This is a genomic window from Kitasatospora sp. NPDC048296 (assembly GCF_043201815.1).
Taxonomy (GTDB): domain Bacteria; phylum Actinomycetota; class Actinomycetes; order Streptomycetales; family Streptomycetaceae; genus Kitasatospora.
The window spans coordinates 1-55,910 of sequence record NZ_JBICZB010000001.1 but is presented as its reverse complement, the minus strand read 5'-3'; the positions used below and the strand labels follow the sequence as shown (position 1 = coordinate 55,910).

Genomic DNA, 55,910 nt, shown 5'->3' with positions numbered 1-55,910 from the left:
CCCTGGCCGTTCTCGCGGCCGGGCTGCTGACCGGCCTGAACGCCCCGTTCTCGGCGGCCCAGCAGTCCCCTGACACCTGGTCGGGCGAGCGGCGGGCGGTCCTGCCGTCCGGGCTCTCCGTCCAGTTCGATTTCGCGCCCGCGCCCGGTGCCGCCGTCACCGCTGAGCCTGGTCAATTGGCGGACCGTTCCGGAGGGGGGCATTCCGCCACGGTGTACACGGACGGAATGCGTTCGGGGGATCCGGCGCAGACCTTCGGACCCGTCCCGGACCGTCCGCAGACGGACGGTTCCTGGCGCACCGTCGGAACCCTGCGACTGGGTTTCTCCCGACCGGTCCGCAATCCCCGGCTGCACCTCAGCGGACTGGCCGCGGTCGCCACCGGGAAATCCGGCACCACCAGTACCGCGGCCCGGCTGACCCTCACCGGCGGCTCGCCCGCCGCCCCCACCATGGTCGACCGCACCGACTGGCCCGGCTGGACGGTCGACGGCAACGCCCTCGCCCCCCGCGGCGCCGACGGCTCCACCGACGGCGCGGCCGGATCCGCCGCCGAGGGCACCCTGGAGCTCGCCGGGACCTTCCGCACCGCGGTGTTCCGGGTCGAGCAGCGCTCCACCGCCCGGGCCGGGAGCACCACCGCCCCGCCCGTCCTGCGTCAGGCCTACACCGTCACCGTGGACGAGGACCTCGGCACCGCGCCCCAGGCCTACGGCAACGCCTCGCACGTGGTCTCCGACCTCTTCCTGGGCGCCGACGCCGTCACCCCGCCCCGGCGCGACCGCGGCCGGGTCGGCAGCGCCGCCACGGACGACGAGCCGCTGGTCCAGCTCGACCACGGAGCCGCCCGGCGCGCCAACCCCTTCGCCGGCCCGTACGCCGCCCCGCCGCCTCCCGAGCGGCAGCCCGAGATCGCCGAGCCGGTCGACGGCGCAGTGCTGGCCGACGCCCGCCCGCAGATCCGCGGCGAGGGCGCGATGGTCGGCGCCTCGGTGGAGATCCGGGACGGCGACCAACCGCTCTGCAAGGCCCGGGTGGAGCGGGGCGGCAACTGGTCCTGCCGCCCCGGCAGCGCGCTCCCGGCCGGCCCGCACAGCCTCACCCCGGTGGAGACCACCAGCGGAGGGGTGGTGCTGCGCGGGGAGGCCGTCAAGGTCACCGTGAAGACCACCCCACCAGCCGCGCCGGTGCTCACCCTCCCCGCCTACACCAACGACCCGGGGCTCCAGCTCACCGGCACCGGCGAGGCCGGCAGCACGGTCTCGGTCACCGACCGGTCCACCTCCACCGAACTGTGCAGCAGCGCGGTCCGGTCGGACGGCGCATGGTCCTGCCTGCCGGTCGAGAACCTGGCGGACGGGAGCCACCAGCTCGCCCCGGTCGCCGTCGACGCGGCGGGGAACCGGACGGTGGGGCAGACGGTCACGCTGGTCGTCGACACCGTGCCGCCGGCCAAGCCGGTGCTCATCTCGCCGGCTGCGGGGGAGGTGCTGAAGGTCGGCCGGCCGAAGCTCAGCGGGCGGGCCGAGCCGGGATCCAACGTGCTGGTCACGGCGCGGGCGGGGGCGGCGGGTTCGGGTAACCGCACGGTGCTGTGCGGGGCGGTGGTGGCGCTGGACGGGAGTTGGACCTGCACCGCCAACCGGGATCTGACGGACGGGGAGCAGTGGCTGACCGCCACGGCGACCGACCTGGCGGGGAACGGGACGTCGGCGGACCCGGTGCGGGTGCGGGTCGCCGCTGCGGCGCCGAGTCCGGCGGTGTCGGCTTCGGCGGTGGCCGGTCCGGGCGCTTCCGCCCCGGCGGTGCCCGGCGCCGCAACGCCCGTTTCGGCGAAGCCCGTTGTGCCGAGCCCGAGTGCGGCGGTGCCGGTGCTCGCGCCGGTCTTGCCGGGGCTGCTGCCGGTCACCGTGCCGCCGGTCGTCCCACCGGTGGTCGGGGCCCCGGCGGTGTCGGCGGTGCCGGTGTCGTCCGCTCCGTCCAGGCCCACCACCCCCGCCGCCCCGACCCCCACGGCTCCCAGGACCCCTGCGCTCCACGCGACTTCCCCGGCGGTCACCGCGGCCACCGCGGCCGACGGGCCCCGGCCGGCCGCTGACCAGGGCGAGCCCGAGGCGGGCGGGTCCAGTGCCCGGCCGCTGCCCGTGCCGCCGGCCGAGGCCGCGTCGACCGAGGTCGCGCAGGGGCCCGCCGGTCAGTCCCGGGAGGCCGGCCGACATGGCGCGCTCGCCGGGGCGCTGCTGGCACTCGCCGGACTGGGGCTGATCACCCGTCGGGTGTTCGCCCGCGGGCCGGGTGCCCGACGGCGCTGACCTGCGCCGGACCGTCCCGACCCCCGCTCGTGCGTCCAGCTCTCCCCCGGCCTCCGGCCGGGGTGCTCCACGCTTCACCCGCTCATGTGTCTGCGCGTCAGGTCGGCCTTGGACGATTCGTCAGGAAATGTCGACACACCTCCGCTAAATGTCGCATTTGATGACGTATGAACTTAGCCTGATTCCGGCACTGCCCGTCAGATCCGGGCCGCCCGTTGCGCGACACACCGACCCAGAGGATCCGTGCATGGACGTCACCCGCGATTCTTCGCAGCGACCCGACAGCCGGCCCGAGGCGCTGCCTCCGGCCTTTCCGGAATGTTCCGCCTTCGACGTCAGCCCGCTGAACATGGTCTCGACCGTCAAGGCGGACGAGGCCGCCACGTCGGTCCTCCTGGCCGACGGCGGACCGGCGACCACTCCGCTGGCCGTCGTCCCCGGCCCGTCCTCCGCCAGCCCGGCCGACCGGCGGGATCCGCTGGGGGCGGCCGTCCCCGGCCTGTCCCCCGCCAGCCCGGCCGACCGGCGGGATCCGCCGGAGACGGCCGTCCCGGAGACCGTCGAACTCCCCGAGGTCGTCGCCGGCGCGCCCGCCGCCGCCTCGCGGCGCCCCCCGCGGGCCGACCAGACGCTGCGCGAGCACAACGCCACCACCCTGCCCGGCTGGCTCGCCCTGCTGGCGGCCCTGCTGGGCCTGGCCGGTGTGGCGTACGTGCTGCTGCGCACCGGGGTCATCCCGCACTGGGACGCGCTGCCCGAACTGCGCGGCTCCGCCGCCCAGGAGAGCGGCCGGGCCGAGATGGATGCCCAGGCGATCGCCACGGTCAGCGCGGTCGGCCTGCTGGTGGTGTTCGTGCTCGCCGGCCTGCTGGCGAACGCGGGCGGCGAGACCAGGGTGCTGACCCGCTGGGGCCGCTACCGGGGCACGGTGCGTAGGACCGGGCTGGTGTGGGTCAACCCGCTGCTGCGCCGCCGCCGGGTGGACGTGCGGCTGCGGCACTGGCGCAGTGAGCCGGTCAAGGTGGTCGACCGCACCGGCACCCCGATCGTCGTCCGACTGCTGATCGTCTGGCGGGTCAAGGACACCGCGCGGGCGCTGATGGCGATCGAGGACCACGAGCGCTACCTGCGCGAGCAGGTCCAGGCGGTGCTCACCCGCACCGCGTCCACCCTGCCGTGCGACAGCAACGCGGCGCCCGGGCCCGCGCTGCGGGACGGGCAGTGGTTCGCCGGCGAGATGACCCGTGCGCTGGCCGCCGAGGCCGCCCCGGCCGGCCTGGAGGTCTACTCGGTGCAGCCGCTGACGCTGGACTACGCGCCCGAGGTCGCCGAGTCGATGCGCCGGCGCCGACTGGCCGACCTGGACGCGGGCCTGCGGACCGTGCTGGTCGACGACGCGGTCGAGGCGGCGGCGCTGGCCGTCCGCCGGCTGGAGCGCGCGACCGCGCAGGAACTGGACGAGGCCGCCCGCAGCGCACTGATGAAGCAGCTGCTGGTCGCCTTCGTCGCCCCGGCCGGAGTGGCCGCCTCGGTACCGCCCCCGGCCGCCCGGGCCGGGCGGAAGGAAGGACGACCCGCATGAGGATAGCCACCGGCGCGTACGCCGATCCCGACGTCGACCTCGACGCGGATCCCGGTCTGATCGGCTTCGAGGAACGCCTCGGCAGCATCCCCGCGATGACGGGTTGCGGCTGCCCGAACTGCGCGGGCCGGCCGCGTACCGCCCGCGCCGCGGCGGCGCCCGGCGGCGGCCGAATACACCGCGCCGTGCGAAGCACCTGCCTGGCCACCACCGTGCTGGCGGGCGCCGGCGTGGTCGGCCTGACGGCCGGTGCCGGGTCCGCGCACGCCGCGGCCGGCAAGCAGGGCTGGGACGGTTCGAAGTACTGGTTCAGGAACGGCGCCGGTGAGTGGCGCTGGACCGGCCACTACGACGTCTACGCCAGCCGCACCGGGCAGTCCGGCGGCGGTTCCGCCGGTTCCGCCGGTTCCAGCGGCTCCGCGGCCAAGACCGTCTCGAACGGCTCGGCCTCCTCCTGGGGGCTGCGCCAGGGCTGGGACGGTTCGAAGTACTGGTTCAAGAACGGCAGCGGTGAGTGGCGCTGGACCAGCCACTACGACGTCTACGTCAGCCGCACCGGGCGGTCCGGCGGCGGTTCGGCCCCGGCTCCCAGCCGGCCGTCCTCGGACGCCACGGCGTCCTCCGGGAGCACGGAGGCGGCCATCGGCTACGCGCTCGCCCAGCTGGGCAAGCCGTACGTCTGGGGCGGCAACGGCCCGTCCGGCTACGACTGCTCCGGGCTGGTCCAACAGGCCTACCGGCGCAGCGGGACAAGCCTGCCGCGGGTGGCCGACGACCAGTACGCGGCGACCACGCCGATCAGCGCGGGGCAGCTGCGCCGCGGTGACCTGGTGTTCTGGTCGGACAGCGGCCGGGCCTCGGGGATCCACCACGTGGGGATCTACCTGGGCGACGGCACGTTCGTGGAGGCGCCCCGGCCGGGCAAGACCGTCCGGATATCGACGCTCGACTCGGGCTACTACCCGACCCACTTCGGGCGGCCGTAGCCCCGGGACACGGCCCCGGGCCCCCGACGGCGCTCCGCTGTCGGGGGCCCGGTCGTGTTCACCGGGAGGCGGCGTCCAGCAGGGCGGTCTGCTCCGGGGTGAGCTTCAGTTCGGTGGCGGCCAGCAGCGGGGGCAGCTGGTCGACGGTGCGGGCGCTGGCGATCGGGGCGGCGACCGTCGGGCGGGCGGCGAGCCAGGCCAGGGCGACGGAGGTGGGGGTCACGTCGTGCTCGGCGGCGACCGAGTCCAGCGCCTCCAGCACCTTGGGGCCGCGCGGCTCGGCCAGGTAGCGGGCGGCGCCCTCGGCACGGGCGCTGTCCACGTCCGGGCCGCCGGGGCGGTACTTGCCGGTCAGGAAGCCCGAGGCGAGCGCGTAGTACGGGACGGTGGCGAGACCGTGCTCGGCGACCACGTCGGCCAGCGGGCCCTCGAATGTTCCACGGGAAACCAGGTTGTAGTGCGGCTGCACCGCGACGTACTTGGCCAGGTCCTCGCGCTCGGCGAAGGCCAGCGACTCGGCCAGCCGCTCGGCGGAGATGTTGGAGGCGGCGACCGCCCGGACCTTGCCCTCGCGGACCAGCCCGTCCAGCGCGGTGACGAACTCCTCGACCGGGGTCCCGTCGTCCCGGTGGGTGTAGTACAGGTCGATCCGCTCCACGCCCAGGCGGCGCAGCGAGGCCTCGGCGGCGGAACCGTTGGCTCCGCACCCCGATGGTCACCCTTCGTGGTAGCCTCGTCACGCTGATGTGAGGCGATGACCAAGCTCTGCGTCGGCCTACCGCCGGGCTGGCGGGAAGTCAGGTCTGTGGAGCTGATGTAAGACCGATGGGCGGCACACCGTCCCTTCGCTGGTAACCCAGGTCGGCAATTGGCTGCGAAGCAGAAAGTCCTACCCGCGAGGGTTGGATCCTCCGGTCTTGGCCGGAGGATGATGTCAAGTCCGCAGTCAACCCGACTGTGCGCCAGCGCATTCCGTGCGCTTTGCGGACTTCACGCCCCCCGTCGCGCGGCGGGGGCGCGTGTCGTCCGGGGAGGGGTCCGGGGTGTGCCTGAGGTGGGCTGATTCGTTAGAGTCCGTGCCATGGCTGACAACGACTACGACCCCGCCGGTAGCACCCAGATGTTCCGGGCGTTCGTCGACGAGAGCCCGGCGCGCCAGGCACCGGGCTCCGTCTCCACCTACGGCAGCACCAACAACAACAAGAGTCGCACCGGCGTGATCGCGCTGGTCGCCGTCGTCGCCCTGGTCGTCCTGGGCGCCGTCGTCTGGCTCGCGGTCAAGTGACCCTCGCGCGGGTGGCCCTGGTCCGGGTCACCCGCGCGACGGGAAGCACAGGTCCTAGCAGGGCTTGCGCCAGGCGTTGAGGTCGAGCTTCTTCTGCATCGAACTGAAGCCCAGCGCCTTGGTCTTGGCGCAGAACTGGTCCGTGTCGAGCTTGTACTCGACGTGGAACACCGCCTTGCCCGCCTTGATGAAGGGCGAGACGCGGTCGCACTCGTCGAACTGCGAGCACTCCTCGTTGACCGCGAAGTCGAAGTCCGGCAGCAGCGCGGGGATCTGGTCCAGGTCGTTCTTCAGACCGATGGCCAGACCGCGCTCGTGCGCGAGCTGGGCCAGCATGCGGTTGTACGCGAGCTGGTCGTCGGGGGTCAGCGGGAAGCCGCTGTTCTGGTTGTAGGCCTCGATGGTGTCCGGCTCGATGGCGTCGAAGCCCTTGCTCCTGCACATGTCGAAACGGGCCGCCATCAGCGGCTTCAGCTGGTCGAGCTTGCGGATGTCGAACCACTTCTCGCCCTTCCAGCCGGTGTCCGAGCCCTGCAGGGCCTTGGCGAAGGCGTTGGAGTCGGGGCGGAAGTCCTCCCAGGACCCGGCGTTGATGTAGCAGATCACCTTGCGGCCCTTGGCGTGCAGCGCGGCCACCACCGAGGCGTCGTTCTCGAAGCCGTCGATGTCGTAGACCGGGACGTCCACCGACTGGTCCACGGTGCCGCCCAGCTGCCACTGCCAGGCCAGGCCCGGGGTGGGCTGCCAGCGGGCGCCGGCCGGGGCCGGGGCGGTGGTGCCGGGCGGGGTGCTGCTCCCCGGCGGGGTGGCGGGAGCGGTGGTGGCGCCGGGTGTGCCCGGGGCCGTGGTCCCACCGGGCGTGCCGGGGGTGCTCGGGGTGTCCGTGGCGGACGGGGTGCCGGGGGTGCTCGGCGCGGTGGCCGCGGGAGAGTTGCTCGGGCTGCCGTCGGCCGAGTCCTGGTCGTCCTCCGAACCGGAGCTGCTGCACGAGCTGACCAGCAGGGCGGTGGCGGTGGCGAGGGCCAGGGCGGCCGGCAGGAGCCGGGTACGGCGGTTCACGGTAGTCGAACTCCGGATCGGGTCAGGTCAGTTCAGCGGCGGTCAGACCGTACGGCAGGGTGCGCCACGGGTTCTCGCCGGCGCCGGGTACGGCGCAGCCGACGCCCGCGCGCCGGGCGGCGATCAGTGCGGAGGCGTCCAGGGCGACGTCGGCCGGGACGTCGTAGACCAGGTGGCAGAAGCGGGAGGCCGCGTGGCGGCCGGTCCACAGCGGCAGCGTCATGGTGCGGTAGGTGTCCCAGTCGCCCTCGAAGGTGACCAGCAGGTCGGCCAGGCCGACCTCGGCGTAGCCGGGGTCCGGGTGCTCGCCGTGGCCGAACACCACGGTGCCGCAGCCGGCCGCCCGGGCGGCCGTGGCCAGTCGCCGGTAGTGCGGCAACGCACCCGGCTGGGTGGCGACTTGGTCGAGGTACACGCCGGTGATGCCGTGGCGCTGGCGGTACGTCAGGATGTCGGCGACCACGGCCGCGTGCGGCCTGCGGCCGTAGTCGGTGTCGGTGTAGCCGACCAACGGCAGGCCGGCCGCGCGGAGTTCCTCGGCGGCCTCGGCGAAGACGTTGTCCGGCACCTCCCCGGGACCGTCCGCGAGGTTGAGCACCACGGCGGCGATCCGGGCGGGGTCGGCGGCGGCGACCGCCCGCCAGGCCGCCGGGTCCACCGCGGGGTGGACGTACAGCGGCACCAGCAGGCGGCCGTCGGGGGTGGTCCCGGTCATGCGACCACCGGGGTCGGGGCGTGCTCGGCGGTGCTGAGCCACAGGTCGCGCAGGGTGTCGGCGAGGTCCGTCGCCGGGTGCCAGCCGAGCTCCCGGGCGGCGGCCGACACGTCGGCCTGCTGCCAGGAGACCGCGGCCGAGCGCTCGGAACCGGTGCCGCTCTCGTCGATCCGGCCGGTGAAGCCGGCCGCCGCGACCAGTCCGTCGGCGATCGCCCGGACCTGACGGGCCCGCCCGGAGGCGAGGTTGAGCACCCGGGGGAGCGGACGGTCGGCGGTGACCGCCAGACCGACCGCCTCGGCGATGTCCCGGGCGTCGACGAAGTCGCGGTAGGCGGAGAGGTCCCCGACCGTGACCACGGCGTCGGCGCCCTCGGGCGCCACCCGGCGCAGCTCGGCCGCCAGCCGGCCGGGCAGCGAGCCCGCCGGGGCGCCCGGGCCGACCGGGTTGAACACCCGCAGCACCACCGCGTCCAGCGACGAGCCGGCCACCGCGAGGGAGCCGGCCAGCTTGGTCGCGCCGTACACGCCGACCGGGCGGGCGTCGGCCTCCTCGGACAGCGAGCTGCCCTCGGCGCAGACGCCGTACTCGCCGGCCGAACCGATGTGCACCAGGCGGGCCTTCGAGGCGCCCAGGGAAAGCGCCTCGCAGAGCACCGCCGGGCCGCGGGCGTTCACCTCGGCCAGCTTGACCGCACTGCCGGCCACCGCGCCGGCGAAGTTGACCACCACGTCGGGGGCCAGCGCGGCCAGTTCCTCGCCGAGCGGGCCGGCCTGGGCGGTGCCCAGGTCCAGCCGGAGGTCGTGGGTGGGCCGTCGGCCCGCGGTCAGCACGGTGGCCCCGGGCAGCGACCGCAGGACGGCGGAGGCGTGACGGCCGAGGAAGCCGTCGCCGCCGAGTAGCAGAATCCTCACGCGGCTCGTCCGTCACTCTCGACGCCCGCGGTGGCGGGCTCGTCGGCGGCCTCGTCCGGGGCGGTGCGGGCGGCCGGGACCGGCAGCTCCGCGACGCCCGGCACGACGCCGGTCGACTCGAAGGGCATCAGCACCGGGCGGATGGTCGAGAACTCGGCGTTCGCCCGGTCGTAGTCGTCCGGGCGGCCGATGTCCAGCCAGTAGCCGCCGAAGTCGTAGGCGGCCGGCGGGGTGTCGGCGGCCAGCAGGTCGAGCACCAGCTCGTCGAAGCCCAGCGGCAGGCCGGGGGTGTACTTGGCGAGCGCCGCGCGCGAGACGCCGTACACGCCCATCGAGACGCGGTAGTCGATGCTGGGCTTCTCCTGGAAGCCGGTGATGGTGCCGGAGTCGGCGGTCAGCACACCGAAGTCGATCTTCACCTGGCGGGCGTAGGTGGCGATGGTCAGCGGGGCGCCGGACGCCTCGTGGTGCTTGAGCACTCCGGCGAAGTCCAGGTCGGTGAGGATGTCGCCGTTCATCACCAGGAAGTGCTCGGGCAGGCGGTCCTGCATGGTGAGCAGTGGGCCCATGGTGCCGAGCGGGCTGTCCTCGACGGCGTAGCCGACCCGCAGGCCCCACTGGGAGCCGTTGCCGACGTACGCGCGGATGATGTGGCCGAGGTGGCCGATGGCCAGGGTGACGGTCTTGAAGCCCGCGGCGGCGAGCTGGCGCATCACGATCTCCAGGATCGCGTGCTGGTCGCCGATCGGGACGAGCGGCTTGGGAAGCGCGGTGGTGTACGGGCGGAGGCGGACGCCCTTACCGCCGGCCAGGATCACTGCGTGCATGGTGTTTCCCCCACGGAAAGGATGTGTAGGACACGAATCCCGGTTACCAGGACGAGCATGATCGTTCGAGGCGGGTCAGACGTTGTAGATGTCGGTCTTGTAGCGGGCCAGGTTGGCCGGGTCACGGAAGAACTCGATGGTCTGCTCCAGGCCCTGCTCCAGCGTGAACTGCGGCGCCCAGCCGGTGGCCTCGCGAAGTCGGGTGGCGTCCGCGACCAGGCGCATGACCTCGGAGTTGGTCGGACGGATGCGCTGCTCGTCCTCCTTCACCACCAGGTCCACGCCCATCAGCTTGCCGACCAGGGTGACCAGGTCGCCGACCGAGATCTCGCCGCCGGTGCCGGCGTTGAAGGTCCGGCCGACCACGGTCTCGGCGGGCGCGGTGCCGACCGTGCGGAAGGCGTTGGCGGTGTCCTTGACGAACATGAAGTCGCGGGTCGGGCGCAGGTCGCCGAGGGTGATCTCGGTCTGGCCGGCCGCGACCTGGGCGATCACGGTGGAGATGACGGCGCGCATCGACTGGCGCGGGCCGAAGGTGTTGAACGGGCGCAGGGTGACGACCGGGGTCTCGAAGCTGGCGTGGTAGCTGTCGGCCAGCCGGTCCCCGCCGGCCTTGGAGGCGGCGTACGGGGACTGGGTGTTGATCGGGTGGTCCTCGGTGATCGGCACGGTCTGCGCGGTGCCGTAGGTCTCGCTGGTGGAGGTGTGCACCAGGCGCGGGATCTCCAGGTGGCGCACCGCCTCCAGCACGTTCAGGGTGCCGGTGACGTTGGTGTCCACGTACGAGTGGGGGGCGCGGTAGGAGTACGGGATCGCGATCAGGGCGGCCAGGTGGTAGACCGCCTCGGTGCCCTTGACCAGGCCGTTGACCGAGCCCGGGTCCCGGACGTCGCCGAGGATGATCTCGACCGAGTCCAGCACCTCCTCGGAGAGGGTCTCCAGCCAGCCGAAGGAGGAGAAGGAGTTGTACTGGACCATCGCGCGGACGTGGTGCCCGTCGGCGACCAGGGTCTCGACGAGGTGGGAGCCGATGAAGCCCTCGGCTCCGGTAACCGCGACGCTGCTCATGCGGGATTCGCTTTCTCGATGTACGGGGACGGCACGACGCTCTGTGGTGGTCGGCCGGTGGTGCCTCGGCTGAGGCGGACTTTTCAGCGGTGTTGGGTGGTGCGGCCGAGCGCGGGCCCGGCGATGGCGGTGAGGACGAGTGCGGCCGCCCCGCAGCCGATCAGCTGCAGGACGATCGGGTCCGCACCGGTCAGCAGCCCGGCGCTCTCGGCGACCGCGGCGGCCAGACAGATGAGGGCGGTGCTCCAGCTGAACCCGAAGGCGTTCAGCAGCAGCGCCAGCCAGAGCGAGCCGCCCAGGAGCAGCATCGCGCCGAGCTGCGGCACGCCGAGCGAGGGGGCGCCCGGCCACAGCACGGTCGCGGCGGCGTCCAGCGCGGCCACGGTGGTGAGGTAGATGAACAGGCAGCCGAGCAGGATCCCGCCGGTGCGGCGGGTGAACTGCCCGGTGGTGTGGCTGGTGCGCAGCGCGGCCACGGCCATCGCCCGGTAGCGGAACAGCAGCCACTCGGCGAGGCCGAGACTGAGCGTCAGCGCGATCATGGCCGGGCCGGTCGGGGTGGTCTTCACCTCGTGCACGGGACGGGCGTGCACGAGCTGTGCCGGGGTGTGCACGGCGTGGGAGGCGGCGTGCACGGCCTGGTGGATGGTCTCGCCGAGGCCGGCGATCAGCGTCAGCGCGCCGCAGGCCAGGCCGAACAGCAGGTGCGGGAGCTCCTGGCTGAGCGCCAGCTTCAGCTTCACGTCGTCCCGTTCGCCGCCGCGGGCGGCGACCAGCAGCTCACGGACGGCCAGTCCGACCGCCAGCGCCACCGAGGCGAGCAGCACCACCGTACGGACCACCTGCGGGACGTCGACGGCCAGCACCACGCCCGCGCCGACCGAGGCCGGTGCCAGCGCCAGCAGCAGGAACTTCTCCCGCCCGAGCACCAGCAGTGCGGTGGCCGCGCCCAGGTAGCAGGACTGCCCGGCGGCGAACCACAGCGCGCCGAGCGGCCCGCCGACGACGTACGCCGCCGCCGAGGCGAGCAGCGCGCCGACCGGTGCGCCGACGGCCAGGCAGACCGCGGCCTCCCGGCGGCGCAGCCGGCCCAGCCAGCGGTACGCGCGGTGCGCCAGGGCCTGGTTGAAGCCCCAGCTGACCAGGGTGGCGACGGACAGCGCGAGCATGCCCGAGGGCAGGCCGAAGCGCATCCGGGTGGTCGCGAACAGGTTGGCGCCGAGCAGGTAGCCGAGCCCGGGCAGGGCGAACACCAGGCCGCGCACCACGCAGCGCCAGGGGTCGGCCCGCCAGGGGTTGGCGAACTCGGAGCTCGGGCCGGGGTAGTGGCGCTCGACCTTCTCGAACAGCTCCTCGGCGACGGTGAACGCGTCGGGGCGGCCGTACAGCAGGGCGGCCTGCTCGTCGGAGAGGCCGTCGGACTCCAGGAAGGCCGCGATCTCGTACGGGTGGACGGCGTCGGCGCAGATGTCCCGCAGGCGCTCGGCGAGCTCGTCCAGCGGGTCGGCGGAGAGGCCGAGCTGCTCCGCGGGCTCGGGCTCGACGGGCGGGGCGGGGCGGCGGAGCTTCAGCGGCAGGGTGCGCAGCTGCATCGTCCGCTCGGCGCCGCCCTCGTCGGGAACCAGCCTGATCGGACCGCTCATGCCCCCACCTCGCGCTCGGCGGCCGCTTCGCGGTACACGCACCTCTTGATGGTGACCTCGCTTCGCTCGCTCACGCCCCCACCTCGCTCGGCTGGGGCTGGGCGGCGGCCAACTGGTCGTTCCAGTCGGGGCTGGGGACTTCGTCGGTGACGGCCACCACGCCGCCGGGCATCCAGCGGGAGGTGCCGAGGAGCTCGGTGTAGATGCCCCGGAAGCCGTCGATGTTCTGGCGGAGCGTGAACTGCTCGATGACCCGCAGCCGGGCCCCCTCGCCGAGCCGGGCGCGCCGTTCGGGGTCGCGCAGCAGCTCGATCGCGGCGGCCGCCATCGGCTCGGGCTCGCGCGGCGGGACGACCAGGCCGGTGTCGCCGACGGCCTCGCGCACGCCGCCGACGTCGGTCGAGACGGTCGCGCGGCCGCAGGACATCGCCTCGATCAGGGTGAACGGGAAGCCCTCGCTGATGCTGGAGAGCATCACCACGTTGCCCGCCGCGTACGCGTCGGTGATGTCGGCGACTCGGCCCTCGAAGGCCACCGAGTCGGCGATGCCGAGCTCGGCGGCCAGGGCTATGCAGCCGTCCCGGTACGCCTCGCCGCCCTTGGGAGTGCCCCCGAAGAGCCGCAGCCGCGCCTCGGGGATCTCACGGTGGACGATGGCGAAGGCCCGGATCAGCGTCTCCAGGTCCTTGATCGGGTCGACCCGGCCGGCCCAGCTGAGGGTCGGCGTCTCGGGCTCGGGCCCGGCCGGCGGGAACGCGGCCGGGTCCACCCCGTTGTAGACGGTGCGGATGTGGGCGGACGGCGTGCCGCCGCGCTCCTCCCAGCGCCGGTTGTACCGGTTGCCGGGGGTGACCAGCGCGGCCTGCCGGTAGCTCTCCTCGGCGAGCATCCGGTAGAAGCCGAGCAGCAGCGCCTTGACCGGCCAGCGGTAGGGGCCGGTGCGGTAGCCGAGGTAGCGCTCGCGCAGGTAGATGCCGTGCTCGGTGAGCAGAAACGGTACGCCGTACTGCTGGGCGGCGATCAGCCCGGGCAGGGTGGCCAGGCCGCCGCTGGCCGCGTGGGCGACGCCGTCGGTGGGCGGGTCGACCGAGAGCGGCCGCAGGGCGTGCTCCAGCAGGTCGGTGGCGTTCAGCGCGTCGTGCAGGGTGGGTCGGGAGACGGCGGTGGGCAGGTAGTCGCGGGTCCACACGTGCTGGAGGGTGCGCAGGGCGCGCTCGCTGCGCAGCGCCGGGCTGAGCAGCCCGCGCCGGGCGAGGTCGGCGAAGCCGTACAGCTCGGTGCCGAAGTGGGTGGTGTAGACCGGGTCGAGGATGGAGTGCAGGAAGCGCTCGTACGCGTTGAGGAAGCGCCGCATCTCCTTGCCACGCGGCGCACGGGCCTCCGCGGCAGGGCCCCACAGCGGCGCGGTGGTGACCGACCGTACGTTGGCCGGCAGTTCCCAGGCCAGTGCCTCCTGGCCGGTGCCGGTGACGGCGATGACGTCGAAGTCGACGTCCGGCATGCCTTGAACGAGCTGGTCGCACCAGACGCTCACGCCGCCGTGCTGGTGCGGATACGTCCCCTCGGTGAGCAGGGTGACGCGCATCTCCTGTCCCCCCTCCTGTTCTTGCGTCGGTTGTCCGGCCTGGGTGGCCGGAGCGGGCGCCGTGGCGGGGCCGGGCCGGTTGCCCGGCCCGACCCCGTCAGCGGGTGGTACGGGTTACCGGGTGCCGGAGCGCCCGGTGGTGCTGCCGTGCGAGGCCGTCCCCCCAGAGGCCTTGCCGGACTGGTTGCCCTGGCCGTTGTCGCCGTTGACCACGTCCTTGCCGGGCACCGGGGTTCCGCTGCCGGGGACGAGCGACTTGGCAGCGGGCTTGCGGGTGGTGTCGCTCGGGCCCACCGGGACCGGGGTGGCGACACCCTGCGGTACGACCTTCTTGTCCGCCGGGGCCGGGGCCGGGACGGACTTGGCCGCGACGCTCGGCGCGACGGCGGCCGGGGCGGCCGGCGCGCTGCCGGAGGGGAGCTGCAGGGCGACGCTGCTCTGCAGGGCGCTCGGGGACACCCAGCCCGAGAGCGTACCGGCGTAGGCCGAACCGAAGGCGGTCGAACCGATGGCCAGCTTCTGAGAAGTTCCGGTCGGCATGGTGGCCTGGATCTGAACACCGGCCGGCGCGCTGACCGTGACGTTGTTGCCGATCTTGTACGCGGTCACCTGGCCGGAGGCGACGGCCGAGTTCCAGGCCGCGCGCTTCTGGAACTCCTGGCCGATCTCGCGCTCACCGAGGTTCACGATCGGAGTGTTGTCGGCGTACAGCGAGCGGTAGGTGCCGAGGATCTTCTCCAGCACCGGGTACAGGATGCGGCCCTCGGAGAGGTTCGACTGGTGCACGAAGTGCGGCCGCGGGTCGTTGCTCAGCACATGGCCGAGGTCGATCCGGGCCTCCAGCGGCACGATGTACGACTGGTAGCCGGTGGTGGTGTCCAGCGGCTTGGGCAGGCAGGTGGAGTTGGCGTTGTTCTCGCAGACGCCGCTGCCGCCGTTGGCCTTGCTGGTGTAGATCCAGTTGTACTCGTCGGCCTCCTCCTGCGCCGAGCCGGCGTTGTAGAAGACGTTCATCGGGTACCGCGGCACGGTCAGCGTGGACGAACCGACGGCCCGCTGGGCGGGCTCGCGGGAGGCGTCGCTGCCGGTGAACTTGATGCCGTTGGCGGCCAGCGCCGGCGCCAGGTTCGGGTTGTCGCTGGTCTCCTGGGGGGCGGTCAGCAGGCCGGAGTGCTCGCCGGTGACGAGCACCTGCGGGTCGACGTTGAGGCCGTTCTTGGTGGCCCAGTCGAAGTTGTTCTTGATCTGGGTGTTGATGGTGTTCTGGTCGACCCAGACGGTGTTGCCCGAGGCGTCCTTGGTGCAGCGCCACGGCACCACGCTGACGTCCTGCACACAGCCCAGGTACGGGTGGGTGTAGGTGTGGTTGACCCAGCGGTAGCTGTTCTGGTCGGCGATCATCTGGTTCGCCGTCGGGTCGACCGTGGTGTTGTTGTCGGCCTTCCAGTCCTCGCTGCCGCCGCCGTTGAACACCATGTCCAGCGTGAAGTTGTTGGCGGCCTGCCACTGCTTGAGGTAGTTGGCGTCGTCCGGGGTCATCCGGATCGGGTTGGTCGTCCCCGGGGTGCCGGGCGGGCAGGTGACGTCGCCGGGGGTGCACTTCAGCGTGGTGGACCAGCGGTCGTCGGCCAGGAACACGTCGTCCACGTGGGTGGCGAAGTAGTTGCGGTCGTAGCCGAGGTGGACGCCCTGGGTGATCCAGTCGACCATGCCGCGGGCCAGCAGCCGGAACTGCTGCTGGTACTGGTTGTAGACGAAGGTGACGACCAGTTCCTTGCGGCCGTCGTGGGTGTACTCACCGACCAGCGAACCGCGGGTGGTCGAGTTGGGTATCTGCGCGTCGACCAGCGGGACGAAGGAGGCGCCGGACGGCAGATTGGCGAGCGGGGTCGCCAGGTAGCCGTAGCTCTCACTGACGTTCGGGTCGTTGTCCTCGAACGGCACGCTGCCCTTGAGGTACCCGAACGGGCCCGAAGTTCCGGCCGCGGTGGTGGCGGCCTGGAATCCGTCGAGGGTTCCGACGAAACCGGGATTCTGCGCGTAGTTCAGACCGACGGCCGGACTGGCCCAGGTGTACGCGTCAATCTGCCGCACGTTGAAAGCGGCTTCGTAGGTCGCGATCGCCGTCATCTCGGCGGCGCTGTTGGGGAAGGGGTTTTCGTTGGGCAGCACGATGCCCTGGTACTTCCCCCGCGGCTGCCCGTTCAGCGTGTCGCTCAGGAAAGCTGCGTTGATGACGGGGCGGTTGGGGTCATTGAGGCTGACGACCTTGTACGGCGTCCCCTGGCTCTTCAGCTCGGCGGTGATCGCCGCGACGGACGGACCCCCGTCGTCGATGACCAGGACGGTGAGGTCGATCCTGGGCGGCGTGGTGTCGCCGTGGGCCAGGGTGATCTGCAGGCCGCTGGCCAGCAGAACTGCCGCTGCGCAAGCGGCAACTCTTCGGGTCGCTCGACCCATGGTTGATCCTCCCCTTGGGGCCGGCGCAGCGCTGCTCTGCGCTCGCCCGCCCGTGTAGCTGTTCGCGGGCAGCAGGCTGCCCGGCGCCCATCCTGGTCGAGGGTCGGCTGTGCGAGGGACCAATTGGGCGAGAGTGCAGCGAACCTGTTACCAACGTTCATGGCGAAGCCATGGAGGCGCTGATTGTGACCGCAACCGGACCGCCCACGCAAATAATGAATTGAAAATGAAAAAACGGAAGCCGAGTGCTACAGCTGGTTACCGAGTGTGCGGCTCAGGCGGTTCCGCAGGAGACCTACACTGTCGTCGTTGCGCATGACACTCTTGCACATCTCGCCGGTCTGACGGGCAGGTTCATGCAATATCGGGCACCGCTGTGCCATGTGACAGTCTGAATATGCAATGGAGGCGCGCGGGTGACCGATCGGCAGATCGAGTCCGAGCGAATCGGAGACGCACGGAATGCACTCCCGGAGCCGGACGCAGCGGTGCTGGTCGGGCGCAGTCTCGGCCTGCGCGGCGCGGTCAACGCCCGGGATCTGGGCGGCTATCGGACGGCCGACGGGCGGTCGGTCCGCGGCGGAGTGGCCCTGCGCAGTGATGGCCTGAACCACGTCACCGCCGAGGACCTCGGGCCGCTGGGCGCGCTCGGCCTGCGCCGGGTGGTGGACCTGCGCAGTGCCGAGGAGATCCGCGAGGCCGGCCCGGACCGCCTTCCGGACCGCGTGGACCTGCACCATCTTCCGCTGCTGGCAACGGACTTCGACATCCACCTGACGCTGCGCAGCGCCCTGTCCGACCGCAGCGCGCGCAAGCAGCGCGCCCTGCTCGGCGGTGGCCGGGCGGCCGCGATGATGACCGGCCTCTACCGCTGGTTCGTCACCGACGCGCAGGCCCGGGAGCGTTTCGCCGACCTGCTGCGGCTGCTGGCCGCGCCGGACGGGGTGCCGCTGCTGTTCCACTGCTCGGCCGGCAAGGACCGCACCGGCTGGGCCGCCGCACTGGTGCTGACCGCCCTGGGCGTGGACCGCGAGACCGTGCTCGCCGACTACCTGCTCACCAACGAGCGTTCCGCCCCGGTGGTGACGAGGGTGCTGGACGACTTCGGCAGCCACGGCCTGATGCGCGAGCCCGAGCTCCTCCTGCCGGTCTTTCGGGCCGACCGCGCCTACCTGGACGCGGCCTTCACGGAGGTCGAGGCCGGCTGGAGCGGCTTCGACGCGTTCTGGCGGGAGGGGCTCGGGCTGGACGAGGACGTGCTGACCGGACTGCGGACCAACCTGCTGGACGGCGGCGGCGGTTGAGCCGGCGAGGGGTCAGCCCTCGCTGATCAGCCCCGCGCGGAGCTGGGTGAGCGTCCTGGTGAGCAGCCGGGAGACGTGCATCTGGGAGATCCCGATCTCCTCGCCGATCTGCGACTGGGTGAGGTTGCCGAAGAAGCGCAGCATGATGATCCGGCGTTCGCGCGGCGGCAGCTTGGCGAGCAGGGGCTTGAGCGACTCCCGGTACTCCACGCCCTCCAGCGCGAGGTCCTCGTAGCCGAGCCGCTCGGCCAGCGGCCCCTCGCTGTCCTCCTCGCCGGGGCTGGAGTCCAGCGAGCTGGCGGTGTACGCGTTGCCCACCGCGAGGCCCTCGACCACGTCCTCCTCGCTGACGCCCAGGCAGGTGGCCAGCTCGGCGACGGTGGGGGAGCGGTCCAGCCGCTGGGACAGCTCGTCCCCGGCCTTGGTGAGCGCCAGCCGCAGCTCCTGGAGCCGCCGCGGCACCCGGACCGACCAGCTGGTGTCCCGGAAGAAGCGCTTGATCTCGCCGACCACGGTCGGCATCGCGAAGGTGGGGAATTCCACCCCGCGCTCCAGGTCGAAGCGGTCGATCGCCTTGATCAGGCCGATGGTGCCGACCTGGACGATGTCCTCCATCGGCTCGTTGCGGCTGCGGAAGCGCGCCGAGGCGTACCTGACCAGCGGCAGGTTGAGCTCGATCAGGGTGTCGCGGACGTAGGTGTGCTCCGTGCTGCCCGGTTCCAGGGCGGCCAGCCGCAGGAACAGCGAGCGGGAGAGCGTCCGGGTGTCCAGCCCGGAGCCGGGCGGCGTCTCGGGCGGAGCTCCGGGGCCGGGCGGCTCGGCGACGGGCCTTTCGAGGGACGTGGCCCGCTGGTGCGGGATCCGCTCCTCGGCAACCACGGTGCCCTCGGCCTGACCAGCGTGGATCTCCGCAGTGCCCAGCTCTCCGGACATGCACCCACCCCCTTGTGACTGACAGTTGAACGGGGGCCGTCGCACGGAGGTTCCCGGCGAGGGCCCAACCCCCTGCATACCGGAACACGATCCACGGCAAACCCGAACGTCGCAAGATGTCACGTCGGGGTAACGCGCTGCAATCTCACTCTTCCCAGGAGTTGCCGGTGCGAAGCCTGGTCAGGATCCGCGAGAGCAGCCGGGAGACGTGCATCTGGGACATCCCCAGCTCGGTGCTGATCTGCGACTGGGTGAGGTTGGCGAAGAACCGCAGCATCACGATCCGCCGCTCCCGCTCGGGGAGTTGGACCAGCAGGTGGCGGACCATGTCGCGGTGCTCGACCTCGGCGAGCGCGGAGTCCTCGTAGCCGAGCCGGTCCAGCAGGGCGAGCCCGCCCTCGTGCTCCTGCGCGGCCTCCAGGGACGCCGCGTTGTAGGCCCGTCCGGCGTCCAGGCAGGCCCGGACGTCCTCCTCGGGGATCCGCAGGCTGGCGGCGATCTCGGGCACCTTGGGGGCCCGTCCGTTCAGCACCGTCAGTTCCTCCATGGCGCTGCTGACCTGGACCCACAGCTCCTGGAGCCGGCGCGGGACGTGCATGGTGCGGACGTTGTCCCGGAAGTAGCGCTTGATCTCGCCGAGGATGGTCGGCAGCGCGTAGGTGGGGAACTGGACGCCGCGCTCCGGGTCGAAGCGGTCGATCGCGTTGATCAGGCCGATGGTGCCGACCTGGACAACGTCCTCCATCGGCTCGCTGCGGCTGCGGAAGCGGGTGGCCGCGTAGCGGACCAGCGGGATGTTCACCTCGATCAGGGCGGCCCGGACCCGCTCCCGTTCGGGGGCGTCCGGCGGCAGCTCGGCGAGCCGCTCGAACAGCACCCGGGTCAGCGTCCGTACGTCCACGGCCGGCCGGCCGCCGGCGCCGCGCAGCCCGTCCGGGCGGAGCTCGCCGGCCGGGCTGATGATCGCAGCCAGCACCTCGTCCACGGACACGTCACCCCTCCCAAAGTCGACAACGGCGGGCCCTGCGGATCGGGTGTCGCGGCTGGTTCACTACCTAGCCATGTCCGGCAAAACCGGTCATAGCATCACAAGGTGGGCGCAGGTCGGGCAAGCACCCGATGGAGGTGTGTTGGTGGGGCGCCCGGTCCCCACCGGTCCCGTCGCCGAATCGCCGCAAGGGTCGTCCCTGGACGGAGCAGAACGCCCCGCCCGGGGGCCGGGCGGGGCGGCGCGGGCCGTCCGGGGGACGGTCCGGTGGGGATCAGACCTCGATGTCGGCGATCACCCAGGTGGCGAACTCGCGCCACTCGCCCGCCGCGGCCTGGTGGGCCGGGTGGGTCAGGTAGGCCTGCAGGGACTCGCGGTCCTCGACCAGGCTGTTGATCGCGTAGTCGTACGCGATGTCCCGCTCGGTGGTGTTCCAGCCGCACTCCCACTCGCGGAGCTCGGGGATCAGCGAACCGAGCTCGGCGAACGCCTTGGCGCCGGCGAGCACGCGCTCTTCGTCCTTGGTGACGCCTTCGTTGAGCTTGAACAGGACCAGGTGCCGGATCACGATTGCCGCTCCTCGCGGACGGGGGTAGAGGGTCCCGCCCACCGTAGCCGGTGCGCCCGGGCCGGTCGCGGGCCGTCCGGGTGTCGAGCCGACCGCTACTTGATCAGGCCGGTCATGAAGGTGCCGACGGCCTTGGCCGCGTTCGAGATGCCCTCGAAGCCGAGCTGGACGAGTTCGGCGGAGCGGGCGGGTGAGGTGATGATCGAGTAGAGCACGAAGATGAGCAGGAGGATCATGCCGATCTTCTTCGCCTGCGCCATCGTGACCTTCCTCCCTGCGGTGGACCGCCGCCATTCGGGTGCCCGAGCGGTCCTGCAGGGCAGCTTATCCACCGGACGGGCTATCAAGTGTGCGACGCGTTCGTCCGACGGGACGAAGGTCCCCGTGACTGGGGCCTTTCTCCGGGTGCCCGGACGGGACCGGGGCGGCAGGATGGATGACGTACCGGGGATCTGGCAGGAATCCCCCGGTGCGTGGATCCGGAGCTCCCCGCTGTGGGACCGGGCGCCGCGACTTCCCCCGACGCGGCACCGGTTGTGGGACTCCGCCGGGGGAGCGGTCAGTCCCCCCGAGCCGCTCCCCCCTCCAGGCTCCGTACGGGCCGGGCAACGGTGGTCGTCGGCCCGGAGTGCGGAGCCGTTTCCGCGTCCGAGGGTCCGTGGAAACGCCGAGGGCCCGTCCGGATCGGACGGGCCCTCGGGCTTTCCAGCGGTAGCGGTGGGATTCGAACCCACGGTGGAGTTGCCCCCACACACGCTTTCGAGGCGTGCTCCTTTGGCCGCTCGGACACGCTACCGAGGGGAACTCTACCGGACGGGTGGCGCGGTCACGAAATCCGTTGTCGGCGGGACCGCGGCCGAGGGCACAGCGGTGGGTGTCGAAGCTCAGCGGTGGGTGTCGAAGAAGGCGCGCAGCTGCTCGCCGCACTCCTCGGCGAGGACGCCCCAGATCACCTCGGGGCGGTGGTTGAGCCGGCGGTCGCGCATCACGTCGAAGAGCGAGCCGGCCGCGCCGGCCTTCTCGTCGAGGGCGCCGTAGACCACCCGGTCGATCCGGGACAGCACGATGGCGCCGGCGCACATCGTGCAGGGCTCCAGCGTGACGACCAGGGTGCAGCCGCTCAGCCGCCACTCGCCGATCTTCTCCGCCGCCTGCCGGATCGCGACCACCTCGGCGTGCGCGGTCGGGTCGCCGACCGCCTCGCGCTCGTTGTGGCCGCGCCCGAGCACCTCGCCGTCCGGGCCCAGGATGAGCGCCCCGACCGGGACGTCACCGGTGGCCGGCGCCAGGGCGGCCTCGGCGATGGCGAGGCGCATCGGCGCCGCCCAGCGGTCGCGGACCGGGTCGGGGCGGACGGGGGCGGGCAGCGGGGGGACGTACGGGACGGTCAGTGGGGTGGATGCGGGCTGCATGGCATCCAGTGTCGGGCATCCGCCCGCTACCGGACCGCCTCCAGGACCTCGCCGCAGCCCAGCGCCTCGGCGATCTCCTCCAGGGCGTCGCCGGGTACCGCGCCCTCGCCGCTGAGGGCGAGCAGCTCGTCGGCGGCGAGGCCGAACTCGGTGAGCAGGTGGGCGTCGCCGAGCGGGCCGACCGGGACGCCGCCGCGGGCGTCCGCGTCCTCGTCGTCCTGGTCCTCCGCCTCCTCTGCCTCGTCCAGCAGGTGGTCCAGGTCGCCGAACTCGCTCTCGCCGGCCTGGTCGACCAGCTCGTCGGTGAGGACGGAGCCGTAGGAGCTGCGGGCGGCGGCGGCGCCGTCCGACACGAAGATCCGCGGGTCCTCCTCGCCGTCCACCCGGACGATGGCGAACCAGGAGTCCTCCTGTTCGATGAAGATCAGGACGCTGTCGTCGTCCTGCGTGGAGTCGCGGGCCAGATCGGCCAGATCGGCCAGGGTTTCGACGTCGTCGAGTTCCGTCTCGCTCACATCCCACCCGTCCTCGGTGCGAGCAAGCACTGCAGCGAAGTACGCCACCAGGGACACTCCCAAGATCATCGGTCTCGGCTGTCGGCGCGCTCGGGCAACGCGGAAATCTGGCCGCCCCCGCGCCAGAGGCGGTCCGCTTGTTCGGACCGTCCCATCGGAATCGTGACAGAAAGCCCGCCCTTGCGGGGGGTGTTCTGCAGCGCGTCTTTGCAGGTCGTGTCGGAAGGACCGGGTGGCGGACAGCGGAGCCGGGCCAGGAGTGTCCGAAGGCGGTCGAAATTTGGTCCGAACGTCCGTCGGAGTCGGGTCGGTCGAGTCGGCGGCCATCGCGGGCCCGGGTCGGACCCCGGTCGGACCCGGTTCCGCTCCTCGTCGGCTCCCCGACGGAACCGCGTCAGATCCGCGTCAGGACCGCTTCAGATCCGGAATGTTCGCATTCGCATCGCTTCGCGCATCCGCCGTTCCTTGGTCCGCCGGGGCTGGACCCGTTCCCTCAGCTCGCGGGCCTCGGCGAGCTCACGCAGAAAGACGGCCCGCCGCGTGCGGCGTTCCGCCTCGGTCTCCGGGGGGTCGTGCGGCGGGCCGGCGCCAAGGGCCGCCCCGCCGACGGGCTCGTCCGCCGAGCCGTCCCCGGCTTTCGGGTTGCTCGTCATAAGACGTGACATTCCCAGAACGGGCGGATTGATACCACAGGAGACGGTTCCGTCCGGACATCCGCGATGTGTCACGGCGTGTCACGGGCGTGTCACCCCGGCTGGTGGGCGGCTGTGGCACGGCGTGTCGTACAGGCGTCCAGGACCGGGCTAACCTCGGTACATGCGTCTCCACGTCGTCGACCACCCCCTGGTCGCCCACAAGCTCTCCACCCTGCGCGACGAGCGCACCGACTCGCCGACCTTCCGTCGCCTGACCGACGAGCTGGTGACCCTCCTCGCCTACGAGGCCACCCGGGACGTCCGCACCGACGAGGTGGAGATCACCACGCCCGTGGCGGTCACGCTCGGCACCCGCCTCAGCTACCCCCGTCCGCTGGTCGTGCCGATCCTGCGGGCCGGCCTCGGCATGCTGGACGGGATGACCCGCCTGCTGCCGACCGCCGAGGTGGGCTTCCTCGGCATGGTGCGCAACGAGGAGACCCTGGAGGCCTCCACGTACGCCACCCGGATGCCGGACGACCTCTCGGGCCGCCAGGTCTACGTGCTCGACCCGATGCTGGCCACCGGCGGCACCCTGGTCGCCGCGATCAAGATGCTGATCGAGCGCGGCGCCACCGACGTCACCGCCGTGGTGCTGCTGGCCGCGCCGGAGGGCGTCGAGGTGATGCGCCGCGAGCTGGCCGACCTGCCGGTCACCGTGGTCACCGCGGCCCTGGACGAGCGGCTGAACGAGAACGGCTACATCGTCCCCGGCCTGGGCGACGCGGGCGACCGGCTGTACGGCACCGCGGGCTGAGTCCCCGCTCACGTACGGCCTGCTACGACCGGCCCGCCGCGTACGGGCCCCCTTCAGGCACGACTCCGAACGACCGAGAGCCCCCGGCACTGCCGGGGGCTCCTGCGTGTCCGTCGGGCCTCAGCAGCTGCCGGTGGCGCTCGGGGTGGGGGAGGGCTTGGTGGCCAGGGCGAGGGCGGCGGCCGCCTGGGTCTCGTCCAGCAGGGCGTTGTAGCTGTCGCCGATCACGAAGTCCACGCTGGCGTCGGTGCGGGCGTCGGCGGTGACGGTGGCCCCGGCGATCTGCGAGCCGACCAGGGTGCCGCCCCCGGCACCGGCCGGGCCGGCGATCACCTGGGCGGTCCCGGGCACCTTCTTGTCCAGTTCGGCCGGCGCGTTGCCGACCTTGCCGATGGTGAAGCCGCGCTTCTTGAGCTCGTCGGCGGTCCGCCCGGCCAGGCCGGCCTTGGTGGTGGCGTTGTAGACGTTCACCGTGACGGCCGAGGCCTGCGGGATGACGTGCGGGTCGCCGCCGGGGGCGCCGGGTGTGCCGGGTGCGGCGGCGGCGGTGGCGCCGGAGGCCGCAGGGGCGCCCGGCGTGGCGCCCGGCGTCGGGGCGGCCAGCGGCTTGCCGGACGACGTCGCGCAGGCCTGCGCGGAGGCGTTCTTGGTCTTGCCGATGAAGATGTCGTAGAGCTGCACGCCGCCGAGCGCGATCAGGGCCAGCGCCAGCAGGCCGGCGAGCGCGGCGATCACCTTGCGGCTCTTCTTCGGGGGCCGGCCCAGCCGCGGGTAGGCGTTGCCGGTGATGCGGTACTGCTTCCCCTTGAGGCCTTGGGGAGTCAACATGCTCACGGTTTGTCTCCCCCTCGTGCCAGGGCGGGGTCGGGATGACGACGGGTGGGCCGGGTAGGGGCGCCCCCCACGTGCGGGCGGATCCCCTGGTCGCGGCCGTAGTCAGCAGAGTAGTGCCGTACGGCTGAGAAGGTACTAAACGATCATCATGTGGAGTACGCCGGTACCCGAAAGGAGGTACCCGGGTACGCGCGGACCGCCCGCCGCCGGATGGCGAGGAGCGGTCCGTGAAGCCTGCGTGGATGCCCCGGGCCGCCGGCCCGGGGTCGGAGTCCTGGGGTCGGTGCCCTGCGGTGGGGCGCCGTCAGTCCATTTCGAGGACGCGGGCGTGGAGCACCTGGCGCTGCTGCAGCGCGGCCCGTACGGCCCGGTGCAGCCCGTCCTCCAGGTAGAGGTCGCCGCGCCACTTCACCACGTGGGCGAAGAGGTCCCCGTAGAAGGTCGAGTCCTCGGCCAGCAGGGTTTCCAGGTCGAGTTGGCCCTTGGTGGTCACCAGCTGGTCGAGCCGCACCGGACGTGGGGCGACGTCAGCCCACTGGCGGGTGCTCGTCCGGCCGTGATCCGGGTACGGCCGCCCGTTGCCGATGCGCTTGAAGATCACACGGAAAGCCTACCGTTTGGGCGGCGGATGGCGCAGCAGCCGCGACGTCGCCACGCGCGCGGGTGTGAACTGCGGATGGACGAATGTGGCTGTTTGATGGGAAATGTCGCGAACATCGGCCCCGGTTCCGATCGGGTTCCGGTCCTGAATGCGAAGCGTTCCGATCCCGTGTCCGGATCCCGTGTCCCGATCCCGCGTTCGAGCGGCGGTGAGCCTCAGCCGGCGAGCGCGGCGCCGATCCGGTCGAGCGAGGCCAGCCGCATCAGGCCGTAGTTGTAGAACTCGACCTCGGGGACGCCGAGTCCACGCAGGGTGGCGATCTTGGCGGCGAGGTTCTCCGGGCCGTCGCAGTCCGAGGCCATCGGACGCAGGACCACCGCCATCCGCTGCGGGCGGACGCCGTGCAGGGCGAAGGCGGCGAGCTTCTCCCGGACGGCCTCCGGGGTCCTGGCGTAGCCGAGGGTCTCGATCTGGTCGGTGGCCCCGGCGAGGGCGGGCAGGTCGATGCCGGACAGCCAGCCCTTGCCGGGGCCACCGCCGTCCATGAAGCTCAGCCGCATGCCGTGCCGGCGGGCCTGCTCGGTGAGGTCGGCGGCGAGCGCGGTGACGGTGGCGGCGGAGGCGTCCACGTAGGCGGCGAAAGCGCCGTCGGCGAGGGCGCTCAGATCGGCGGGCTCGGCGGCGGCCTCCTGGTCGGCCAGCCGGTGGCGCAGTTCGCTCCGTACCGCCTCGGCGACCTGCTCGGCGTGGACACCGGCACGGGTGGCGGCGGCGCGGCAGTGCGGGCAGAAGCAGACGCCGAGCAGGGCCTCGGCGGTCGGGCCCAGCTCCTCGAAGTAGCGCTCGTGGTGGTAGCCGTGGCGCAGGCCGTGGAAGTGCAGGGACTCGGCGCGGATCGCGTCCACTCCGTAGCGGGCGAGTTCGTCGACCAGGGTCAGCGCGTACTCGCGGACCTCCGGGTTCGCCGGGCAGAGCTCGGTGAGGTGGCGGTCGCCGAAGGCGTTGGCCGGGGCGCAGTCGGGGTGGGCGAAGCCGAGCCGGTCGTTGTGGCAGAACACCGTCCAGGCGTGCAGTTTCAGGCCGCGCCGGCCGGTCTCGGCGGCGGCCTCGGCGAAGGGGTCGCGGTCGCCGATCGCGGTGGACGGGACGGGCGTCAGGCGTCGGCCCTGCCAGCGGGCCGGGTCGGGGCGGAAGTAGGCCGCGCCCGGCTCCAGGTAGCGGATCACCCGCCGGGGGTTGTGCGGGAAGACGTCGCGGGCCTCGTGGTAGACCGAGGCCAGGGTGACGCCGCCGACTCCGGCGCGGTCGGTGAGGTTGCCGAAGAAGGTGTCGGCGCCCTCGTCGAGCAGGTCGGTGGCGAAGGCGAGGACGGACGACTCCACGGTGCGGCTCCGGAGCTGGGGGCAGGGGCGCCGTTCACGCTAGCCGCAGGGGTGGGAATGGTCTATACCTGAATCCCCGGGCGGCCTACAGGCCCAGGTCGTCGAGTTCCTTGAGCAGGGCGGCGTTGGGGCTGTTCGGGTCGGTGCCGGTCGACTTGGCCCTGCCCTGGGTCTCGCCCCCGGCCGGGGCCGAGGCCGAGGCCGGGGCCTGGACCTGGGGCTCGCGGGCTCGGCGCGGGGCGCGGTTGCGGAAGATCCACGCGCCGGCCAGGCCGCCGATCAGACCGCCCAGGTGGGCCGACCAGCTGATGCCCGGGGCGACGCCGGGCAGGGCGCTGGTCACCATGTAGGCGTAGGAGGCGCCGAGCACCACGCCGATCAGGGTGTCGATCAGGTTGCGGTCGATGATCCCGCGCAGCACCACGTAGCCGAAGTAGCCGAACACCACGCCGCTGGCGCCGGCGCCGATCCGGTTCGGGCTGTCGAAGACCCAGGAGGTCAGCTCGCTGGTCAGGGCGACCAGCAGGGTCAGGCCGAGGAACTTCCTGACCCCTCGGTAGGCCGCCAGGAAGCCGAAGACGAACAGCGGGCCGGAGTTGGCCTCCAGGTGCGCCCAGTTCCAGTGCAGGAACGGCGCGGTGACGACGTTCGGCAGTCGGCTCACATCCTGCGGGATGACGCCGAAGCGCTTGCCGAGGTCGTAGTCGTCCATCCAGTTCACCAGCTGGATCAGCCAGATCGCGGCCAGTACCCCGACCATGGTGAACAGCGCCCGGCGGGCGTCGGCGATCATCTGGACGGGGTCGATCGTGGTTGCCGTGCTGCTGCGGTGCTCCGAGGCCATGACCTCGACTGTAGGTGCGACGGGAACGGACGTGCACCCCATTACAGTGATCGGTGGCGGCCGGTTCACGGCCGTCACCGGCCCGTTGAGAGGTGACAAACCCATGAGTGTTCGTCCGCCGCTGCCGTACGAGTTCCTGCCGCAGGTGCCGTCCTTCCCGCTGAGCAGCCAGGACTTCACCGAAGGAGCCACGCTGGGCCGGGAGTTCATCTACTCCGGCGGCAACCTCTCGCCGCAGCTGGCCTGGTCGGGCCTGCCGGAGGCCACCAAGAGCATCGCCGTCACCTGCTACGACCCGGACGCGCCGACCGGCTCCGGCTGGTGGCACTGGCTCGCCCTCAACCTGCCCGCCGACACCGTCGAACTGCCGCGCGGCGCCGGTTCGTCGGACGGGAGCCTGCCGGGCGCGGCCTCCTTCCACGGCCGCACCGACTTCCCGGGCAACAAGTACGACGGCGCCGCCCCGCCGCCCGGTGCCCCGCACCGGTACGTGTTCGCGGTGCACGCGCTGGACGTGGAGAAGCTGGACGTCACCGCCGACACCCCGGCGGCCCAGGTCGGCTTCAACCTGACCTTCCACACCCTGGGGCGGGCGCTGCTGACCGGCGAGTACGGGGTCTGAGGACCGGTGTCGACGTCCGATCGTCCGGTCGAGGTCTGGCGGCTGCCCGAGGAGGACTGGCGGGCGGGCCGCCGGGCCGCGACGTGGACGGTCGGGCCGGGCGGGGAGCTGCTGGTCCTGCTGACGGCCGGAGCGGAACCGGAACCGCCGTACGACGCCTGTCTGGTGACCGTCGAACGGGGCGGTGAGCGGCGTCTCGATCTGCCGCAGGTCCCGCTCCGCCGCCCGACGTACCTCGGTCTGCTGCCGGGCGGTCGGCCGCTGGTGGTGGACGGTCGGGCGGAGGAGCTGGCGGACGGCTGGGAGCTCAACGGCCTGGTGTTCGCACCGGACGGCCGGCCGACCCGGCGGCTGCAGCTCGGCGACGACGTCCAGGCGCTGGTGACGGACCGTGAAGGCCGGATCTGGCTGGCCTTCGGCGACGAGGGTTGCTACGGGGACAATCCGCTCGCCCGGCGCGGCCTGCTGGGTCTGGACGGCGCCGGGCGGACCGTCTGGGTTCCGGACTTCGAGGACCTGCCCGACGAGCCGATGGAGGGCCTCGCCGCCGCCACCGAGGGGCGGCGGGTCTGGCTGGCCTGGTACGGGGAGCGCACCTTCCTCACCGCCGCCGACCCGGGGGGTGGGCCGCCCCTCAGCATGCGGCTGCCGGCCCGGCAGCCGGTGGGCTTCGCGATCGCCGACGACCGGGCCGTCTTCCTGCAGCCCGAAGGCGAGTTGGTCCGGTGCGTACGGGAGAGCCGCAAGGGCTGGCGGGAGGTCCGCCGGGAGCGGCTGGACCTGCCGGGGGAGTTGGACCGGCAGCACGCCCACGGCCGGGACGGCGTGCTCCGGTTCCGCTGCGGCAACGGCTGGTACCGGGTCCCGGCCTGAGTCACTGGCATCGGCCCCGAGGTCCGTCTAACCCGGCTGGTTCGCCGCGTGGTCGGCCAGGTCCGCGAGCCTGCGCAGGTGCTCGCGCAGCTCCGGCGGCTCGTGCACCTCGAAGGGGCAGTCCAGCATCAGCAGCCCCGCCGCCAGCCACCTCAGGGAGTCCGCCCGGGAGCGCAGGCGGCAGCTGTGGTCGTCGATCGGTTCGATCTCGTAGTCCCCGGTCCACGGCATCCAGCCGTCGACCTCGGCGGCGGGCCGGTGGACGGTGGCCACCATGGTGTGCGTCGGCGACTGGCCGCGCAGCCTGCTCGCCACGAACACGGCGGCGTCCTCGGCGGGGAGCGGGCGCGGGGTGAAGCGGGCGCCGGTGGCGAAGGGCTCGCTCAGCCGGTCGATCCGGAAGAGCCGCCAGTCCTCGCGGTCCAGGTCGTAGCCGATCAGGTACCAGCGGCGGCCGGTCGAGACGAGGCGCTCGGGTTCGACGTTGCGCCGGGTCTCGGCGCCGTCGCGGGCCCGGTAGGAGAAGCGCAGCCGCTCCTTGGCGGTGACGGCGCGGGCGAGCATGGTGAGGTCCTCCGGGTCGACGGTCGGGCCGTCCCCGGTGAGCAGCGGCACGGTGGCGCTGTTGAGCGTGCCCACCCGGTGCCGCAGCCGGGCGGGCAGCACCTGGAGCAGTTTGCCGAGGGCCCGTACCGAGGCCTCCTCGATGCCGACCACCGCGTGTCCGGCCGCCGCCCGGAGCCCGACCGCGATGGCCACCGCCTCGTCGTCGTCCAGCAGCAGCGGCGGCATCGCGGTGCCCGCGACCAGCCGGTAGCCGCCGACCGCGCCCATGGTGGCCCGCACCGGGTAGCCGAGGTCGCGCAGCCGGTCGATGTCGCGCCGGATGGTGCGGGGGCTGACGCCGAGCCGCTCGGCGAGTTCGCTGCCGGGCCACTCGCGCGGGGTCTGCAGCAGGGACAGCAGGTTCAGCAGCCGGGCCGGGGTGTCGGTCATGCCGTCCAGGATGCCGGACGAACTGGGACAGGTCCTGACCTACATGACCCCTACCTTGGTGGACGTGCAGCAGAAGAGCGAGGAGTACGGAATGACCACGGCGGGAGCCGACCGGCGGAGGTGGATCGCGCTGGCGATCGTGATGGTCGCCTCCTTCATGGACCTGGTGGACGTGACCATCGTCAACATCGCCATCCCGAGCATCCAGCAGGACACCGGCGCCTCCTTCAGCGCCATCCAGTGGGTCACCGGCGGCTACGCGCTGGCCTTCGCGATCGGGCTGATCACCGGCGGCCGACTGGGCGACATCCACGGCCGCAAGCGGCTGTTCCTGATCGGGATCGGCGGCTTCACCGTGGCCTCCGCGCTGTGCGGGCTGGCCTCCGGCCCGGAGATGCTGGTCGCGATGCGGCTGCTGCAGGGCGGCACGGCGGCGCTGATGGTGCCGCAGGTGCTGTCGATCATCCACGCGACCTTCCCGGCGGAGGAGCGCGGCAAGGTGTTCGGCATGTTCGGCGCGGTGGTCGGACTGGGCGCGGTCTCCGGTCCGATGATCGGCGCGCTGCTCACCGAGTGGGACCCGCTGGGCCTGGCCTGGCGGCCGATCTTCCTGATCAACCTGCCGGTCGGCATCGCCGGGCTGCTGCTCGGCCGCCGCTACATCGACGAGTCCAGGGCCGAGCACGCGCTGAAGCTGGACCTGGTCGGCGTGGCGCTGGCCAGCCTCGGCCTGCTGATGCTGGTCTACCCGCTGACCCACGGCCGGGAGGCCGGCTGGCCGCTCTGGGGCTATCTGTCGATGGCCGGGAGCCTGCCGGTGTTCGCGCTGTTCGTGGTGTACGAGAAGGCCAAGACCCGGCGGGACGGCTCGCCGCTGGTGGAGCTGTCGCTGTTCCGGGTGAAGAGCTTCGCGGCCGGGATCTGCGTGCAGCTGGCCTTCGGGGTGGCGCTCGGCATCTTCTTCCTGGTCTGGACGCTCTACATGCAGGTCGGGCTGGGCTGGAGCCCGCTCAAGGCCGGCGCGACCGGCATCCCGTTCTCGCTCGCGGTCTCCACGGCGGCCGGGCTCTCGGTGCAGAAGCTGGTGCCGCGGTTCGGGCGGAAGGTGCTCCAGGCGGGCGCGCTGGTGATGGCGGCGGGCGTGCTCACCTACATCTGGGAGGCGGACCGGTACGGGACGTCGATCGCGCCCTGGCAGATGGCGCTGCCGCTGGTGGTGATGGGCCTCGGGATGGGGCTGATCGTCGCCCCGATCACCGACGCGGTGCTGTCCGAGGTGCCGCGCCGGCACGCCGGGTCGGCCTCCGGGCTGATCAACACCGTGCAGCAGGTGGGGAACGCGCTCGGGCTCGGGCTGGTGTCGGTGGCCTTCTTCGGGGCGATGGACGACGTGGTCGCGCCGGACGCGGTCGGGACGGCCTTCGGCGGGGCGTTCACCAACGCGCTGTGGTGGGTCGCGGGGGTGCTGCTGGCAGTGTTCCTGCTGATGTTCGCGCTGCCGCGGAAGCGAGCGGCGGGGGGTGTCGCCGCTGCGGGGGACGCGGCGGAGGAGCAGGAGCAGCAGTCGGCGCTGATCTGACGCCCGGCTCGACGAGGGCCTCGGTCGCGCGTGTGCGGCCGGGGCCCTCGGCGCATCCGGGACTGCACGCCGGCTACGGGTGCTCGGCTGCCCGGACCCGCTGGTAGCTGCTGCCGTCCTTGGGGCGGGCCAGGTGGCCGGCCTCGACCAGGTCGCGGCGCAGGGCGGGGGCGTCGTCGTGCACGGTGCGCAGGGCGTCGTTGACCTCGGCCTCGGTGTAGCTGCGGCCCGGCTCGAACAGGGTCTCGGCGAGACGGGCCAGCAGTTGCTCCCGGCGGGCCGCCTTGCGGGGGAGGCCGGTCAGGCGCCCGTCAGGGGTGAAGAACGCGGACACACTGTGGCGTGCGGGGGTGGATGCGGTCATGCCGGAAGCGTCGCCCGGTGGAGCGGGGCGGGGCAATCGGTTTTCGGTGCCGTCGTCCTCCGGTCGGCTCAGCGGGTGCCGGGCACGGCCGCGGCGGTCGTCCGGGAGGTGGTGCGGGGCTTGGCGGCGGCCTTCGCCTCCTTCGCGGCGCGCTTCATCTCCTGCTTGAACTCCCGTACCAGGGTGAGGGAATCGGGGCCGGTGATGTCGGCGACCGAGCGGTGCGAGCCCTCCTCGCCGTACGCGCCGGCCGCCTCGCGCCAGCCCTCCGGCCGTACCCCGTACTGCTTGCCGAGCAGGGCCAGGAAGATCTGCGACTTCTGTTTGCCGAAGCCGGGGAGGGCGTTGAGGCGGCTGAGCAGCTCCTTGCCGGTGCGGGCGTCCTTCCACAGCGCGGCGGCGTTGCCGTCGTACTGCGCGACGAGGAACTGGCAGAGCTGCTGCACCCGTTTGGCCATCGCGGCCGGGTAGCGGTGGACGGCCGGTTTCGCGGAGAGGAGGGCGACGAACTCCTCCGGGCTGTAGGTGGCGATCTCGTGGGCGTCGAGGTCGTCCCGGCCGAGGCGCTGGGCGATGGTCAGCGGGCCGGTGAACGCCCATTCCATCGGCACCTGTTGGTCCAGCAGCATGCCGACGAGCGCGGCGAGCGCACTCCGTCCGAGCAGTTCGTCGGCCTCGGGCTGCTGGGCGAGCCGGACGGTGACGTTCATGGGGTTTGCCCTCCTCGGAGTTGACGTCGGGTCGGCGCCCAGTCTGGTGGACGCGGCGTGGGCGGACGCCGTCAACACGCCCGTAGCCGGGGAAGTCTTGGTGGCCCGGCCTTGCCAGGCCTGCATTGTTCGTTGGCGGAACGGTTGTTGGGGGCCGTTCGGAGGGGACGCGGAAAAATTTTTGTCCGCGCCGGTCACATCCGCGACGCGTGCCGGGTCAGTGCTGTGTCCGACCGACCAGTCACCGAATGGGGAGCACACCAATGTCCGTCGCCCACACCATCGTCACCGTCCTCGGCGCCCTCATGGTCGGCTTCTCGGCGTACTCGGTCTTCGCCGAGGCCGAGTACGTCGTGGGGCCCCTCGCCGAGTACGGTGTCCCGCGTGCCTGGTGGACCTGGCTCGGGGTCGCCAAGGCCGCCGGCGCCCTCGGCCTCCTGGTCGGCCTCGCCGTCCCGGCCCTCGGTTACGCCGCCGCCGTCGGCATCATCCTCTACTTCCTCGGCGCCGTCGTCACCGTCGCCCGCGCTCGCGCCTACGCCCACATCCCCTTCCCCCTCATCTACATGGCACCCGCCGCCGCCTCCCTGATCCTGGGGCTCGCGGCCTGACGGGGGCCATCGGCGCATGGGCGGACCGCCGAGCGGTCCGCCCATGCGCCGATGGCCCCGTGGGGAGTCGGGTGCGCGCTCGGCCGGGCGGGTGTGGGGGTGAACGAGAAGGCTGGTCATCTCATATGACTGTTTCTGTTGTGCCGGTGCGGTGGCCTGACGGCGGGTCATTCTTGGTCCAAACGACGCGTCCAGAAAGGCTCGCCCGCCGTGACCCAGCCGTTCGAACTGCCGTCCTTCTACGTGCCGCACCCGGCGCGCCTCAACCCCCATCTGGACGAGGCACGGGCCCACTCCACCGACTGGGCCCGGGAGATGGGAATGCTGGAGGGATCGGGCATCTGGGACCAGGCCGACCTGGAGGCCCACGACTACGGGCTGCTCTGCTCCTACACCCACCCCGACACCTCCGCCGAGGCGCTGTCGCTGGTCACCGACTGGTACGTCTGGGTCTTCTTCTTCGACGACCACTTCCTCGACATGTACAAGCGCACCAACGACCGCGAGGGCGGCAAGGCGCACCTCGACCGGCTGCCGCTGTTCATGCCGGCCGACCCGACCACCCCGACACCCGAGCCGGAGAACCCGGTCGAGGCGGGCCTGGCCGACCTGTGGCGGCGCACCGTGCCGGCGATGGGCGAGGACTGGCGGATCCGCTTCGCCGAGAGCACCCGCAATCTGCTCAACGAGTCGCTGTGGGAGCTCTCCAACATCAACGCCGGCCGGGTGGCCAACCCGGTCGAGTACATCGAGATGCGCCGCAAGGTCGGCGGCGCTCCGTGGTCCGCGCAGCTGGTCGAGTACGCGGCCGACGCCGAGGTGCCGAAGGAGGTTTCGGGCTCGCGCGCGCTGCGGGTGCTGATGGACGCCTTCTCCGACGGCGTGCACCTGCGCAACGACATCTTCTCGTACCAGCGCGAGGTCGAGGACGAGGGCGAGCTGAGCAACGGCATCCTGGTGCTGGAGCGCTTCCTGGAGTGCTCCACCCAGGAGGCCGCCGAGGCGGTCAACGACCTGCTCACCTCGCGGCTCCAGCAGTTCGAGAACACGGTGTTCACCGAACTGCCGGTGCTGTTCACGGAGACCGGGCTCGACGCCGAGGGCCGCGCCCGGGTGATGGCGTACGTCAAGGGCCTGCAGGACTGGCAGGCCGGCGGGCACGAGTGGCACATGCGCTCCAGTCGCTACATGAACGGCGGGGGTGTGAACGGCGGTGGCGCGGCGGCGGGTTCGGCCGACGACGCGACGCCCGGAACGGGCGGCGGGCTGCCCGGGCTGCCGGGTTCCGGCAACTGGTGGGACCAGTACGCGATCGGCGGCATCGGAACCTCGGCGCTGGACGTCCTGCGCAAGGGAGTTGAGAAGGCGGCGGCCCCCGCCGCCCTCCCCGCCCCCGCTGCCGAGCGGCGGGCGCGCTCGCACGGCCACGTGCCGTTCCAGCCCGTCGGCCCGTCCCGACTGCCCGAGTTCAAGCTGCCGTTCAGCCTGTCGCTGAGCCCGCACCTGGACGGCGCCCGGGAGCGGGTGATCGAGTGGGCCGAGCGGGTCGGAATGCTGGCCGGGCACCCCGACGTCCCCGGCTCCGGGATCTGGGACGCCGAGTCGATGCGCGACTACGACCTCCCGCTCTGCGCGGCCGGCATCCACCCGGACGCCACCGCCGACCAGCTCGACGTCTCCTCGGCCTGGTTGGCCTGGGGCACCTGGGCGGACGACTACTACCCGAAGGTCTTCGGGCGCACCCGTGACCTGGCCGGCGCCAAGGCCGCCAACGCCCGGCTGTCGCTGTTCATGCCGCTGGACGGTGGTCCCGTGCCCGAGCCGGTCAACGCGCTGGAGCGCGGCCTCGCCGACATCTGGCAGCGGACCGCCGGCCCGATGACCGTCGAGGCCCGGGGCAGGTTCCGCGAGTCGGTCGAGGTGATGACGGACAGCTGGATCTGGGAGCTCAGCAACCAGATCCAGAACCGGATCCCGGACCCGGTCGACTACCTGGAGATGCGCCGCACCACCTTCGGCTCCGAGCTCACCACGGGCCTCAGCCGGCTGTCGCACGGCAAGGCCGTGCCGGAGGAGGTGTACCGGCACGGCTCGATGCGCGCGCTGGAGAACTCCGCCATGGACTACGCGTGCATGATCAACGACGTCTTCTCGTACCAGAAGGAGATCGAGTACGAGGGCGAGCTGCACAACATCGTGCTGGTGGTGCAGAACTTCTTCAACTGCGACTATCCGTCGGCGGTCAGGATCGTCGACGACCTGATGCACTCCCGGCTGGAGCAGTTCCGGCACGTCGCACAGCAGGAATTCCCGGTGCTGTACGAGGACTTCGGGCTGGACGCGGCCGCCCGGGAGCTGCTCGACGGGTACGTCACGGAGCTGGAGAACTGGCTCGCGGGCGTGCTGAAGTGGCACCAGGACTGCCGCCGGTACCGCACCGAGGACCTGGAGCGGCACTTCGGTGCCGAGCGGGACCTCGCGGAGGCGGTCCGGGCGCGGGCGGCGGCGCCCGAGGTGGCTGCGGTAGCCGAGGCGTTGGCGGCGGCCCTGAGGGTTCCGACGGCTCCCGTCCCGCCGGTGCCCGTACCCGCTGCCGCGCCGGACCCGGAGCCGAGCGCCGCCGCCGTGACCGGCGCGGTGCCGCTCGGACCGACCGGCCTCGGCACGGCCTCGCTGCGCCCGCCGCTGAGCGGGGCTGTCCCGGCGAACTGAAGCGGCGCACCCGAGGCGCACCCGAGGCGCACCCGCGCGTACAAGCCCGCGCGGGTGCGCCTCGTCGTGGCTAGGCTGGCGAGTCGGGGGCCGCGCGCGCCTTCCGGCGCGCGCCCGCATCGTCACGGACGAGGGCTGAGAGATGGCTGCGCTACCTGAGGGCACACCCTGTTGGGCCGACGCGATGTTCACCGACGTGGAGGGCGCCAAGGCCTTCTACGGCCACGTCCTCGGCTGGACCTTCGGCGAGAGCTCGTCGGAGTTCGGCAACTACACGACGGCGTACTCGGACGGCAAGGCGGTGGCCGCGCTCGTGCCGCCGATGCCCGGTTACCAGACGCAGTCCGTCTGGTGCCTGTACCTCGCCTCCCCGGACGCCGCCGCCACCGCCGAGCGGATCCGCACCAACGGCGGCGAGGTGGTCACGGGCCCGACGGCGATCGGCGACGTCGGCACGATGGTGTTCGCCAAGGACCCGGGCGGGGTCGTGTTCGGCGTCTGGCAGGGCGGGACCTTCGAGGGCTTCGAGAAGCAGGGCGCGCCCGGCGCGTACAGCTGGGCCGAGATCGTCACCCGCGAGCCCGGCAAGGCCGACGCCTTCTTCCCGGCGGTCTTCCCGTACGGCACCAAGAAGATGGACTCCGAGCAGATGGACTACCGGATGTTCCAGGTCGGCGACCGGCCGGTGCTGGGCCGGAAGGGGGCGGAGGGCGACCTCCTGCCGCCCGAGGCGCCCTCGTACGTGAGCGTCTACTTCGCCGTGGACGACACCGACGCCGCGATCGAGCGGCTGAGGGCGCGCGGCGGCACGGTGTACGCCGGGCCGATGGACAGCCCGTTCGGCCGGTTCGCGGCGGTCGGCGACCAGCAGAGGGCGGCCTTCGGCCTGATCGACCTCGGCCGGACCGTGGGCGAGCAGCCCAGGACCGTGGACGTCTGACGGGGGAGCGGGAGGACCTCGTCGAGACCCTGGGCAACCACGGCGACCTGAGCGCCTCGCGGGCTCAGGACATCTCGACCCCGAGCAGTTCGCGAAGCGCCCGGCCGCCGTCCGGGGTGACCCGCACGGCCCGGCCGGAGCCGATCCGCTCCACCCAGGCGCGGTCCAGGGCGGTGCGACAGAGTGCCGCGCCCAGCGCCCCGCCGAGGTGGTTGCGGCGCTCCGTCCAGTCCAGGCAGCCGCGCACCACCGGGCGCCCGCCGGGGCGGCCCGCGCGCGGCGGCAGTTCGATCGCCTGCGCGGCCAGCCAGGCGCGGCCGCGCTCGGTGACGGCGAGGCCTGCGTCGTCGCTGACCAGGCCGCGGTCGAGGAGCGCGTCGGCGACGGCCACGCCGAGGCGGCCGGCCAGGTGGTCGTAGCAGGTCCGGGCGCGGGCCTCGGCGCTCTGCCGGGTGGCCTCGCGGAGGGTGTGGGGTGCCCGGTCCGGCAGCCCGGCGGCCTCGGCGAAGACCGTCTCGGCGAAGACGGTGACGTCCTCGATCAGGGTGGCGACGGCCGGGGTGGCCAGTCGGACGTACCGGTGCCGCCCCTGCCGTTCCTCGGCCAGCAGCCCGCTCGCGATCAACCGGGAGAGGTGCTCGCTGGCGGTGGACGGCGCGACCCCTGCGGTCCGGGCCAGCTCGCCGGCCGTCCAGGCGCGGCCGTCGAGCAGCGCGGAGCAGAACTCGGCGCGAGTGGGGTCGGCGAGCAGGGCGGCGAGGGCGGCGAGCGAGGAGCCCCGGTGGGCCGGCGGCATGCGTCCATGGTCGGGCATACCGCCATGGTCGCGCAGGCACAGTTCGGCCGGGACCGAAACGAGCCGGGGCCACGATGGCCGCATGAGTGATCCCACGGTGATCCGAATCGAGTTCTCCCGGTACGACGACGTGACCGCGGCCCTGGCCGACCCGGCGCTGGTCCCGCCGCCCGCGCCGCCCGGGCCGTACGGCACGGTGGCCTGGCTGCGGGCCGCCGTCGCCCGGTTCAGCGCGGGCGGGCCGCACGCCCGGCGGCGGGCGCTGGTGCTGGCCGACCTGGAACGGCTGGACCCGGCCGCGCTGCGGGTCGCGGCGGCGGGCGGCTACGGGACGGACGTCCGGCTGCGGGTGGTCCGGGTGCTGGCTGCGGCGCTCGGGCTGGCCGAGCCGGAGGCCGTCGCGCGGGACGTGGAAGCGGTGTCCCGGGCGTACTTCGAACCGGCGCCGGACGACCCGGAGGCGGACGCGGCGGTCGCCCGGTTGCTGCCCGCGATGGGGGACGCCGACGAGGAGACGGCGGCCAACCGGATCGGCCTGCTCGTCCAGGCCTGTGACGCCACGGCCACCCTGGTCGAGCACGCCCGGCGGCACCCCGACGGCCTGGCCGGCGCCCTGCGGGAGGACTCGCCCGTCCGGGAGATGCGCCGCTTCGCCGCCCGGGCGACCGAGGTCGGCGGGGTCGCCGTCCCCGCCGGGGCGCACGTCCTGCTGGACGTCGCGGCCGCCCAGCGGCCGGACCGCGAGCCGCTGGCCTTCGGCGCCGAGCCCCGGCTCTGCCCGGGCCGCTCGCACGCGCTGGTCATCGCCGAGGGCATCCTGTACGGCTCCTCGGATCCGGCGGACGACTCGGTGCCGCCCTCGCAGGACGTCGATCAGGCCGAACTCGCCGCCCTGATCCCGCAGATGATGGAACACGTCCTCGGTCTCGCCGCCACCTGGACGACCTGGGACGGGCGCCCGATCGTGAACGCGGACGGGCGAACCTACACCCCGCACAAGGTGGTTCGCCGGGTCGCCGACCATCTCCTGGACCACCTGGCCGAGTTGGAGGCGCGACTGGCCGGCGAGCCGGCCGAGCCCGACCACTGGCACGCCTCCGACGTCACCACCCCGGCCGACCTCGCGCCGTTCACCGTCGCCGACCTGGACGAGGCCCGCAGCCGGCTCACCCGGCTCGGGCGGATCTGGTCCCAGCGGGTCGCCGCGCTGCCGGAGAAGCACCTGGACGACTCGCCGGGGGCGGGCTGGAGCTTCCGTCAGATCGTCTGCCACCTCGCCGGGGCGTCCGGCTACTACGCGGACTCCGTCGGCGAGTTGAACCCGGAGGTCACCCGATGACCCCGTTCGCCGCGCTGCACCACCGCCCCGGCCGCCCGCTGCTGCTCCCGAACGCCTGGGACCACGCCTCGGCCGTCGCCCTCGCCGCCGAGGGCTACCCGGCGATCGGCACCACCAGCCTGGGCGTGGCGGCCGCCGCCGGCCTGCCGGACGGTGCCGCCGCCACCCGCGCGGAGACCGTACGGCTGGCCCGCCGGCTCGGCCGGGACGACTTCCTGCTCAGCGTCGACGTGGAGTCCGGCTTCAGCGACGACCCGGAGGAAGTCGCGGCGCTGGCCGTGGAGTTGGCGCAGGCAGGGGTGGCCGGCATCAACCTGGAGGACGGCCGGGCGGACGGCACGCTGGCACCGGCCGCCGTCCACGCGGCGAAGGTCGCGGCGGTGAAGGCGGCCGTGCCGGAGCTGTTCGTGAACGCCCGCACCGACACCTACTGGTGCGGGCAGGACGACCCCGAGCCGGAGGCCGTCCGGCGGCTGGAGGTCTACCAGCGGGCGGGCGCGGACGGCGTGTTCGTCCCCGGAGTGACCGAACCGGCGGTGATCGCCCGACTGGTCGGCCGGGTCGCCGTCCCGCTCAACATCCTGCTGACGCCGACCGGCCCGGGCCTCGCCGAACTGGCCGAGCTCGGAGTGGCCCGGGTCAGTCTGGGCTCGCTGCTCTACCGGGCGGCGCTGGCGGCGGCGGTGGCCACGGCGGCGGCCGTCGCCTCGGGCGGGCCGGTCGGACCGGTGCCGGGGTACGCCGATGTGCAGGCGCTCAGCGGGAGTTGAGCGCTGCTCGGCGGTGGTCGGCGGAGATCGGCACTGCTCGGCGGTGATCGACGGCCCGGGCGTTCGCGGTGCGCCGCCCGGGCCGTGGTGGCGGGGCTCAGCCCTTGCCCTGTGCGGCCCGGGCCGCCTCGATGCCGTCCAGGATCACCCCGACGCCGCGGATGAAGCTGTTGTCCCGGCTGCCCTCGTTGACCTCCTGTTGCACCTGGGTGGTGTACAGCCGGTGCAGTCGCGGATGGCTCTTGGTGGCCTCCAGGACGGCGGGCAGCAGCTGCTCCATCCACACCCGCTCGTCCTGGCCGCTCCTGGTCAGCGCGCTCAGCCAGGCGGCCTCCACGCAGGCGGTCCCGATGGTGTATCCCATGACCGCGCTCATCGCGTCGTTGCCCTCGACGAGTTCGAAGCCGGCCGCTTCCATCAGGGCCAGGAGGGCCTCGGAGACCCGCAGCCAGTTGGGGCCGAGGTAGACCATCCCGACGTCGCCGATCACCGAGACCATCCACGGGTGGCGCAGGATGGCCGCGCGCACGCTGTCGGCGCAGTCGACGACGGTCGCGCGCCAGACCTTGGGGTCCTCGGCGCCCTCGGCCGGCGGCAGCGGGAGCTCGCCGAAGACCTGGTCGACGACCAGGGCGAGCAGCTCGTCCTTGTTGGCGACGTGGGTGTAGAGCGAGGTGGCGCCGGCGTCGAGGCGGGCGCCGAGCTTGCGCATGCTCAGCGCCTCGATGCCGTCGGAGTCCAGCAGTGCGAGCGCCTCGGTGACGATCTGCTCGCGGCTGAGGGCGGGCTGGTTCCGCCGCCGCGGCGGGCGGTTCCACGGCGACTGGAAGCCGGTCGGGTCCGGTCGACCGTCCGACGATGTGTCCTCTGACCTGGCCGCCATCGGCCCTCCTCGCTCTCGGTCCGGGTTCTTCCGATTCAGCATAAAGCCGCGCCGCACGCTGTACGGCGTTGCGAACACTGTACGGTGGCCGTACGGTGTTCGGAATGGCGCACACCGTACGGCCGGGGTGGGCGGACGGTGTGCCCTCGACGACACTTTCGCGCGGCCGAAACCGAAGGGGGATCACGGTGGAACGTCACCCGCGTCGCTGGCTCATCCTGGTCGTGCTCTGTCTCAGCAGCCTGGTGCTGGTGATCGACAACATGGTGCTCACGGTGTCCGTCCCGCCGATCGCGGAGGACCTCAAGGCCGGGGCGCAGGACATCCAGTGGATCATCGACTCCTACATCCTGGTCTTCGCCGGGCTGCTGCTGACCTCGGGCAGCCTCTCCGACCGCTTCGGACGGCGAAAAGTGATGATCATCGGCCTGGCGCTGTTCGGCGCCGCCTCCCTGGTCGCGGCGGTCGCCACCAGCCCCGGCCAGCTGATCACCGGGCGCGTCCTGATGGGTGTCGGCGGCGCACTGATCATGCCCAGCACGCTGTCCATCCTGATCACCGTCTTCGACAACGAGGAGCGGCCCAAGGCGATCGCCGCCTGGAGCGCGGTGGCCATGGTCGGCCTGATCGGCGGCCCGGTGCTGGGCGGCGCGCTGATCGCGCACTTCTGGTGGGGCGCGGTCTTCCTGGTCAACGTGCCGGTGGCGGCGATGGCGATCGTCGCGGCGGTCGTGCTGATGCCCGAGTCCAAGGGGCCGTGGCGCCGACCCGACCTGCCCGGGATGCTGCTCTCGATGGTCGGCATGACGGCCCTGGTCTGGTCGATCATCGTGCTGCCCCGGGACGGCTTCACCGACGCCGGCACCCTCGGCGCGCTGGCCGTCGCGGTGGCCGCGCTGATCGGCTTCGGCGTCCGGCAGGTTCGCACCGACTCGCCGATGGTCCCGCTCAAGCTGTTCCGCAACCGGGTCTTCACCGGCGCCAGTTTCTCGCTGGTCCTGCTGACCTTCGCCACCGGCGGCCTGATGCTGGTGCTCACCCAGTACCTGCAGTTCGTGCTGGAGTTCTCGCCCACCGACGCCGGCCTGTCCTTCATGCCGCTGGCCATCGCCTCGCTCGCCTTCAACGCGATCGGCGCCGTGCTCGGCAAGAAGCTCCAGCCGCGCGTGCTGACCTCGGTCGGCATGGTGATCATCGCGGGCGGCTTCGCCCTGCTGGCCACGCTCTCGGTCGGCGACGGCTTCACCAAGGTCGCCCTGGCCATGCTGGTGCTGGGCGTCGGCGCCGGCCTCGGCATGCCGGCCGCCGCCAACGCGCTGATGGGCGCGATCCCCGGCGAGCACGCCGGAGTCGGCTCCGCGCTCAACGACACCATCCAGCAGTCCGGCGCCGCGCTCGGCGTGGCCGTCCTCGGCACCGTGCTCTCCAGCACCTACACCGGCTCGATGCCGGCCGGTGCCCCCGCCCCTGCTCGGCACGCCGTCACCGACGCGCTCGCCCTCTCCGCCTCCACCGGCGACGGGGCCCTGGCGAACGCCGCCCGGGAGGCCTTCAACACCGCGACCTCGACCACCTTCACGGCCGGCGGCGTCGCCGTCCTGGCGGCGGCGGTGCTCACCCTGGTCCTGATGCGCGACCGCGGCACGGGCGGCCGGGAGGCCGTGGCGGAGTCCACCGAGCCCGCCGTCGAGCCGGTGGGCTGAGCCCCGCCGGCGGTACCCCACCGGCCCCGGCTGCCCCGCGCGGCCGGGGCCGTCGGCTCGTCGGCCCGTCGGCCCGTCCGGGGCGTAGCCTTCGAAGCGTGTTCACCGACTACGCGGAGCGCGCGTCCCGGCTGCCCGGAGCGGTGTTGTGGACGAAGGGCGCCGACCGTACGGGCGACGGCGCGGGCGGGCTGGTGCTGCCGGACGGTTGCATGGACCTGCTGTGGACGGAGGGTCGGCTGCTGGTCGCCGGCCCCGACACCCGGGCGTTCCGGCCCGGACCCGGGCTGCGGGGCCCGTGGGCGGGCGTCCGGTTCCGGCCCGGGGCCGCTCCGGCGCTGCTCGGGGTGCCGGCCTGTGCGCTGCGCGACCAACGGGTCGACCTGGCCGATCTGCGCCCCGGCGGCGAGGTGCGGCGGCTGACCGGGCGGATCGACGCGGCGCCCGACCCGGCCGCCGCGCTGGAGCGACTCGCGCTGCGCCTGGCCGCCGAGGCGCAGCCGGAGGACCCGTTGGTACGGGCGGTGGCCGGAGCGCTCGCGGCCGGGCGCAGCGTCGCGGCGACGGCCGAGGCGGTCGGGCTCGGCGCCCGCCAGCTGCACCGCCGCTCGCTGGCCGCCTTCGGCTACGGCCCCAAGACCCTCGCCCGGATCCTGCGCCTGCAGCGCGCCCTCGGGCTGGCCCGCTCCGGCGTCCCGCTCGCCGAGACGGCGGCCCGGACCGGCTACGCGGACCAGGCGCATCTGGCCCGCGAGGTGCGGGAGTTGGCGGGACAGCCGGTGACGGCGCTGCTGTAGTGCCAGCGCGGTGGAGCTACTGCGCCAGCGGCGCGAGCAGGTCGACCCCGTTGCCGTCCGGGTCGTGCACCGTCGCGTACCGCTGGCCCCAGAAGGCGTCCCAGGGCTTGAGCTCGCCGTGGTACCCGGCGCCGGTCAGCTCCTCGTACACCGCGTCGACGTGCGCCGGGCTCTGGCAGCGGAACGCCAGCGCGGCCCGGCCGTTGCCGGTCGGCGGCCGCCAGCCGGGGTGGAAGGAACGGATGGTGGACTCGGCGTCGAGCACCAGGAGCAGCCCGCCGGGCAGCTCGGCCTCGACGTGCGGCGCCTGCTCGGAGCCCTCCGGGAAGGCGATGCCGAGCCGCCGGTAGAAGGCGACCGAGGCGGCCATGTCGGAGACGGCGAGGCCGAAGAAGGCGAGCTGCGGTGCGGGTGTGCTGTTCATGGTCGCCACGCTAGGCGGGGCTCGGGCGGGGGGTCTTGAAGGAATCGGACATCCGGGCCGGCCGGCCCGGGCCCGTGGCCGCTACCCTCCTGGTCGTGTCCACTGCGCCTGACCTCGACGAACCGGTCCACCTCGTCCCGTACGACCCGGTCTGGGAGGTCCGGGGCCGGGCCCTGGTGGAACAGCTCACCGCAGGGTTCGGGGAGCCGGGCCCGTACATCGAGGTCGAGCACATCGGCTCGACCTCCGTCCCCGGCCTGGACGCCAAGCCGGTGCTCGACGTCCAGATCGGCTGTGCGGCCGGGGACGTCGACGCGGTGGTCGGGTACGTCCGCGGGCTCGGCTTCGAGCACCTGGGCGAGGCGGGCGTCCCCGGCCGCGAGTACCTGAGGCGGCGCTCGGAGCAGCCGGCCAACGTCCATGTGGTCGTACTGCGCGGGCGGTTGTGGACCGACAACCTGCTGTTCCGCGACCACCTGCGGGCCCACCCGGAGGCGGCCGTCCGCTACGCCCGCGCCAAGCGGGCCGCCGCCCGGGCCGCCGGGCGCCTGCTCGCCTACTCGGACCACAAGGCGGCCACGGTGGCCGAACTCATGGCGGAGGCACGGGCCTCCAGGGCCTGAACTGCAACCGGAAGGCCCGCTGTCAGTGGCTCCTTGTACCGTCGATCACGGCAACAGTGATCACTGCACGGGGGCATGACGAATGATCAGGACCGATCCGGAGACACCCGACCGCTTCACCACTCCGGTCGAGGACGTCTTCGTCCGCAACCACCTCGGCCCGCACCCGCGGCTCGACCCGGCCACCTGGGCGCTGACCGTCGAGGGCCTGGTGGAGCGGCCCCTGCGGCTGGACTTCCCGAGCCTCCAGGGCCTGCCGCAGACCCGGTTCACCGCCGTCCACGAGTGCTTCGGCAATCCGCTGCGCCCCGATGTGCCGACCCGCGCCGTCACCAACCTGGAGTGGGCCGGCGTCCCGCTCGCCGCCGTGCTGGAGCTGGCCGGCCCGCGTCCGGAGGCCCGGCACGTCTGGCTGGAGGGCGCCGACCGCGGCGACTTCGCGGGGGAGAGCGGCGTGAGCTACCTCAAGGACCTGCCCCTCGACCGGGCGGGCGCCGAGGTCGTCCTCGCCCACACCATGAACGGCGAACCGCTGCGCCCCGACCACGGGTATCCGGTGCGCGCGGTGGCGCCCCTGATGTTCGGCACCAACTCGGTCAAGTGGCTGACCAGGATCGTGCTGGCCGCCGAGCGCCCCGACCACCTCTTCACCACCCGCCTCTACACCCGCGTCCTGCCCGGGGAGAGCGAGGCCCGTCCGGTCCGCGAGAAGGACGTCAGCAGCAAGCTGCTCACCCCGCGCGACGGGCGGTCCGTCCCGGCCGGAGTCTGCGAACTGGCCGGCTACGCCTGGAGTTCCACCGAGGTGACGGCCGTGGAGATCGCCGTGGACGACGCCGACTGGCAGCCCGCCGAGCTGGACCGGCGCGGCCCGCACCCCAGTTGGCAGCGCTTCCGGCTCCGGTGCGAGCTCGCCCCGGGCCCGCACCGCGTCCGCTGCCGGGCCACCGACTCCGCCGGGCGGGTCCAGCCGCTCACCGGCGACCGGAACGCCGTCCACGAGATAGCCGTGGTGGCCGAGTGACGGCTGCCGCCGCGCTCAGCGCGCGACCGGCTGGGCGGCGATCGCCGGACGGACCACGGTGAGCATCAGGTCGAGGAACTGGTCGGGGTGGCGGAAGCTCGCGAAGTGGCTGGCGTTCCGGATCAGCGCGAACTCCTTGACCGGCGCGGTGACCTCGTCGAAGAAGCGCTTGGCCGGCTCGGGCGGGGTGAGGACGTCGCTGTCGCCCTGGAAGACGAAGAACGGGATCCGGAACTCCGTCCCCTCGGCGCGCTCGTCGAAGGCCGCGGCCTCCAGCTGGAGGCGCTCGGAGAACTCCATGGCCTTCAGGTACGACCGCAGGCCGCGCAGGGTGTGCAGGGGCGAGAACCAGAGTGAGCGCACCACCACGGTCTTCATGGTGTCGAAGGAGAGCGGGTCGCTGGTGAGGACCAGCTTGTTGTACTCGCCGACGTCCTTGGTGGTCCACGTCGACCGGTCGGCGCCCATCGCCAGGGCGGCGGCCAGCTCCTTCTCCTTCTTCCGGCCCGCCGCGCGCAGTCGGCCCACGAGCGCGTCGTAGACCGAGCGCTCCCGGCCGCCGTCGATGATGTTCTGGTCGGTGCCGACGTAACCCGAGTACAGCTCGGGGTGGTTGCGGGCCAGCCGCAGGCCGAGGACGGTGCCGAAGGAGTTGGCGACCAGCAGCAGCCGGTCGATGCCGAGCCGGGTCCGCAGGTGCTCGGTGACCTCCAGGGCGTCGTGGTACAGCCGCTGGTGGCTCAACTCGCCCTGCCCCTGCGGGCCGGTGGCGGCGAAGGTGAAGCCGGCGCCGCGCATGTCCCAGCGCACGATCGTGAAGTGCTTCTCCCAGCCCCGGGTGCGGGGGATGAAGACCAGGTTGGAGGCGCCGGGGCCGCCCAGGATCTCCAGGATCACCGGGTTGTCGCGGTCCTCGCCGCGGATGGAGACCCACTGGTCGATGCCGCCGATCCGGACGAAGCCGGCCTCCTCGATCCCCTTCGGGCCGGTGATCCGCAGCCGCTCGGCGAACGCGGCGCGCTTGAGCTGCCGGTAGCCCAGCAGTCCGGCGACGGGAGTGGCGAGAGCGGCGGCGGAGAGGGTGGCGACGGTGGCAAGCATGGTGTATCCCCCAAACTGTTTATCGCGTCAGCAGATGTGTTTAAGGTATATACAGTTCTGGGCGGTGTCAACGGGGCACCGCGGAACACCAGCTGAGAGGGAGCGTCGGATGGCCAGGGAGAAGGCGCGTGACCTGCGCGCGGGCATCGCGCTGCTGTGGGGCGAGCAGGACCAGCCGACCCGGGGGCCCAAGCCGAGCCTGACCCCCCAGCGCATCGCCGCGGCCGCGGTGGTGATCGCCGACGCCGAGGGGCTGGACGCCGTCTCGATGAACAAGGTCGCCGCCGAGTTCGGCGTCTCGGCGATGGCGCTCTACCGCTACGTGCCCGGCAAGGCCGAACTGATCGAGCTGATGGTCGAGTCCGTGCTCGCCGAGGCCCCCGACCTGTCGACGGCCGGGACCGGCTGGCGGGAGCGGATCACCGAGTGGGCCCGCCGGTCCGCGGCGACCCACCGCGCCCACCCCTGGCTACTGGCCGCCACCGCCATGCGCCGTCAGCTGATGGGCCCCAACCAGCTCGGCTGGCTCGACGCGGCCCTCGCCGCCCTGGAGCCCAGCGGGCTGACCGCGGCCGAGCAGCACCGGGTCTTCGTTCTGGTCGCGGGCCTGGTCCGCACGCTCGTCCAGCAGGACCTCGACTTCGACGAGCAGCACAGCCAGGAGTGGAACCGCCTCACCGGCGAGCTCCTGGAGCGCCACGCCGACCGCTTCCCCACCCTCACCCGCGCCATCGCCGCCGGCGCCTTCGCCCCCGACCCGGTCGACCCCTTGGAGTTCGGCCTCGCCCGGATCCTCGACGGCGTCCAGCTGCTGGTCGACCAGCCCTCCTAGCGGACCGGTCCGCCAGGACGACGGCCCGGCCCGGGGGGCGCGGGGGAGGGTCGGCCGCCCTCCCCCGCTAGGCGGTCGGGCGGCTGGCGGCCAGGAGGTCGTGGAGGAGTGGCAGCAGTTCCTCGGGCGCGGCCTTGGCGAGTTCGGCGAAGGCCCCGCTGGAGCGGGCCAGGATGATCCCGGCGAAGGCTGCCGCCGCGAGTTCGGCCCGCAGCTGGGGGCGGTCCACGTGCTCGGCGGCGAAGCGGCGGTGCAGCGGCTCGACCATCCGTTCGTGGAGGTAGGTGCGCGCGGACTGCTGGACCTCGGTGTTGTCGCCGGGCAGGACCGCGGCCATGAAGGAGGGGCCGGGGCCGCGTCGGGTGAGCCGCTCCACCAGGGTGCGCAGGCGGTCGTCGTCCAGCAGGTCGGCCGGTGCCGAGTCGCCCAGCTCCATGCGGACGGTGGCCAGGTAGAGCTGGGTCTTGCCGCCGAAGTAGCGGGCGATCAGCGCCGGGTCCACGCCGGCCCGGTCGCCGATCTCCCGGATGGTGGTGCGCTCGAAGCCACGGTCGGCGAAGAGTTCCATCGCCGCCCGGATCAGGAGCTCCCGGCTGCGGGCGGCGTCCCGGCGTCGTGGGGTCGCGGGTTCCGGCTGTCCGCCGTCCACGACGGCGGGCCCGTCGGTCCCGGGGGCCGCCTCGGTCACCGCTCGGCTCCGGCCCGCAGCACGGGCACCTCGCCCTCGCCGGCCACGCCGTCGGCGATGCTCTCTTCCACCATCAGCTCCTCGTCCACGCGGGCACCCTTGCGGGCGGCGGTCGCGGCACTGAGCCGCGGCAGGACGATCGTAGTCAGCCCGATCACCACCCACACCGCGCAGCCGATCAGTGCCGCGTCCCGGTAGCCGCTGTCGGCGGGCAGCAGCTGCCCCGGCGCGGTGTGCGCCTGGAGGACGGCGCCGCACAGCGCGCTGCCGGTGGAGTAGCCGACGGTGCGCAGCAGCTGGTTGAAGCTGACCGCGCTGCCGACCTCGTCGGCGGGCACCGCGTTGACGATCAGCCCCGGCATCACGGCGAAGGTGCAGCCGACGCCGAGCCCGGCGATCCCCATCACCACCAGGAGCTCCCACAGGTGGTCACGGGCGAACAGGAAGACCAGCACCGAGACCAGTGACACCGCGCAGCCGAGCGGCAGCACCAGGGCGGAGGAGGTGCGCCGGGCCAGGGTCGGGACCACCTTGCTGGACAGCAGGCTGAGCGCCGAGAACGGCAGCAGCACCAGGCCGGCCACCACGACCGAGGCGCCCAGGCCGTAGCCGGTGCTGGCCGGGGTCTGGACGTAGCGGATCACCAGCGAGAACAGCAGGTACATCCCGACGCCCGCGACCAGGGCGGCCACGTCCGCGGTCAGCACCACGGGGTTGGTCAGGCTGCGCAGCTCCACCAGCGGGTGGGCGGTGCGCAGCTCGTGCCACACCCAGCCGACCAGCAGCAGCACCGAGGCGCCCGCCACCGTCCACAGCCGAGCGCTGGCCCAGCCCCAGCTCTCGCCCTCGCTGAGCACCAGCAGCAGTCCGACCAGCGCCAGCCCGATCAGCACCGCGCCGAGCGCGTCCAGCGGGCGCCGTTCGCGGTCCGTCGTCGGGGGCAGCACCAGGACGGCCAGCGCCAGGGCCAGCGCACTGATCACGGCGCCGAACCAGAAGGCCGCGTAGATGCCGAAGGACTGGGCGATCAGGCCGGTGATCGGGTAGCCGAGGCCGACGCCGGCGACGGTGGTGATGGAGAGCAGCGCGACCGCCGACCGGGAGGCCGGGCCGGGCAGCGCGTCCCGCGCGGTGGCGATGGCCAGCGGGGTCAGCCCGACCCCGACCCCCTGCAGCGCGCGCCCGGCGATCAGCGAGTCGAAGCCGAGCGGCAGCGCGGCCAGCACGCTGCCGACCACCACCATGGCGGCGGCGGCGAGGGTGGCCGTACGCCGGGCCGGCCCGTCGCCCAGCCGTCCGAGCACCGGGGTGGCGACCGCCCCGACCAGCATTGTGATGGTCAGCGACCACTGCGCCTCGGCGAGCGACACGTGGTCGACGGCCGCGATGGTCGGGATCATCGGCGCACCGAGGCTGCTGATCACCGCCACCACGGCGCTGAGGAACACCAGCACGGGCACCAGGGCCCGCTCACGTCGCGTCGACAGGCCCGTTCGGGTCTCCATGGACGCGCCCTCCCTTGTCGGAGATCGAGTGTCTGACGGCTGTCATCATGCGATGTCATCAGACGATGTCATCGCATGATGACATACCCGACCCGCCGAGCAGAAGCCCGTATCGACAGGGGATCGCCGCCGCCGCGCCGGGGGACCGGGTCGGGAGCGACGAGGGCCCCGACCGGAACCCGGTCGGGGCCTTCGAGAACGCGGAGACGCCCCGAGACCGTCGACCGCGTTCCGCCCCGTGACCGCGGCCGGCGGCCCGGGTGGTCTTCTTGTCCGACTGCCGCTCGGATCGGCGGCACGGAGGGTTGAGGGCGAACGTGACCAGGGCGAACGCGACCAGGGGCCATCAGCGTTTCCCGCATCCGCCGGTCGGTGTCACGGTCGCGCGACGACGGCTGGACGGGCCTGCGGGGGCGGGCCCTCGGTCGGGCTCAGCGCCTTCGCCGCCGCGACACCCGGGTGGTGTGTCGTGGCGACGGACGGCTGGGACGAGAGGCCGATGCGATCTGACGCACCAGCTGGTGCAGGCAGACGGCCGAGGTGATCGGCGGCAGGCCCGCGACGATGATGTCGAGCGGATCGAGGGACGTCCGGTACACCTCGAAGGAGCACAACCCCGTCGCGATGCCGGAGAAGACGACCACCACGACCCACGCGTGCACCAGCCTGCGCGATTCCAGCGTGCTGCGCAGCGTCGAGAGGCTGCCCACCAGCCACGGCCCGTAGATGATCACCGGCCACAGGTGGTCCATTCCGTGCGGCACCCGGGACCCGGCGAGGTCGCGCAGCGGGTTGTAGCAGAGCATCCAGTCCAGCACGCAGACGGCGGTGACCGTCACGGCCGTCAGCACCCCGAACAGCTTGCGGAAGACCAGCGGCCACGACGTCGCCGACTGCTCGCGGCGGTGCCGGACGGACGGAGCGGGCTCCCGCGTCGCCTGGTGCGGCACGGTGTCGAGCAGGTCGAGGTCGTCCAGCGACGCGTAGCCGTGGTGCGGCACGGTGTCGAGCAGGCTGAGGTCGTCCAGCACTGCGTAGGGGTGGGGCGGCCCGGGCTGCCCGCTGTCCCAGTTGACCCATCCCTCGGTGGTCGGGACGCCGAGGACGCTGGCCCCGGTCCCGAACCAGGCGGAGGACTCGCCCATCGGGTCGTACATCGCCATCTCCCAACGTTGTGCCGTCCGCTGCCTTGCTCGCCCGCCGCCGAGTCGCGCGGGTCAGCATTCGGCCGGGGCCGAGGAGCCGGCACGCTGGGCGTGGCTCTCCTGGAGGTGGCGGATCGTCCGTAGGAAGTCGGCCAGCAGCCGGGAGCAGTGCGCCAGTACGACGCGCTCCCCGTTGCGTGCCAGGTAGCCGCACTGCACGTCTCCCGCGGCATTTCGACGGTCGGGCACAAAAAGCCAGCTGCCGACGCTGCATACGGGCTCCCGGTCTGCCGGGGGCAAATTTTGCCATTGACGAATTACACCCATGTCCGGGTCAACGACGGGGATGGCCCATCGAATATCCGCAATCCGGGCGACCTTTAATAGCTCATTTCGGGCATGCTACATGGAATTCCTCGGTCGATCCACCGGGGCTGCCGGATTAAAGATTCCGTATGGTGCTCCCGAAAATTCCCCACCCAGCGGAATGGTGGTCATATGTTCATAACTGCCCGCACCTGCTTGGCGATTCTCCCCGGGTGGCGCGACGGGGTGGCGCGCGCGGAGGTCGCGTCCTCCCCGGAATTCTCAACGAATCAGTGGTATAGACATCCTGCCCGCTTCGCATCTTCCGGATACTCATGTAAGGTCTTTGGCTCGTTGGAGGAATCCGCCATCCACATGCACCCGGCATGATTTTTTAGCCGGTTTCGGCAAGGGGACTGGAATGCTCGCGAGGAAGGAATATCTGGAGATGCGGGAGCTGCATCTCCAGGGTTGGTCGATCTCGGCGATCGCCCGGCATCTGGGGCGCGATCGCAAAACGGTGCGGTCCTACCTCGGCGGTGGCCGGGTCGCGGGCGTGCGCAGTGCGACGCCGGACGCGTTCCTGCTCTTCCTGCCCTACTGCCGACAGCGGCTGGCCGATGACCCGCACCTCCTGGCGACCCGGCTGTTCGTGGAGGTGGTCGAGCTCGGCTACGTCGGCGCCTACTCCACCTTCACCCGGGCGCTCCGTCGGCACGTGCTGCGTCAGCCCTGTACGCACTGCCCGCCCGGTGGGTATCCGGGCGGGCCGGCGGACGCGTCACGAGGCGGCCAGGAGATCCGGTTCGACTGGCTCCGGTTGCCCGCCCCGCCGGCGTGGTGGGGGTGCGGTACCCACGTGCAGCTGCTGATCGGCACCCTCACCACCTCCGGTCGCTGGCGCGGCGTGCTGAGCGACGGCGACGACCTCCCGCACCTGGTGGAGGCGATCGACCGGGTGCTGCGCCGGTTCGGTGGCACCCCCGGATGCTGGCGGCTCGGCCGGACGCCGGTCGCGTGCACCGTCTCGACCGGCCAGCCGAAGCCGGCCTTCGCGCAGGTGGCCCGCTACTACGGCGCGGCGGTCCAGCTCGGTCCGGCCGACCACGTCGACCCGCCGGACGAGGCCCGGGGCGCGGTGCTGCGCGACTGGTGGAACGGTTCCGCCCGTGACATCTGGCTGACCGGTGCCCAGGACGAGCTGGACCGGCTCGCACGGTGCCAGGACACCCAGGACGACCATCGGCTGCCGGCCCTGCCGGACACCCCGTTCCCCGCGCGACTGTGCACGCACCGGGTCGTCGACCCCCAGGGGCTGGTGCCGTACCGCGACAGCTTCTATGCGGTCCAGCCCGACCTCGCCGGCGCGTTGGTGACGGTCCACCACCGGCTGGACGAGCCGTACCTGTCGATCGCCACCCCCACGGGCGCCGTCATCGCCCGCCACCGGTTCGCGCCGCCCGGGTCGGCCCGGACCATGGCCGACGGCGCCGCAACGAGCGCCCTGGAGCGCCCCGCACGCCTGGCGCGCCCCCAGGTCCCCGCCTGCCGGGACGGCTGGCGGCACAAGCCGCTCTCGCGGCAGGCCTCGGCCGAGGCGCAGGCGCTGCGCGCGTCCGGCGGCGAACGTGCGGGGGCGGACGGCGAAGGCCCGGACCGCTGAGCGGTCCGGGCAGCCACCGGTTCCCGGTCGGCGATCCGTCCTGCCCGCCGTGGGCTTCGCGCGTGCGTCTCCTCGGGCCGGGTGGCAGCGTGGAGGAGGGGACCCGGATGCGCGGGGACAGCCCGGACGCACACAGGGAGCATGCCCTTGAGCAAGGCACAGGACGGACCGGAGGAACACCGGTCCGCTCGTGGGCGACTGCGCTCGCGGCTGCGGGCGCGCAGTGTCGCCGGGCAGGTGTTCCTGTGGCTGCTGGTCGTGGTGGTGCTGCTGGTCGGCGCGGCCCTGACGACGCTCGTCCTGCAGGCCCACAGCTACGCGACGAGTGATGCCGGGCACAGCACGCGCGCCGCGGCCGTCACCTTGGCGCGCTATCCCGGGCTGGCGGCTGCTCTGGACAGCGCCGATCCGACGGCGGTGCTGCAGCCGCTGGCCCTGGACGTGCAAAAGAGCGGCGGCTTCGACTACATCGTGATCTTCGGCACCGACGGGACCCGCTACGCCCAGACCGCCCATCCCGAGCTGATCGGACAGCACGTCTACGGCGACTACCAGGATTCCCTGAAAGGGCCGTACACCACGACCGAGAACATACCGCTGGGACCCGATGTGGACACCACCGTGGCGGTCACCAGGCCGGACGGTTCGGTCGCCGGGTTCCTCTCGGTGGGGTACTACGTCAAGAACACGACCGGCGCGGTGAGCCGGCAGCTGCCGGTCCTGTTCGGCGGCGCGGCGGCCGCGCTCGCCGTGGGCACGGGCGGGGCGGTGCTGGTGCGGCGCCGGCTTCGCCGCCAGACGCACGGCCTGGGCCCGGCCGAGATGACGCGGATGTACGACCACCACGACGCGGTGCTGCACGCGGTGCGCGAGGGCGTGCTGATCGTCGGCGGGGACGGGCGGGCGCTGCTGGCGAACGACGAGGCCCGGCGGCTGCTGGAACTGCCGGACGAGCTGGAGGGGCGGCCGGTCACCGAGCTGGGACTCGATCCCGGGCTGGCCGAGCTGCTGGCGTCGGGGCGGGCCGCCACCGACGAGGTGTACCCGGCCGAGGAGCGGCTGCTCGCTGTGAACAACCGTCCGACCGCGCCGTTCGGCGGCGGTGCCGGCAGCGTTGCGACGATCCGGGACACCACCGAGCTGCGGGCGCTGGCCGGGCAGGCCGAGACGGCGCGGGCCCGGCTGAAGCTGCTCTACGACGCCGGGCTGCGGGTCGGCACCACCCTGGACATCGTGCGGACCGCCCAGGAGCTGGTCGACGCGGTGGTGCCGCGCTTCGCGGACTTCGTCACGGTCGAGCTGGCCGAGGCGGTGCTGCGTGGTGACGAGCCGCTCCCGGGCACAGGCGTCGCGGGAGGCCCGCGGATCCGCCGGGTGGCCGCCGGCGGCATCCGCGAGGACCGGCCGTTCTACCCGGTGGGCTCGCAGATCAGCCCGCTGCCCGGCACACCGGAGGCCATCGCCCTGGGGAGCGGGCGCGCCTCGCTCGCCGCCGACCTGCGCCAGGCACACGCCTGGCGGGCACGCGACCCGCAGACCGCCGACCGGATCCTCGCGTACGGGGTCCACTCGCTGATCTCCGCTCCGCTCAAAGCGCGCGGCCTGGCCCTGGGCACGGCCACCTTCTGGCGCGCGGGGCAGTCCGCACCGTTCGGGGAGGAGGACGTCTCCGTCGCCGAGGAACTGGTCGCCCGCGCGGCGATGTCCGTCGACAACGCCCGCCGCTACACCCGCGAACACCGGATGGCCGAGGCACTGCAGCGCAGCCTGCTGCCCCGCGGGCTGCCCGAGCAGAACGCCCTGGCGGTGGCCTACCGCTACCTGCCCGCGCAGCGGGGCGTCGGCGGGGACTGGTTCGACGTCGTCCCGCTGCCCGGCTTCCGCGTGGCCCTGGTCGTCGGCGACGTCGTCGGCCACGGCCTGCACGCCGCCGCCACCATGGGCCGACTGCGCACCGCCGTCCTCAACTTCGCCGCCCTCGACCTGCCCCCGGACGAGCTGCTCGCCCGCCTCGACGAACTGGTCGCCCGCCTCGACCAGGGAGAACCCACCGAGGACGAGAGGACGAGGGCGGTCACGGGCGCCACCTGCCTGTACGTGATCTACGACCCGGTCTCCGGGCACTGCGCCATGGCGCGGGCGGGCCACCCACCGCCCGCCCTGGTCCGCACCGACGGCAGCGTGGAGTACGTGGACCTGCCCGCCGGGCCACCACTCGGTGTGGGCGGCCTGCCCTTCGAGACCACCGAACTCCGGCTGGCACCCGGCACCGCACTGGTCCTCTACACCGACGGACTCGTCACCGGCCGCGAGCGCGACCTGGAGAACGGACTCGCCGCGCTGCACCGCTCCCTGGCGCAGGCCCCTGCCGACGGATCCCCGGAGGAGATCTGCCGGGCCGTGTCCGACGCGCTGGTCCCGCCGCACCCGAGCGACGACATCGCCCTCCTCGTCGCCCGCACGCGGCTGTTCGAGCCGTCCCAGGTGGCCACCTGGGACGTGCCGTACGAGTTCGCCGCCGTCTCCCGCATCCGCAACGCATGCGGCGACCAGCTGACCGCCTGGGGACTGGAGGAACTGGGCTTCACCGCCGAGCTGATCCTCAGCGAGCTGATCACCAATGCCCTCCGCTACGGTGCCGAGCCCATCCGCGTGCGCATGCTGCGCGACACCAGCCTGGTCTGCGAGGTCTCCGACGCCGGCAGCACCGCTCCGCACCTGCGCTACGCCGCCACCATGGACGAGGGTGGCCGGGGCCTGTTCCTGGTGGCCCAGATCGCCGAGCGGTGGGGCACCAGGTACACGGCCCGCGGCAAGATCATCTGGGCCGAGCAGCCACTGACCGCACCGGAGTACCGGTTCGAGGCGATGCTGCTGTAGGGCCTGCGTGGCGGAGGTGGTCCTGAGCGCTGGTGCGGTCGTCGAGCCCGGCGAGGATCATGCCCCTGATCAGGCGACGCGGGGAGGGCGGTGGCACCGGGTGACCACCAGGATGGCCATGTCGTCGCCGCGTTCGCCCTCGGTCCAGTGGCCGACGTCTTCGGTGAGGGCATCCACCACCGCATCGGGGTCACCGAACAGCCTGCGCATGCGCTCCGAGGCGAGCGGATCGTAGAAGGCCCCCCGCTTGTCCCGTGCCTCGGTGACGCCGTCGGTCACCAGCAGCAGCGAGGCCCCCGGGGGCAGCCGCACATCCTCCGTCCCAATGTGACCAGGCTGGGAGCGTACTCGGCCTCCTGCCGGAAGGCTCCGATCGCGATCGACACGGCGGCCACAGCCGCAAGGCCCTTGCCCCGCACGTCGCCGATGATCATCCGCACCCCGAACGGTGTCTCCTGCACCGCGAAGAAGTCGCCGCCGATCCGCGCCTCGGCCTGCGCCGCCGTATAGCCCGCGGCCACGGTCAGCGGCCCGATGTTCCTCGGCGGCTCTGGGAGCACCGCCCGCTGGCGATGCCGCTGCGCACGATCTGGGCGCCGCTGCGCGACGGTGCCGAGTGGCCCGCGGGCGCGGTGCGGCTGCACTCGTTGCCGATCTAGGCCCAACGCCGTGTAGATAGAGCCTTGGGCGGTTGCGTCAAGTCGCCTGAAATGGGACGGAGCTCCTGCTAGAACCGTGTCGGCCAAGATCACTGT

At 72.8% G+C, this 55,910-nt stretch carries 51 protein-coding genes, 1 tRNA gene and 3 pseudogenes (1 of these 55 running past the window's edge); 21 read left to right on the top strand and 34 right to left on the bottom strand.

The genetic code is table 11. From position 1 onward, the window contains the following. The 3 genes from ACGF12_RS00275 to ACGF12_RS00265 all read left to right on the top strand — a co-directional run. A protein-coding gene (locus ACGF12_RS00275) for an Ig-like domain-containing protein (protein ID WP_393023251.1) crosses the window boundary here: on the top strand, positions 1–2,312 show its 3' portion. 31 nt of this gene lie to the left of the window's left edge; only the last 2,312 of its 2,343 coding nucleotides appear in the window; the start codon falls outside the window, past its left edge; its stop codon occupies positions 2,310–2,312. Positions 2,313–2,661: 349 nt separating this feature from the next. Then, positions 2,662–3,894, top strand: a complete 1,233-nt coding sequence (locus ACGF12_RS00270) for an SPFH domain-containing protein (protein WP_393023249.1) — start codon at positions 2,662–2,664, stop codon at positions 3,892–3,894. Then, positions 3,891–4,880 carry a C40 family peptidase gene (locus ACGF12_RS00265; RefSeq protein ID WP_393023246.1) on the top strand — a complete coding sequence of 330 codons (990 nt, stop codon included), beginning with the start codon at positions 3,891–3,893 and terminating at the stop codon, positions 4,878–4,880. The genes ACGF12_RS00270 and ACGF12_RS00265 overlap by 4 nt, the downstream gene beginning before the upstream one ends. 58 nt (positions 4,881–4,938) lie before the next feature. Here ACGF12_RS00265 and ACGF12_RS00260 read toward each other — a convergent pair. Further along, positions 4,939–5,571, bottom strand: a pseudogene (locus ACGF12_RS00260) (aldo/keto reductase); the annotation flags it as partial. 390 nt (positions 5,572–5,961) lie between these two features. Here ACGF12_RS00260 and ACGF12_RS00255 point away from each other — a divergent pair. Beyond that, positions 5,962–6,165, top strand: a complete 204-nt coding sequence (locus tag ACGF12_RS00255) for a hypothetical protein (protein ID WP_393023243.1) — start codon at positions 5,962–5,964, stop codon at positions 6,163–6,165. Between the two features lie 54 nt (positions 6,166–6,219). Here ACGF12_RS00255 and ACGF12_RS00250 read toward each other — a convergent pair whose 3' ends face one another. The 8 genes and pseudogenes from ACGF12_RS00250 to ACGF12_RS00215 all read right to left on the bottom strand — a co-directional run bounded on the left by ACGF12_RS00250 (position 6,220) and on the right by ACGF12_RS00215 (position 16,436). Continuing rightward, on the bottom strand, positions 6,220–7,224 hold the full coding sequence (locus ACGF12_RS00250; RefSeq protein ID WP_393023240.1) for an endo alpha-1,4 polygalactosaminidase: 1,005 nt from the start codon (positions 7,222–7,224) through the stop codon (positions 6,220–6,222). 22 nt (positions 7,225–7,246) lie between these two features. Beyond that, positions 7,247–7,939, bottom strand: a complete 693-nt coding sequence (locus ACGF12_RS00245; RefSeq protein ID WP_393023237.1) for a spherulation-specific family 4 protein — start codon at positions 7,937–7,939, stop codon at positions 7,247–7,249. After that, positions 7,936–8,853 carry an NAD-dependent epimerase/dehydratase family protein gene (locus ACGF12_RS00240; protein WP_393023234.1) on the bottom strand — a complete coding sequence of 306 codons (918 nt, stop codon included), beginning with the start codon at positions 8,851–8,853 and terminating at the stop codon, positions 7,936–7,938. Before ACGF12_RS00240 ends, ACGF12_RS00245 begins: the two co-directional genes overlap by 4 nt. Before the next feature lie 125 nt (positions 8,854–8,978). Next, a pseudogene (locus tag ACGF12_RS00235) lies at positions 8,979–9,680 on the bottom strand (NDP-sugar synthase); the annotation flags it as partial. Between the two features lie 75 nt (positions 9,681–9,755). Next, positions 9,756–10,748 (bottom strand): SDR family NAD(P)-dependent oxidoreductase, encoded by a 993-nt coding sequence (locus ACGF12_RS00230; RefSeq protein WP_393023231.1) that lies wholly within the window; start codon positions 10,746–10,748, stop codon positions 9,756–9,758. A gap of 83 nt (positions 10,749–10,831) precedes the next feature. Beyond that, complete coding sequence (locus ACGF12_RS00225) at positions 10,832–12,391, bottom strand: hypothetical protein (protein WP_393023228.1); 1,560 nt, start codon at positions 12,389–12,391, stop codon at positions 10,832–10,834. Between the two features lie 70 nt (positions 12,392–12,461). Beyond that, positions 12,462–13,976 carry a GT4 family glycosyltransferase PelF gene (gene pelF / locus ACGF12_RS00220; protein ID WP_393023225.1) on the bottom strand — a complete coding sequence of 505 codons (1,515 nt, stop codon included), beginning with the start codon at positions 13,974–13,976 and terminating at the stop codon, positions 12,462–12,464. A gap of 114 nt (positions 13,977–14,090) precedes the next feature. Continuing rightward, positions 14,091–16,436: a hypothetical protein gene (locus ACGF12_RS00215; RefSeq protein WP_393023222.1), complete on the bottom strand. Its 2,346-nt coding sequence runs from the start codon at positions 16,434–16,436 to the stop codon at positions 14,091–14,093. 416 nt (positions 16,437–16,852) lie between these two features. Here ACGF12_RS00215 and ACGF12_RS00210 point away from each other — a divergent pair, with 416 nt between their 5' ends. Continuing rightward, positions 16,853–17,740 (top strand): tyrosine-protein phosphatase, encoded by an 888-nt coding sequence (locus ACGF12_RS00210; RefSeq protein WP_393023219.1) that lies wholly within the window; start codon positions 16,853–16,855, stop codon positions 17,738–17,740. Positions 17,741–17,752: 12 nt separating this feature from the next. Here ACGF12_RS00210 and ACGF12_RS00205 read toward each other — a convergent pair whose 3' ends face one another. From ACGF12_RS00205 to ACGF12_RS00170, 8 genes are all read right to left on the bottom strand, one after another. After that, positions 17,753–18,673, bottom strand: a complete 921-nt coding sequence (locus ACGF12_RS00205; RefSeq protein WP_393023217.1) for an RNA polymerase sigma factor SigF — start codon at positions 18,671–18,673, stop codon at positions 17,753–17,755. Between the two features lie 145 nt (positions 18,674–18,818). After that, complete coding sequence (locus tag ACGF12_RS00200) at positions 18,819–19,658, bottom strand: SigB/SigF/SigG family RNA polymerase sigma factor (protein WP_380612981.1); 840 nt, start codon at positions 19,656–19,658, stop codon at positions 18,819–18,821. A 277-nt stretch (positions 19,659–19,935) separates the two neighbouring features. Continuing rightward, a complete protein-coding gene (locus ACGF12_RS00195) occupies positions 19,936–20,229 on the bottom strand; it encodes a Dabb family protein (protein WP_393023214.1) in 294 nt (97 codons plus the stop codon). 95 nt (positions 20,230–20,324) lie between these two features. Beyond that, complete coding sequence (locus tag ACGF12_RS00190; protein ID WP_387613602.1) at positions 20,325–20,489, bottom strand: hypothetical protein; 165 nt, start codon at positions 20,487–20,489, stop codon at positions 20,325–20,327. A gap of 449 nt (positions 20,490–20,938) precedes the next feature. After that, positions 20,939–21,025: transfer RNA gene (locus ACGF12_RS00185), tRNA-Ser, on the bottom strand. Between the two features lie 88 nt (positions 21,026–21,113). After that, on the bottom strand, positions 21,114–21,641 hold the full coding sequence (tadA, locus tag ACGF12_RS00180; protein WP_393023211.1) for a tRNA adenosine(34) deaminase TadA: 528 nt from the start codon (positions 21,639–21,641) through the stop codon (positions 21,114–21,116). 26 nt (positions 21,642–21,667) lie between these two features. Then, positions 21,668–22,225 (bottom strand): tRNA adenosine deaminase-associated protein, encoded by a 558-nt coding sequence (locus ACGF12_RS00175; protein ID WP_393023209.1) that lies wholly within the window; start codon positions 22,223–22,225, stop codon positions 21,668–21,670. Positions 22,226–22,572: 347 nt separating this feature from the next. Beyond that, positions 22,573–22,809 (bottom strand): hypothetical protein, encoded by a 237-nt coding sequence (locus ACGF12_RS00170; RefSeq protein WP_393023206.1) that lies wholly within the window; start codon positions 22,807–22,809, stop codon positions 22,573–22,575. Between the two features lie 163 nt (positions 22,810–22,972). On the opposite strand from ACGF12_RS00170, the gene upp reads away from it, so the two are divergent. Continuing rightward, on the top strand, positions 22,973–23,608 hold the full coding sequence (gene upp / locus ACGF12_RS00165; RefSeq protein WP_350506235.1) for a uracil phosphoribosyltransferase: 636 nt from the start codon (positions 22,973–22,975) through the stop codon (positions 23,606–23,608). Between the two features lie 120 nt (positions 23,609–23,728). On the opposite strand, the gene ACGF12_RS00160 is transcribed toward upp, so the two are convergent. The 4 genes from ACGF12_RS00160 to ACGF12_RS00145 form a co-directional block, all read right to left on the bottom strand. Further along, the gene (locus tag ACGF12_RS00160; protein ID WP_393023923.1) at positions 23,729–24,436 is read right to left on the bottom strand and encodes a LytR C-terminal domain-containing protein; all 708 of its coding nucleotides are present in this window, start codon (positions 24,434–24,436) and stop codon (positions 23,729–23,731) included. 310 nt (positions 24,437–24,746) lie between these two features. Next, positions 24,747–25,043, bottom strand: a complete 297-nt coding sequence (locus ACGF12_RS00155) for a type II toxin-antitoxin system VapB family antitoxin (protein WP_014136828.1) — start codon at positions 25,041–25,043, stop codon at positions 24,747–24,749. Positions 25,044–25,258: 215 nt separating this feature from the next. Next, the gene (locus ACGF12_RS00150) at positions 25,259–26,425 is read right to left on the bottom strand and encodes a hypothetical protein (RefSeq protein ID WP_393023203.1); all 1,167 of its coding nucleotides are present in this window, start codon (positions 26,423–26,425) and stop codon (positions 25,259–25,261) included. An 85-nt stretch (positions 26,426–26,510) separates the two neighbouring features. Then, positions 26,511–27,269, bottom strand: a complete 759-nt coding sequence (locus ACGF12_RS00145; RefSeq protein ID WP_393023201.1) for a rhomboid family intramembrane serine protease — start codon at positions 27,267–27,269, stop codon at positions 26,511–26,513. Positions 27,270–27,372: 103 nt separating this feature from the next. Here ACGF12_RS00145 and ACGF12_RS00140 point away from each other — a divergent pair, with 103 nt between their 5' ends. Further along, positions 27,373–27,891 carry a YbhB/YbcL family Raf kinase inhibitor-like protein gene (locus ACGF12_RS00140; RefSeq protein WP_393023198.1) on the top strand — a complete coding sequence of 173 codons (519 nt, stop codon included), beginning with the start codon at positions 27,373–27,375 and terminating at the stop codon, positions 27,889–27,891. A 6-nt stretch (positions 27,892–27,897) separates the two neighbouring features. After that, positions 27,898–28,764: a hypothetical protein gene (locus ACGF12_RS00135; RefSeq protein WP_393023195.1), complete on the top strand. Its 867-nt coding sequence runs from the start codon at positions 27,898–27,900 to the stop codon at positions 28,762–28,764. A gap of 27 nt (positions 28,765–28,791) precedes the next feature. Here ACGF12_RS00135 and ACGF12_RS00130 read toward each other — a convergent pair whose 3' ends face one another. Then, positions 28,792–29,760 (bottom strand): helix-turn-helix transcriptional regulator, encoded by a 969-nt coding sequence (locus tag ACGF12_RS00130; RefSeq protein WP_387613626.1) that lies wholly within the window; start codon positions 29,758–29,760, stop codon positions 28,792–28,794. Positions 29,761–29,851: 91 nt separating this feature from the next. Here ACGF12_RS00130 and ACGF12_RS00125 point away from each other — a divergent pair, with 91 nt between their 5' ends. After that, the gene (locus tag ACGF12_RS00125) at positions 29,852–31,339 is read left to right on the top strand and encodes an MFS transporter (protein ID WP_393023920.1); all 1,488 of its coding nucleotides are present in this window, start codon (positions 29,852–29,854) and stop codon (positions 31,337–31,339) included. 73 nt (positions 31,340–31,412) lie between these two features. Here ACGF12_RS00125 and ACGF12_RS00120 read toward each other — a convergent pair whose 3' ends face one another. Both ACGF12_RS00120 and ACGF12_RS00115 read right to left on the bottom strand, forming a co-directional pair. Next, positions 31,413–31,703: a DUF2087 domain-containing protein gene (locus ACGF12_RS00120; RefSeq protein WP_393023192.1), complete on the bottom strand. Its 291-nt coding sequence runs from the start codon at positions 31,701–31,703 to the stop codon at positions 31,413–31,415. Between the two features lie 68 nt (positions 31,704–31,771). Then, on the bottom strand, positions 31,772–32,413 hold the full coding sequence (locus tag ACGF12_RS00115; RefSeq protein ID WP_393023189.1) for an HhH-GPD-type base excision DNA repair protein: 642 nt from the start codon (positions 32,411–32,413) through the stop codon (positions 31,772–31,774). A gap of 263 nt (positions 32,414–32,676) precedes the next feature. Here ACGF12_RS00115 and ACGF12_RS00110 point away from each other — a divergent pair, with 263 nt between their 5' ends. From ACGF12_RS00110 to ACGF12_RS00100, 3 genes are all read left to right on the top strand, one after another. After that, positions 32,677–33,024 carry a DoxX family protein gene (locus ACGF12_RS00110; RefSeq protein ID WP_393023186.1) on the top strand — a complete coding sequence of 116 codons (348 nt, stop codon included), beginning with the start codon at positions 32,677–32,679 and terminating at the stop codon, positions 33,022–33,024. A gap of 210 nt (positions 33,025–33,234) precedes the next feature. After that, on the top strand, positions 33,235–35,736 hold the full coding sequence (locus ACGF12_RS00105; RefSeq protein WP_393023183.1) for a germacradienol/geosmin synthase: 2,502 nt from the start codon (positions 33,235–33,237) through the stop codon (positions 35,734–35,736). Between the two features lie 142 nt (positions 35,737–35,878). Further along, positions 35,879–36,676 carry a VOC family protein gene (locus tag ACGF12_RS00100; protein ID WP_393023180.1) on the top strand — a complete coding sequence of 266 codons (798 nt, stop codon included), beginning with the start codon at positions 35,879–35,881 and terminating at the stop codon, positions 36,674–36,676. Positions 36,677–36,740: 64 nt separating this feature from the next. On the opposite strand, the gene ACGF12_RS00095 is transcribed toward ACGF12_RS00100, so the two are convergent. Then, positions 36,741–37,472, bottom strand: a complete 732-nt coding sequence (locus ACGF12_RS00095; RefSeq protein WP_393023917.1) for an ArsR/SmtB family transcription factor — start codon at positions 37,470–37,472, stop codon at positions 36,741–36,743. 82 nt (positions 37,473–37,554) lie between these two features. Between ACGF12_RS00095 and ACGF12_RS00090 the strand changes: the two genes are divergently transcribed. Together ACGF12_RS00090 and ACGF12_RS00085 are read left to right on the top strand one after the other, a co-directional pair. Next, entirely contained in the window at positions 37,555–38,811 is a 1,257-nt protein-coding gene (locus ACGF12_RS00090; protein WP_393023177.1) for a hypothetical protein, read from the top strand. Beyond that, positions 38,808–39,581 (top strand): isocitrate lyase/phosphoenolpyruvate mutase family protein, encoded by a 774-nt coding sequence (locus ACGF12_RS00085; protein ID WP_393023175.1) that lies wholly within the window; start codon positions 38,808–38,810, stop codon positions 39,579–39,581. Before ACGF12_RS00090 ends, ACGF12_RS00085 begins: the two co-directional genes overlap by 4 nt. A gap of 97 nt (positions 39,582–39,678) precedes the next feature. On the opposite strand, the gene ACGF12_RS00080 is transcribed toward ACGF12_RS00085, so the two are convergent. After that, the gene (locus ACGF12_RS00080; RefSeq protein ID WP_393023173.1) at positions 39,679–40,464 is read right to left on the bottom strand and encodes a TetR/AcrR family transcriptional regulator C-terminal domain-containing protein; all 786 of its coding nucleotides are present in this window, start codon (positions 40,462–40,464) and stop codon (positions 39,679–39,681) included. A 188-nt stretch (positions 40,465–40,652) separates the two neighbouring features. Here ACGF12_RS00080 and ACGF12_RS00075 point away from each other — a divergent pair, with 188 nt between their 5' ends. Both ACGF12_RS00075 and ACGF12_RS00070 read left to right on the top strand, forming a co-directional pair. Next, positions 40,653–42,167 (top strand): MFS transporter, encoded by a 1,515-nt coding sequence (locus ACGF12_RS00075; RefSeq protein WP_393023171.1) that lies wholly within the window; start codon positions 40,653–40,655, stop codon positions 42,165–42,167. Between the two features lie 98 nt (positions 42,168–42,265). Continuing rightward, positions 42,266–42,964, top strand: coding sequence for a helix-turn-helix domain-containing protein (locus ACGF12_RS00070; RefSeq protein ID WP_393023168.1), 699 nt, complete (start codon positions 42,266–42,268; stop codon positions 42,962–42,964). A 16-nt stretch (positions 42,965–42,980) separates the two neighbouring features. Here the strand turns inward: ACGF12_RS00070 and ACGF12_RS00065 are convergent, their stop codons facing one another. Next, positions 42,981–43,388, bottom strand: a complete 408-nt coding sequence (locus ACGF12_RS00065; protein WP_393023165.1) for a VOC family protein — start codon at positions 43,386–43,388, stop codon at positions 42,981–42,983. A 95-nt stretch (positions 43,389–43,483) separates the two neighbouring features. Here ACGF12_RS00065 and ACGF12_RS00060 point away from each other — a divergent pair, with 95 nt between their 5' ends. Together ACGF12_RS00060 and ACGF12_RS00055 are read left to right on the top strand one after the other, a co-directional pair. Further along, positions 43,484–44,011, top strand: a complete 528-nt coding sequence (locus ACGF12_RS00060; RefSeq protein WP_393023162.1) for a GrpB family protein — start codon at positions 43,484–43,486, stop codon at positions 44,009–44,011. An 82-nt stretch (positions 44,012–44,093) separates the two neighbouring features. Continuing rightward, positions 44,094–45,035: a molybdopterin-dependent oxidoreductase gene (locus ACGF12_RS00055; RefSeq protein WP_393023159.1), complete on the top strand. Its 942-nt coding sequence runs from the start codon at positions 44,094–44,096 to the stop codon at positions 45,033–45,035. Between the two features lie 15 nt (positions 45,036–45,050). On the opposite strand, the gene ACGF12_RS00050 is transcribed toward ACGF12_RS00055, so the two are convergent. Continuing rightward, positions 45,051–46,136: an alpha/beta fold hydrolase gene (locus tag ACGF12_RS00050; protein WP_393023156.1), complete on the bottom strand. Its 1,086-nt coding sequence runs from the start codon at positions 46,134–46,136 to the stop codon at positions 45,051–45,053. 109 nt (positions 46,137–46,245) lie between these two features. Between ACGF12_RS00050 and ACGF12_RS00045 the strand changes: the two genes are divergently transcribed. Then, on the top strand, positions 46,246–46,968 hold the full coding sequence (locus ACGF12_RS00045; RefSeq protein ID WP_387613669.1) for a TetR/AcrR family transcriptional regulator: 723 nt from the start codon (positions 46,246–46,248) through the stop codon (positions 46,966–46,968). A gap of 67 nt (positions 46,969–47,035) precedes the next feature. Here the strand turns inward: ACGF12_RS00045 and ACGF12_RS00040 are convergent, their stop codons facing one another. The 4 genes from ACGF12_RS00040 to ACGF12_RS00025 form a co-directional block, all read right to left on the bottom strand. After that, the gene (locus ACGF12_RS00040) at positions 47,036–47,656 is read right to left on the bottom strand and encodes a helix-turn-helix domain-containing protein (RefSeq protein ID WP_393023152.1); all 621 of its coding nucleotides are present in this window, start codon (positions 47,654–47,656) and stop codon (positions 47,036–47,038) included. Next, a complete protein-coding gene (locus ACGF12_RS00035) occupies positions 47,653–49,161 on the bottom strand; it encodes an MFS transporter (RefSeq protein WP_393023149.1) in 1,509 nt (502 codons plus the stop codon). Before ACGF12_RS00035 ends, ACGF12_RS00040 begins: the two co-directional genes overlap by 4 nt. A 431-nt stretch (positions 49,162–49,592) precedes the next feature. Beyond that, positions 49,593–50,324: a hypothetical protein gene (locus ACGF12_RS00030; protein WP_393023146.1), complete on the bottom strand. Its 732-nt coding sequence runs from the start codon at positions 50,322–50,324 to the stop codon at positions 49,593–49,595. A gap of 54 nt (positions 50,325–50,378) precedes the next feature. Next, positions 50,379–50,525, bottom strand: coding sequence for a hypothetical protein (locus ACGF12_RS00025; protein WP_387613679.1), 147 nt, complete (start codon positions 50,523–50,525; stop codon positions 50,379–50,381). Between the two features lie 535 nt (positions 50,526–51,060). On the opposite strand from ACGF12_RS00025, the gene ACGF12_RS00020 reads away from it, so the two are divergent. Then, positions 51,061–52,275 carry an IS21 family transposase gene (locus tag ACGF12_RS00020; protein ID WP_393023143.1) on the top strand — a complete coding sequence of 405 codons (1,215 nt, stop codon included), beginning with the start codon at positions 51,061–51,063 and terminating at the stop codon, positions 52,273–52,275. Between the two features lie 141 nt (positions 52,276–52,416). Beyond that, a complete protein-coding gene (locus ACGF12_RS00015) occupies positions 52,417–55,155 on the top strand; it encodes a SpoIIE family protein phosphatase (RefSeq protein ID WP_393023140.1) in 2,739 nt (912 codons plus the stop codon). 69 nt (positions 55,156–55,224) lie between these two features. Here the strand turns inward: ACGF12_RS00015 and ACGF12_RS00010 are convergent, their stop codons facing one another. Then, positions 55,225–55,434, bottom strand: a complete 210-nt coding sequence (locus ACGF12_RS00010) for a SpoIIE family protein phosphatase (protein WP_393023137.1) — start codon at positions 55,432–55,434, stop codon at positions 55,225–55,227. Next, positions 55,431–55,910, bottom strand: a pseudogene (locus ACGF12_RS00005) (serine/threonine-protein phosphatase); the annotation flags it as partial. The gene ACGF12_RS00010 and the pseudogene ACGF12_RS00005, both read right to left, overlap by 4 nt.

Coding starts and splice junctions, on each gene's coding strand:
- ACGF12_RS00190 (WP_387613602.1), bottom strand. CDS start 20,489: ATGGCGCAGGCGAAGAAGATCGGCATGATCCTCCTGCTCATCTTCGTG.
- pelF (WP_393023225.1), bottom strand. CDS start 13,976: ATGCGCGTCACCCTGCTCACCGAGGGGACGTATCCGCACCAGCACGGC.
- ACGF12_RS00270 (WP_393023249.1), top strand. CDS start 2,662: ATGGTCTCGACCGTCAAGGCGGACGAGGCCGCCACGTCGGTCCTCCTG.
- ACGF12_RS00245 (WP_393023237.1), bottom strand. CDS start 7,939: ATGACCGGGACCACCCCCGACGGCCGCCTGCTGGTGCCGCTGTACGTC.
- ACGF12_RS00175 (WP_393023209.1), bottom strand. CDS start 22,225: ATGATCTTGGGAGTGTCCCTGGTGGCGTACTTCGCTGCAGTGCTTGCT.
- ACGF12_RS00160 (WP_393023923.1), bottom strand. CDS start 24,436: ATGTTGACTCCCCAAGGCCTCAAGGGGAAGCAGTACCGCATCACCGGC.
- ACGF12_RS00095 (WP_393023917.1), bottom strand. CDS start 37,472: ATGCCGCCGGCCCACCGGGGCTCCTCGCTCGCCGCCCTCGCCGCCCTG.
- ACGF12_RS00120 (WP_393023192.1), bottom strand. CDS start 31,703: ATGACCGCATCCACCCCCGCACGCCACAGTGTGTCCGCGTTCTTCACC.
- ACGF12_RS00230 (WP_393023231.1), bottom strand. CDS start 10,748: ATGAGCAGCGTCGCGGTTACCGGAGCCGAGGGCTTCATCGGCTCCCAC.
- ACGF12_RS00015 (WP_393023140.1), top strand. CDS start 52,417: ATGCCCTTGAGCAAGGCACAGGACGGACCGGAGGAACACCGGTCCGCT.
- ACGF12_RS00080 (WP_393023173.1), bottom strand. CDS start 40,464: ATGGCGGCCAGGTCAGAGGACACATCGTCGGACGGTCGACCGGACCCG.
- ACGF12_RS00125 (WP_393023920.1), top strand. CDS start 29,852: ATGACCACGGCGGGAGCCGACCGGCGGAGGTGGATCGCGCTGGCGATC.
- ACGF12_RS00055 (WP_393023159.1), top strand. CDS start 44,094: ATGATCAGGACCGATCCGGAGACACCCGACCGCTTCACCACTCCGGTC.
- tadA (WP_393023211.1), bottom strand. CDS start 21,641: ATGCAGCCCGCATCCACCCCACTGACCGTCCCGTACGTCCCCCCGCTG.
- ACGF12_RS00065 (WP_393023165.1), bottom strand. CDS start 43,388: ATGAACAGCACACCCGCACCGCAGCTCGCCTTCTTCGGCCTCGCCGTC.
- ACGF12_RS00030 (WP_393023146.1), bottom strand. CDS start 50,324: ATGGCGATGTACGACCCGATGGGCGAGTCCTCCGCCTGGTTCGGGACC.
- ACGF12_RS00090 (WP_393023177.1), top strand. CDS start 37,555: ATGAGTGATCCCACGGTGATCCGAATCGAGTTCTCCCGGTACGACGAC.
- ACGF12_RS00050 (WP_393023156.1), bottom strand. CDS start 46,136: ATGCTTGCCACCGTCGCCACCCTCTCCGCCGCCGCTCTCGCCACTCCC.
- ACGF12_RS00225 (WP_393023228.1), bottom strand. CDS start 12,391: ATGAGCGGTCCGATCAGGCTGGTTCCCGACGAGGGCGGCGCCGAGCGG.
- ACGF12_RS00140 (WP_393023198.1), top strand. CDS start 27,373: ATGAGTGTTCGTCCGCCGCTGCCGTACGAGTTCCTGCCGCAGGTGCCG.
- ACGF12_RS00115 (WP_393023189.1), bottom strand. CDS start 32,413: ATGAACGTCACCGTCCGGCTCGCCCAGCAGCCCGAGGCCGACGAACTG.
- ACGF12_RS00130 (WP_387613626.1), bottom strand. CDS start 29,760: ATGACCGACACCCCGGCCCGGCTGCTGAACCTGCTGTCCCTGCTGCAG.
- ACGF12_RS00085 (WP_393023175.1), top strand. CDS start 38,808: ATGACCCCGTTCGCCGCGCTGCACCACCGCCCCGGCCGCCCGCTGCTG.
- ACGF12_RS00100 (WP_393023180.1), top strand. CDS start 35,879: ATGGCTGCGCTACCTGAGGGCACACCCTGTTGGGCCGACGCGATGTTC.
- ACGF12_RS00205 (WP_393023217.1), bottom strand. CDS start 18,673: ATGTCCGGAGAGCTGGGCACTGCGGAGATCCACGCTGGTCAGGCCGAG.
- ACGF12_RS00265 (WP_393023246.1), top strand. CDS start 3,891: ATGAGGATAGCCACCGGCGCGTACGCCGATCCCGACGTCGACCTCGAC.
- ACGF12_RS00145 (WP_393023201.1), bottom strand. CDS start 27,269: ATGGCCTCGGAGCACCGCAGCAGCACGGCAACCACGATCGACCCCGTC.
- ACGF12_RS00020 (WP_393023143.1), top strand. CDS start 51,061: ATGCGGGAGCTGCATCTCCAGGGTTGGTCGATCTCGGCGATCGCCCGG.
- ACGF12_RS00110 (WP_393023186.1), top strand. CDS start 32,677: ATGTCCGTCGCCCACACCATCGTCACCGTCCTCGGCGCCCTCATGGTC.
- ACGF12_RS00255 (WP_393023243.1), top strand. CDS start 5,962: ATGGCTGACAACGACTACGACCCCGCCGGTAGCACCCAGATGTTCCGG.
- ACGF12_RS00215 (WP_393023222.1), bottom strand. CDS start 16,436: ATGGGTCGAGCGACCCGAAGAGTTGCCGCTTGCGCAGCGGCAGTTCTG.
- ACGF12_RS00170 (WP_393023206.1), bottom strand. CDS start 22,809: ATGACGAGCAACCCGAAAGCCGGGGACGGCTCGGCGGACGAGCCCGTC.
- ACGF12_RS00045 (WP_387613669.1), top strand. CDS start 46,246: ATGGCCAGGGAGAAGGCGCGTGACCTGCGCGCGGGCATCGCGCTGCTG.
- ACGF12_RS00035 (WP_393023149.1), bottom strand. CDS start 49,161: ATGGAGACCCGAACGGGCCTGTCGACGCGACGTGAGCGGGCCCTGGTG.
- upp (WP_350506235.1), top strand. CDS start 22,973: ATGCGTCTCCACGTCGTCGACCACCCCCTGGTCGCCCACAAGCTCTCC.